The sequence below is a fragment of the Variovorax glacialis genome (assembly GCF_051216375.1).
GTDB lineage: Bacteria > Pseudomonadota > Gammaproteobacteria > Burkholderiales > Burkholderiaceae_C > Variovorax.
The window spans coordinates 108791-164563 of sequence record NZ_JBPJZT010000009.1; the positions used below are offsets into that span (position 1 = coordinate 108791).

Sequence of the window (55773 nt, forward strand, 5' to 3'; positions counted from 1 at the left end):
TAGACCTAAGCCCCCGCCCAAACATCCAACACATAGCGCTTGTCAGCAATCATCCCATCCATCCAGGCGCTCCCATCCTTCCCATGCTCGCGCGCGATGTCGGAGAGGGCTCGCCGCACATCAGGCTCCATCCGCGACCCATCCCCGCACACGTAGACGATCGCACCCTCATCGAGCAAACGCCAGGCATGCGAAGCCTGCTCACGAATCAGGTCCTGCACATAGACCTTCCGTTCCCCGGCACGCGAGAACGCAGTGTGGAGTTGGGTCACACCGCGATCCGCCCATCCCTTGAGTTCGTCCGCGTAGATGAAATCCTGCTCCGGATGCCGGCACCCGAAGAAGAGCATCGCTTCTCCAGGTTTCGCGCCATTCGCAATCATCGCCGCACGCTCCTGCAGAAAGCCGCGGAACGGTGCCAGACCCGTACCCGGCCCCACCATGATGACCGGCCGTGCAGGATCGTCCGGCAGCCGGAAACCTTCCGCGGTCGTCTCCCGCACCACGCCATGCACGACCTCCCCGGCCTGCGCGCGCGACAGGAAGTTCGAACAGACACCCTCGAACTTGCCGAACCCCGAGCGTGCCGGCCCGCACACCACACCCACCGTCACACTGCAACGCCCACCATCCACCACCGGTGATGATGAGATCGAGTAATAGCGCGGCGTCAGTGGCGACAGCATCTCCAAAAACTGCGCGAAGGGCAGCTGGCAGGCCGGAAACTCCTCCAGCAGATCCAGCACCGACTTGCGCTTCGCCAACACCTCGCTCTTGTAGAGCGCCGCCGAGCCCTCGTCCGCACCCGACAGCGCCACCAGCTTCGGCTTCGTGAAAGGGCACTCCGTGTGTGCCGCAAGAAGCGCGATCTGCTTGCGCGTCGCCACGTCCTGAAGCTCCACGTAGTCGCCCAGCAGACGGTCCACCGCGATCACCTCGTCCACCGGCAAGGCCGCCTTGCGACCCGCCGCCGCCTGCAATCGCACATGGGCGTTGCGCTCGAAGCCGAAACGCGCCATCGCACGCTCCACCTGCGCCGGGCCATTGCGCGGAACCACGCTCAAGTGATCGCCCGCACGGTAGCTCACGCCTTCCGGCAACTGCAGTTCGACATGGCGCGTCGAGCGCGCCTCCGTCGACTCGGCGCCAGTGCGCTGCAGTTCCCGGTTCTCGATCACCCGCATCGGCACGGCACCAAGCGCGTCGACCAGCGCATTCTTCTGCGGCGGCGGCAGTTCCTCCAGCGTATAGAGCGGCTCGCTCTGCGCCGGCGTGTCCGCGCCCGCCTTGAGATCGAAGGCCGCCACCAGCGTCGGCCACAGCGCATCGCTCCAATCCTGGAACGCGCCATCCATGTCTTCACGCGCATCGCCCTCGCCACGTGCATGCAGGCGTGTGGCGCCCAGCGCCGCGAGGCGCTCGTCAATGCGGCGCGGCACCGATTGATAGGTCGATGCCCAGTCCGTGTTGCCGCAACCGAACACCGTGAAGTGCACACCCTTCAGCGAATCGTCCGCCTTGTCGAGCCAGCGATGGAACTCGGCCGCGTTGTCCGGCGCCGCGCCGTTGTACGAAGCGCAGACGATCGCGACCGCGCCGTTGGCGGGCAGGCGCTCGGCATAGTCGTCGAGCGACGCGAGCTGCGTCGAGAAGCCGCGCATCTCTCCGGCTTCGGCAAGCTGACGTGCGAGGTCCTCGGCCGTCCCGAGGTTGGAGCCCTGAAGGACCAGCAGCGAAGTGCCATGGCGTGCCGCGTGCGACCTGGCGGCCGCCGGCTTCTCCGCAGTGGCCTGCACGACCTGCACCGCCGCCTCGCCGCGCGGCCGCGTCGCCGGATCGCGCAGCACCGCCTTGATCCTGAAACCCTCGGGCTTGATCGTCAGCGCCTCCTTGATCTTCAACTGGTAGCCCGTGTGGTCGACCAGCTCGAACCGCTGCAGGATCATCCCCAGCGTCAGCACCGCCTCCTGCAAGGCGAACTGGCGGCCGATGCAGGCGCGCTGGCCGTTGCCGAAGGGCTTGAAGGCGTTCACCGGCCGTTCGCGTTCCGCCTCCCGGCTGAAGTGGTCCGGGTTGAAGCGGTCGGCATCCTCGCCCCACACCGCCTTGTCGCGATGCAGCGCCAGCGCATGCAGGATGACCATGTTCCGCCGCTTGATCGTGTATTGCCCGCCGATGGTCGTGTCCTGCTTGGCGGCCATCGCGATCGCCGGTGCGGTCGGGAACATGCGCAGCGATTCTTTCAGCACCTGCAGCACATAGGTCAGCCGGTTGACCTGCGCATAGGTCGGCTTCACCAAAGAATCGGGGCCGAACACGCTGTCGACCTCTGCCCGCGCCTTCGCCATCGCCTCCGGGTTGTTCAGCAGGAAGTAGATGGCGAACGAGAGTAGGCCGCTCGTCGTCTCGTGCCCCGCGATCAGGAATTCAATGCACTCGTCGCGAATCTGCCGGTCATCCAGGCGCTCGCCCGTCTTCTTGTCGACGCCGGCGATCATGTAGCTCAGCAGGTCGGGCTTGGTCGCGATGTCGGCGCCGCTCTCGCGCCGCTCGCGCACGATGTCCTCGACCATCTTGTGCATGTAGCGCACGTCCTTGCGCTGCTGCGCGAGTTCCTTCTTGAGCATGAACTCCTCGAGCGGGATGCCACGCCGGTTCTGTACCGTTTCCAGCGTGCGCACCATCGCATCCACGAAGGGATGGAAACCCTCGCGGTAGAACGAGTTGAAGCGGTAGCCGAAGCCGCACAGGCCGATGGTGTCGAGCGTGAGCGCGGTCATGTCGCGCACCACGTCGACCTCCTCGTCGAAGTTCAGGCGCTCCCACTTGGTCACCAGCTGCTCGGCAATGTCCAGCATCATCGGGTGGTAGGCCTGCATCGCGCGCTGGCTGAAGTTCGCCAGCAGGATGTTGTGCGGCTTCGACCAGGTCGACTCGTGCGTGTCCGACGTGAAGAGCCCGTGCGAGAGCGCACGCAGTCGTCGCAGCGTGCCCTTGGTGCTCTTGTCGAAGCGTTTCTCGTCGCAGAGTTCGTCGACCAGCGCGGCGGACGACACAACGATCACCGGCATGCCCGGCATGTCGAGCCAGTAGATCGCGCCGAGATCCTGCGCGATCTTCCACATGTCCAGCACCGGCGAGTCGGAACCGATGGACAGGATGTTGCCGACGAAGGGCTTCTTCGCCGGATGCGGAATCGGATACAGCGCGTTCTTGCCTGCCATGGTCATGCCCTTTGCTCGTGCCGATTGCGGGCCGCGGGTGCGGGTCCCGCAGTATCTCGACGGCAGAGGGGGGCGGCAGGCCGGGGTATTCCCTGATCCGATCAGGGGCGGGCCATCTTGCAGTCCGTGCCTTGCGCCAGTTCGTTGCCGGTATAGACCGCGTCGGTGCGGAAGCCGTAGTTCGTGCCTTCCCAGCCGACCTTCACCGTCTTGCCGTCGACCGGTGCAATGGTGTTGACCACCTGCGGCAGCAGCAGCTGATGGTCTTCGGCACGCATGCGGACCGGGCCGACCACGGAATCGAAACTGAGGTCCTCGAGGGCGCGGGCGACCTTGGGCGTGTCGGTGCTGCCGGCCTTGTTGATGGCGGCGGCCAGCAGGCGCGGCGTCATGTCGATGCGCGGCGCCAGGAAGTCCTTGCCGGTCTTCGCCTTGTAGCTTTTCGCGAGCGCATCGACCTTGGGCGAATCGGCCTCGCCGGGGTGCCACTCGGCCACCCAGGTCAGTTGGCCCAGCCCGGCCTGCGACACGGCGAGCACCGTGCCGGGCACCGCACCCGCGCTGTGGTTGAAGTAGCGCAGGTTGTAGCCCGCATCGCCGGCGGCTTTCAGCAGCAGGGTCATGTCCTGCCCCCAGTTGCCGGTGATCAGCGAATCGGCGCCCGATTGCCTGACGTTGGCGAGGTAGGGCGCGAAGTCCTTCACCTTGCCGATCGGATGCAGCGTCTCCCCGACGAACTGGATGTCGGGACGCGCCAGGCCGACCAGTTGCCGGCCGTAGCCGGCCCACTGCTTGCCGTGCGCGTAGTCCTGGTTGAGGAGGTAGACCTTCTTCACGTCCGGCGTCTTCTTGATGTAGTTGGCGATCGCCTTCATCTTCATCGCCGTGTTGGCATCGGTCTGGAAGTGCCAGAAGCTGCACGACTTGCCGGTGAGTTCCGGGTCGATCGACGAATGGTTCAGCACCAGCAGTTCCTTGCCCGGGTTGCGCTGGTTCCAGCGGTTCACCGCCTGGACCAGCGCGCTCACCACCGAGGAGCCCGAGCCGCCCGTGACGATGGCGCGCGCACCCTGGTCGATGGCCGCCTGCAGCGCGCTCTGGCTTTCCTGTGCCGAGAGCTTGCTGTCGAACTGGAGCAACTGGAGCCTGGTGCCGCCCAGCACGCCGCCCTTGGCATTGATGTCCTCGATCGCGAATTGCGTGTGCGTCAGCATCAGTTCGCCCACGTTCGCGAACGGGCCTGAGAGCGGGTCGATGTAGGCGATCTTGTAGGTCTGCTGGGCGTGAGCGGCGCCGGCCGTGAGCAGGGCCGCGGCCGCGACGGGCGCAAGCAGGCTGGGGAACTTCATGGACTGTCTCCGTGGTGAGGAAAGAAGGGTCGCGGAAGGGGCGGCTGTCAGACGCCGCGCGCCCGCACGCCGAGCACGCGCCAGGCCAGCCGCGAAAGCTCGGCCACGACCTCGTCGGGCGAGAGGCGGCCATCGGGCCGGTACCAGCTGTAGAGAAAACCGGGCAGGCTCAGGGCGGCAAAGGCGGTGATCTTGGTCTCGACGAAGTCGAGATCGCCGTCGCGCCGTGCTTCCTCCAGCAGAGGAAAGAGCTGGTCATAGAAGTGATGCGCCAGCTTCTTCTGCGCGTCGATGTACTCGGGCCGGTAGACCTGCGGTTCCCTGTAGGCGAAGAAGGCGCAGGGATGGTGCGACACCGTCGCGCGAATCAGTCGCTCGATGCCTTCCTTGACCTTCTCGACCGCGGGGCGCGTATCGCCGGCGGCGAAGTCCATCGCGGTGAAGCAGTCGACCGCGGGCCGCCACGACAGGGTCTCGAAGATCTCCTGCTTGTCGCGGAAGTAGTAGTAGACGAAAGGCTTGGTGGCACCGAGCGCGCGAACGATCTGCGCCATCGTCGTGTTGGCGTAGCCCTGCGCCGCGAAGAGCTGCGCCGCGGCCTGGAGGATGCGCTCGCGCTGCACGTCCGTGCCTGCGGTGGCGGCGCGCTGGCGGCCCGTGCCCTGCGGCAGGTCGGTTCTCGTCGAAGGCGTATTGCCGCGCCCAGAGGGTTTGTGCGGTGTCGCCGAAGTTATACCCATGGGTAGGATTGTTGGTGCACCATGCAGCGATGACAAGCGGCCCGGCCCTATCGATAACCCTGTGAGACTGACGCCATGGAGACAACCCAGCTTCCCGACCGCCCGCAGCAGCCGCTGCACGCGTACCTTCGCACGCATGCGCGCGAGCGTGGCGATCAGCCGGCCTGCATCTGGTACGGACAAACCTTCACCTATGCCGAGCTGGATGCCGCCAGCGATGCCTTCGCGGCCCGCTTGCAGGCGATCGGCGTGGGCGAGGGCGAGCCGGTCGTGCTGTTCCTCAACAACTGTCCGCAGTACCTGGTGGCGCACTACGGCATCCAGAAGATCGGCGCCATCGTGTGCCCGAGCGGTCCGCTCAACAAGGAACACGAGCTGGCCTACCAGGTCAACGACCTGAAGGCGCGCGTGATCGTCGCGGCTTCGTCGCTGATGCCCGTGGTCGACAAGGTTCGCGCGGCGAGTGCGCTCGCGCATGTGTTCGTCGTGCACTATGCCGACCTGTTGCCGGCCGCGGCGACGATCGACGTGCCGGCCGATCTGGTCGCAGCACGACGCGAACCACGCACTGTGCCTTCGGGCAGCGAGGACTTTCTGGCGGTCATGAAGAGCGGCCATCGGCCGGCGCCGGTGGAAGTCTCCCTCGACGACGTCGCGTTGATGACCTACACCTCCGGCACCACCGGGCTTCCCAAGGGCGCGATGCTGACTTACGGCAATGCGCTCTTCAAGACCCGCGCCGCCGCCGACTGCAATGGCGTGACCGGCAGCGACGTGCTGTTGTCGGTCGCGCCGCTCTATCACATCGCCGGCATGCTGATGGGCGTCAACGTGCCGGTGCTCACCGGCGCCACCTCCGTGCTGCTGCATCGCTTCGAGCCGCGTACCGTGCTCCAGGCGATCGACCGCTACAAGGTCAGCTGGTGGTACAGCATCGCGCCGATGAACGTGGCCTGCATGCAGGTGGAAGGCATCGACGGATTCGACCTCGCGAGCCTGCGCATGAACCCCGTCACGAGCTTCGGCATCGCCTTCACTGAGCCACTGGCGCAGCAATGGAGGGGCTTCGCAGGGAACTGCAGTTCCTTCGAGGCCGCCTACGGTCTCAGCGAGACCCACACCTGCGACACCTACACGCCGCACCACGCGCCGCGGTGGGGCACGCAAGGCATCGCGGTGCCGGGCGTGACGATCCGCATCGTCGACAGCGACACCGGCGAGGACAAGCCGGTGGGCGAGGTCGGCGAGATCGTGCTGACCAGTGCGGGGTCCTTCAAGGGCTACTGGAACAAGCCCGAGGCCACGGCCGCCACATTGCGCAACGGCTGGGTGCACACCGGCGACATGGGCAAGCTCGATGCCGACGGCTATCTCACCTTCATCGGGCGCTTCAAGGAAATGATCAAGGTGTCGGGCTACAGCGTGTTTCCCGAGGAGGTCGAAACCATCCTGATCAAGCATCCGGCCGTGGCGCAGGCCGCGGTCATCGCGCAGGCCGACGCCGAGAAGGGCGAGGTGGTCAAGGCCTTCATCGTGAAGAAGCCGGAGATGGATCTCGATGCGGAGGCATTGATCGCCTGGTCGCGCGAGAACATGGCCAGCTACAAGGCGCCGCGTACGGTTCGATTCATCGATGCGTTGCCCACCACCGGCGCCGGCAAGGTGCTGCGCCGACTGTTGAAGGACTGAGCACGTGATGAAGAAAGTGCTGATTGCCAATCGTGGCGAGATTGCCGTGCGTCTGGTCCGCGCGCTGCGTGACCTGGACGTCGCGAGTGTTGCCGTCTACGCGAAGGACGATGCGGCCGCGTTGCATGTGCAACTGGCCGACACGGCCGTCGCGCTGGACGCCACGGGGCCGTCCGCCTATCTCGATGCGGCGGCGTTGATCGCCATTGCGCGCGAACACGGTTGCGACGCGGTGCATCCCGGCTATGGCTTTCTGAGCGAGCGGGCGGATTTCGCGCAGGCTTGCGCCGATGTCGGTCTGCGCTTCATCGGTCCGACACCCGATCAACTCGCGTTGTTCGGCGACAAGGCCCGCGCGCGCGCCCTGGCCGGGCAGTGCGACGTGCCGGTCATGCCGGGCAGCAGCGGCGCCGTGACGCTGGCCGAGGCGCAGGCGTTCTTCGCCGCGCAGCAGGCCGAAGGCGCGGGCGTGATGGTGAAGGCCATCGGCGGCGGCGGCGGTCGCGGCATGCGTGCGGTGTTGGACGCTGCCGACCTGCCGGAGGCCCATGCGCGCTGCATGTCGGAAGCCAAGGCGGCCTTCGGTGTCGAGGGCGTGTACATCGAGCGCCTGATGCGCAACGCGCGCCATATCGAAGTGCAGGTGCTCGGCGACGGCAAGGCGGTGTCGAGCCTGGGCGAGCGCGAATGCACGCTGCAGCGGCGCTTCCAGAAACTCGTCGAGATCGCACCGATCCCCTCATTGCCCGAGGCGCTGCGCGAGCAGGTCACCCAGGCCGCGTTGCGCATGGCGAAGGCGGTCGGCTACCAGGGCCTCGGCACCTTCGAATTCCTGGTCGATGAACATTCGACCGCGCTGCCTTTCGTGTTCATCGAGGCCAACCCGCGATTGCAGGTCGAACACACGGTGACGGAGGCGGTCACGGGACTCGACCTGGTCCAGCTCCAGATCGGCGTCGCGAACGGGCAGACGCTGGCGGACCTGGGCATCGATACGCAACGCACCGCGGCGCAGCGCGGCTTCGCGGTGCAGTGGCGTATCAATGCGGAGACGCTCGACGCGCAAGGCAATGCGCGGCCATCCGGCGGCACGCTCGCGCGCTTCGACCTGCCGGCCGGGTCCGGCGTGCGTGTCGATTCGCACGGCTACACCGGTCTGGCGCCATCGCCGCATTACGACACCTTGCTGGCCAAGCTGATCGTTCATTCATCGTCGCCGCGCTTCGCGGACGTGGTGCGGCGTTCGCTGCGCGCGCTGGAGGAATGCCACATCGATGGCATCGCGACCAATCTCTCGTTGCTCCGTGCGATCGGGCTGCGGCCGGAATTCGAGACGCAGGCTGTTCATACGCGCTTCGTCGAGGCGCATCTGGCCGATCTCCTGGCCGCAGCGGCGCACATCGATGCCGCGGCATCGAAGAGTGCCCGGCCAGTCGCAACGCAAAGCGAAGCGGCCGCGGCGTCGCAGGACGACGGCCTCGTCGTCAAGGCGCCAATGCCCGCGAGACTCGTGCAGCTCGAGGTGGACGTCGGCGACATCGTGCCGGCCGGTGCGCAACTGGGCGTGCTTGAGGCGATGAAGATGGAGCATCTGCTGCATGCACCCTTCGCGGGCCGGGTCGTTGCGTTGCTGGCGCAAGCCGGTGACTACCTGGTCGAAGGCCAGTCGCTGGTGCGGCTCGAGCCGGTCGATGCGCACACGGTCGAGGCCGAGGCCCATGCCGAGCGCGATCTTGACGAGATCCGTCCCGATCTGCAAAAGGTGATCGATCGCCACGCGCCGACGCTCGATGCGAACCGGACGGCGGCCGTCGCGAAGCGTCACGCGCAGGGCGGCCGCACCGCACGCGCCAACATCGCCGACCTTTGCGAACTGGCCGAGGACCCCGGCAACTTTACCGAATACGGCGCGCTCGCCATTGCGGCCCAGACGCGCCGCCGCACGCTGGAAGACCTGATCGCCAACACGCCGGCCGACGGCATGGTGACCGGCATCGGCAGCATCAACGCAAGGCAGTTCGGACCCGAGAAGTCGCGTTGCGTGGTCATGGCCTACGACTACACGGTGCTCGCCGGCACGCAGGGCATGCGCAACCATCACAAGACCGACCGCATGCTCGGCATCGCGCATCAGCTGAAGTTGCCGGTGGTGCTGTTCGCCGAAGGCGGTGGCGGCCGGCCGGGCGACACCGACATGCCGATCGTCGCGGGCCTGAACAACCACACCTTCAGCCAGTTCGCCGGGTTGTCGGGCAAGGTGCCGGTGGTGGGCATCGTCCATGGGCGTTGCTTCGCGGGCAACGCGGCGCTGCTGGGGTGCGCCGACGTCATCATCGCGACCGAGGCCAGCAACATCGGCATGAGCGGCCCCGCGATGATCGAGGGCGGCGGTCTTGGCACCTTCGCGCCGGAGCAGATCGGGCCGAGCAGCGTGCAGTCGCGCAACGGCGTGATCGACATCCTCGTGAAGGACGAGGCGCATGCGGTCGCTGCGGCCAGGCAGTATCTCTCGTACTTCCAGGGGCCGACCAGCGACTGGGAATGCGCCGACCAGCGCGCCTTGCGCCATGCGGTGCCCGAGAACCGGCTGCGCGTCTACGACGTGCGCGCCGCGATGCGAGGCGTCGTCGACACCGGATCGCTGCTGGAGTTGCGCGCAGGTTTCGGTGCCGGCATCGTGACGGCGCTGGCGCGCATCGAAGGCAAGCCGGTCGGGCTGCTCGCGAACAATCCACACCACCTCGGCGGTGCGATCGATGTCGATGCAGCCGACAAGGCGGCGCGCTTCATGCAACTGTGCAATGCCCACGGACTGCCGCTCGTGGCGCTGTGCGACACACCCGGCTTCATGGTCGGCCCCGAGATCGAGGCACAGGCGCAGGTGCGGCATGTGTGCCGCATGTTCATGGTGGCTTCGCATCTGCGCGTGCCGTACTTCGCCGTCGTGCTGCGCAAGGGCTACGGGCTCGGCGCACAGGCCATGACGGCGGGTGGCTTCGATGCGCCGGTCTTCACCGTGGCATGGCCCACGGGCGAATTCGGTGCCATGGGTCTCGAAGGCGCGGTGCGCCTCGGCTTTCGCAAGGAACTCGAAGCGGCGGCCGAAGGCGCCGAGCGCGATGCCCTGTTCAAGAAACTGGTCGCACAGCAGTATGCGAACGGCGAGGCCATCCACATGGCGCAGACGCTGGAGATCGACGCCGTGATCGACCCGGCCGACACGCGTGGATGGCTGGTGCGAGGGCTCGCTTCGGCAGGGGCACCGCAACAACCGGCCACAGCGTACGTCGACACCTGGTAAGGCGGGGCACGAAGGGTCGACACACCGCTACACGACACTTCGCTTGCGGCTTACAAGCAATTCACATGGGGCGGGGAGGATGAAGCTTCCAACAACTCATAGGAGTCCCCATGAAAAAACTCGCAATCACTTTCGCGATGGGCGCCGCATCCCTGTTGTCGCTGGGCGCCGTGATGGTGCCGACCGCGGCGCAGGCACAGGCCGTGGTCTCGGTGCGCGTGGCACCTCCGCCGCCTCGTACAGAGCATGTGCCGCCGCCGCGGCCGGGCTATGTGTGGGCCCCGGGGCATTACGAATGGAGCCATGGCCGCTATGTCTGGCGCAATGGCAACTGGATGCACGCACGCGAGGGCTATGCCTACCGCGCGCCGCAATGGCATGACCGCGGCGGCCACTGGGAATACCAGGCCGGTGGATGGGACAACGATCACGACGGGGTGCCGAACCGGTATGACCGCAAGCCGAACAATCCTTCGCGCAGCTAACGGGCGAGGCGCGCCGGGGCACTGCGAAGCCGCCCCGGCCGCAGTTTGACTGTTTCACTTTCGTGAACGGTCCAGTTCAGATTGACTAGGGTTTTTACTTAGATGTCGGCGCAGAATCGAGCCCACGGGACAGCGAACCAACGCTGTTCTGGGTGAACAGGCCACCGAGCGAGGTAGTCGCCCCAGCGGGGACGGCGCCCACCCAAGACCGGTTCGAATTCATCCTACGCACGTCAAAGGACATCGAAATGAAGACCTCGAAGATCATCGCAGCCGCCGCCCTCACGCTTCTCGCCGCCGCAGGCGCGCAGGCAGAAACCTACGAAGGGGTGCATCCCCTGGTATCGGCCAACAGCCGCGCCACGGTCAGGGCCGAGGCCGTGACTGCCGCGCGCGCCGACAACCCCTACGCCGACGGCGCGGAATCCGGCTTGCCGGCTGTCATCGTCAGCTCCGTCGGCCGCCCGACCGTTCGCAGCCAGGCCGTGGCCGCTGCACACAGCGCCGACCCTTATGCGGAAGGTGCCAACGCAGGTGTAGCACCGATCGTTGCCAGCACCGTGAACCGTGACGCGGTACGCGCAGAAGCACGCGCTGCTGCACGTAGCAACGCGTTGTCCCTGTAGTCCACCCCCAGGCTTGCCCACTTCGTGTGGCCGCCTGCCCCCTTCGAGGGTGGCCTTGGTTGCCCCTTCTGAAAGCCGGCTCGTGCATGACGCATGGGCCGGCTTTTTTATTGACTTAGAACAGCTTGAACACCAAGGGCATCAGCAGCGCGGCGAGCACGACTTGCATGCCGAGTGCGAGGCCGGCATACGCGCCCGCATCGGCATTGACGTGCAGCGCCCGTGCAGCGCCGATGCCATGGGCTGCGGTGCCGAGTCCGAAGCCGCGTGCGGCGTAGCCTTCGGTGCTGGTGGCGATCCGGAGCGCATCGAAAAGATACTTGCCCGACAGGGCGCCGATCATGCCGGTGAGAACCGCGAACACGGCGGAGAGCGCCGGGATGCCGCCGATCTTTTCCGCAATGCCCATGGCCACCGGCGCCGTGACTGATTTCGGCGCGAGCGACAGGACCACGTCGTGCGGCAGGCCCATTGCCCATCCGAGCGCGACGGCCGATCCGCTCGCGGCGGCGCCGCCCAGCAGCGACGCGAGCACCAGCCGGCCGTAGCGCGCGCGCAGTCCGGTGCGCCGTTGCCAGAGCGGCCATGCCAGCGCCACGACGGCCGGGCCAAGCAGGAAGTGGATGAACTGCGCGCCGGCGAAGTAGGTCTGGTAGTCCACATGCGTGAGCAGCAGTCCGCTGGCCAGCACGACGACGGACCACAGCACCGGATTGGCCCAGGGCGCGCCGCCGGCCCGCGTATACGCCGCGTTCGCGAGCAGGTACACGACCAGCGTGGCGGTCAGCCCGAAGAGCGGGGTGGCGGAGAGATAAATCCAGAGTTCGACGAAACGCGGCATGCGGTCAGGCCTTTTTCTTGCGGTCCGGCCAGTAGAGGACCATCGCGGCGACGCCCAGTCCGATCCATGTCGAGAGCGCGATGATCACCAGCATGCGCCCGCCGTACTGCCCGAGCAGGTCGAGGTGCGTCATCACGCCGACGCCGACCGGGACGAAGAGCAACGAAAGATGGGTGAGCAGAAAGCTCGCGCATTCCGCGACGGGCGTGCGGACTACCTCGAAGCGGAGGCCGACGAGCATCAGGATCATGCCGAGCACCGGCCCGGGCAGCGGAAGCGACAGGCCTCGCGAGAGGACTTCCCCGACTGACTGGAACACCAGCAGCCATGCCATGCCGCGCAAACCATTCATTCGCCCACCCCCAGGCTTGCCCACTTCGTGTGGCCGCCCACCCCCTTCGAGGGGGCGCCGCCTGCGGCCCGGCGGAGCCGGTTCCGCGACGGCCTTGGTTGCAGTGAGCTCATTTCAAAAGCGGGGGAGGTCGGGGAAGGGCTGGGCTTGTCCGGCGCGGAACACCTGCTTGCCGTATTCGGCGCAGCGCTGCAGCGTCGGGATGACCTTGCCGGGGTTGAGCAGGCCGGTGGGATCGAAGGCGCGCTTGACGCCGAACATCTGCTCGTTCTCGGCGGCGGTGAATTGCACGCACATGCTGTTGAGCTTCTCGACGCCGACGCCGTGTTCGCCGGACACGGTGCCGCCCATCGCGACGCTGGTCTCGAGGATGTCGGCGCCGAACAGCTCGCAGCGGTGCAGTTCGTCCGGGTTGTTCGCGTCGAACAGCACCAGCGGATGCAGGTTGCCGTCGCCGGCATGGAACACGTTGCAGCAGCGCAGGTTGTACTTTTTCTCCATCTCCTGGATGGCGAGCAGGATGTCGGCCAGGCGCTTGCGCGGGATCGTCGAATCGAGGCACATGTAGTCGGGGCTGATGCGGCCCGATGCCGGAAAGGCGTTCTTGCGGCCGCTCCAGAACTTGAGGCGCTCGTCCTCGTTCTCGCTCACTGCGATGGCTGTCGCACCGCAGCCGCGCAGCACCTCGGTCATGCGGCCGATCTCCTCCTCGACCTCCTCGGGCGTGCCGTCGGATTCGCACAGCAGGATCGCGGCGGCCTCGAGGTCGTAGCCCGCGCGGACGAAGTCCTCCACCGCAGCGGTCATTGGCTTGTCCATCATCTCCAGGCCGGCGGGGATGATGCCCGCGGCGATCACCGCGGCGACCGCATCGCCCGCTTTGCGGACATCGTCGAAGCTGGCCATGATGCAGCGGGCGAGTTGCGGCTTGGGCACGAGCTTGACGGTGACCTCGGTCGTCACCGCCAGCATGCCTTCGCTGCCGATCACGAGCGCGAGAAGGTCGAGCCCCGCGCAGTCGAGCGCTTCGCCGCCGAACTCGACCGGATCGCCCTCGGCGGTGAAGCCGCGCACGCGCAGCACGTTGTGGAGCGTCAGGCCGTACTTGAGGCAATGCACACCGCCGGAGTTCTCCGCCACGTTGCCGCCGATGGTGCAGGCGATCTGGCTCGAAGGATCGGGCGCGTAGTAGAGGTTGAAGGGCGCGGCGGCCTCGCTGATGGCGAGGTTTCGCACACCGCATTGCACGACCGCCGTGCGGCTCACGGGATCGACCTTGAGGATGCGGTTGAACTTGGCGAGCGACAGCGTTACGCCCACCGCATTCGGCATCGCGCCGCCGGAGAGCCCGGTGCCCGCGCCGCGCGCCACCACCGGCACGCCGAGCGCGTGGCAAGTCTTGAGCACGGCCTGCACCTGCGCCTCGTCCTCGGGCAATGCGACGACGAGGGGCCTTTGCCGGTAGGCCGTGAGGCCATCGCATTCATAGGGTGTGGTGTCCTCGTCGTTGGACAGCACCGCATGCGATGGCAGCTTCGCACGCAAGGCACTCACGACCTTGTTCCGAAGCGCGTTGCGGGATGGCGTGGCGACCGGGGGCTCGACCGTCTCAGTGTTCATTCCGCCATTGTGTACGCCTTGGTCGACGACGGCGCGGACCCGAAACTGAAAACGCCGGCGGCCGCGAGCTTGCCCGCTTCGGCCCGCACCACGTCGGCCACGACGGCGATGGCCGAGTTCTGGGCGCGCTCGATGCGCGTGGCCAGCATCAACATGCGGTGCAGCTGCGCGCCGGAGACCTCGGACAGGCGCACGCCGCCCCGTCGCGCTTCCTTGAAGACCGACACCGGCATGACCGTCGCCCAGCGGCCTTGCAACACCAGCTCGCGGATCGCATCGACCGAGTCGATCTCGGCCTGGATGTTCAGGCGTGTCCCGAGCGGCGCGAGGGTGCGCTCCACGATGCCGCGATGCAGCCGCGTCATCAGCAGCGGCACCTTGGCGAGCACGGCCAGCGGGACCACCGGGGGCATGTGGCGGTCCGCCGGTGTGATGAGCGCGAAGGGCTCGGCCAGCAGCGGTTGATGGGCGAGTGCGCGGTTGGGCTCGGGGTTGGTCACCACCGCCATGTCGATCAGACCGCGCTCGAGGCTTTCGAGCAACTGCGGCGTGAAGGCTTCGCGCACGACGAGCCGGACGCCGGCCAGGCCGTGATGGCAGCGCTCGAACACGCCAGGCAGCAGGACGCGCGTGAGCGTGGGCGAGACGCCCAGGACAACGGTGGATTCCGAGGCCGCATCGCCGTTCGTCAGCAGTTGGCGCACCCGCGCGGATTCAGCCAACATGCGCTGCGCCGATTCGTAGAGCGTCGCGCCTTCCTGCGTCAGCCGCACGCCGCGCGGGCCGCGCTGCAGGAGCTGCACGCCCAGTTCGGCCTCCAGATCGCGCAACTGCCGCGTCAGCGCGGACTGCGCGATGGACAGCGCCGTTGCCGCCGCAGTGAAGCCGCCGGCATCGGCGATGGCGACGAAATAGCGCAGGGTGCGGAGGTTCATGGATGGCGCCGGAGGTCGAGCAATCGCAGAATGATATGGCGCCGAACGGAATCGGCATTGGACGATGGTGCGTCGCTTACCTAGACTGCGTACGGATCCAGCAGCACGGAGACACCGGCGAGGCACATGACGACCGATAGCAAAAGCATATGGATTGCCAGCGAGCGCCTCGAGCGTTTCACTGCCGCGGCGCTGGTGCGCGTCGGCCTGCCGACAGCCGACGCCGACCGGGTCGCGAGCCTGATGGCCGAAGCCGACCTGCAAGGCTCGGACGGCCACGGCATCATCCGCCTGCCGCAGTACGTGCAGCGCATCGAGGCGGGCGGCATCAACGTACGTCCCGACATCCGCGTGGTCGAGGAGCGTGCGGCCATGGCGGTGGTGGACGGCGACAATGGCATGGGCCATCTGGTCGTGTCGCACGCGGTCCGCATCGCCATCGAGAAGGCGCGCAACGCCGGCGTGGCCTGGGTGGGCACGCGCCACAGCAACCATGCGGGGCCGGCTTCGCTCTATGCGCGCATGCCGGTCGCGCACGACATGATCGGGCTCTACTTCGCGGTCGGCAATGCCAACCACCTGCCACCCTGGGGCGGCATGGAGATGCTGCTGTCGACCAATCCCATCGCGGCCGGCATTCCCGCAGGCGAGGAACCCGCGGTGGTGCTGGACATGGCGACCACCGTCGCGGCCTATGGCAAGGTGAAGGCCAAGGCGAAGCGGGGCGAGCCGATGCCGGAGGGCTGGATGATCGATCGCGAAGGGCGTCCGCTCACCGATCCGCGTCGTGCGCACGAGGGCTTCCTGATGCCCATCGGCGGACACAAGGGCTATGGCCTTGCGCTGATCGTCGGGCTGCTCGCGGGCACGCTGCAAGGCGCTGCAATGGGCCGCGATCTCATCGACTTCAACGCCGACCACGTCACGCCCACCAACACGGGCCAGGCGATCCTGGTGATCGATCTCGCGGCCTTCGGCGGTGCGGGGCCGTTCAAGGCGGCCGTGGATGCGCTGGTGCGCGACATCCGCAACAGCGAGCGCCTGCCCGGTGTCGAGCGCATCTGGCTGCCGGGCGAACAGAGCCATGGCCGACGCGCGGCGTATGAGAAGAGCGGCGTGCCCGTCGCGGCGGCGCTGGTCGACGACCTCGACCAACTGGCCTTGCGGCTCGGCATCCCGGCGCTGCGCTGACGCGCGCAGCGACGTACAAGAAAGAACGGAGACACGCATGACCTTTCTGAAACGAGTGCTGGTGGCCGCGTGGATCGGCGGCGCGGCAATCGCCGCCCTGGCGCAGACGGCCTATCCGACCAAGCCGATCCGCATGGTGATTCCGCTGGCGGCAGGCAGTGCGGTGGACAATGGCGCGCGCGTCCTCACGCAGAAGATGGGCGTCGATCTGGGGCAACCCTTCGTGCTGGAGAACATCCCGGGTTCATCGGGCCTGATCGGCGCCGACCGCGTCGCGCATGCACCGCCGGACGGCTACACGATCGGCGGATTCAACGACAGCGTGCTGACGATGATCCCGCACATCTACCCGAAGGCGGGTTGGGATGCGCTGACGGATTTCGCGCCGATCTCGCTGGTCGGCACGATCGAATGGGGCCTAGTGGTCCCCCCGGATTCGCCCCTGCGCACGGTGGATGACTTCATCAAGGCCGCGAAGGCATCACCGGGCAAGCTGAACTACGGATCGGGCGGCAGCGGCAGTCCGCAGCACATCGCGATGGCGATGTTCGCCTCACGGGCCGGCATTGCCGTGACGCATGTGCCGTACAAGGGCGCGACGCCGGCGGCGGTCGCGGTGGTCGGCGGCGAAGTGGATGCGGCCTTCCAGGGCCTGGGCACGGTCACCTCGCTGATCCAGGGCGGCAAGCTGCGCCTGCTCGCGGTGTCCACGCCGAAGCGCCTGCCGCAGTACCCCAACGTGCCGACGGTGGCCGAGTCCGGACTGCCCGACTTCTATTTCAACTCGTGGTTCGCGCTGGTCGCGCCCAAGGGCACGCCGAAGGACATCATCGACCGGCTGCATGGCGCGATGCGCGGTGCGCTGGACGACCCCGACACGAACGCCAAGCTCGTCGGCCTCGGCATCACGGTGCGCGGCACGTCGCCCGAGGAGTTCGGACGCGCGATCGGCGAGCAGTACGCGCTCTACCGGAAGGTGATCCAGTCGAACAACATCAAGGCCGACTGAGCGCAGCCGCGCGCAGCTCTAGCGGAAGACGACCGTGCGGTGGCCGTTCAGCAGCACGCGGTGCTCGCTGTGCCACTTGACGGCGCGCGCCAGCACCTGGCTTTCGGTGTCGCGGCCGCGCGCGGTGAGGTCGTCGACGGTGTCGGTGTGGTCGGCACGCTCCACGTCCTGCTCGATGATCGGGCCCTCGTCGAGGTCGGCCGTCACGTAGTGGGCGGTCGCGCCGATCAGCTTCACGCCGCGGTCGTGCGCCTGGTAGTAGGGCTTGGCGCCCTTGAAGCTGGGCAGGAAGGAGTGATGGATGTTGATCGCCTGGCCTGCCAGCTTGCCGCAGAGGTCGTTGCTCAGGATCTGCATGTAGCGCGCCAGCACCACCAGTTCGGCACCCTCGGCCTCGATGATCTCGAGTTGCTTCGCTTCGCCCTGCGCCTTGGTCGCGGCGGTCACCGGGATGTGGTGGAAGGGCACGTTGTAGCTGGCCGCGAGCTGGTAGAAGTCGCGGTGGTTCGAGATGATGGCGCGCACGTCGATGGCAAGCAGCCCGCTCTTCCAGCGGAACAGCAGGTCGTTGAGGCAGTGGCCCTCCTTGCTGACGAGGATGACGGTCTTCATCGGTTCGGCGGCTGCATGCAGCTTCCAGCTCATGCCGAATTTCGAGGCCAGGTCCGCGATCTGCTCGCGCAGGGCGGTTTCGCTCTGGTCGCATGCAAAGCGAACGCGCATGAAGAACAGGCCCGTGCCGTGGTCGTTGTACTGCGCCGCTTCTTCGATGTTGCCGCCGCGTTCGAGGAGGAAGCCGGAGACGGCATGGACGATGCCGGTGCGGTCGGGGCAGGACAGGGTGAGGATGTACGCGGGATTCATAAGGGCGGCCATTGTCGCAGGCCCGACGCTTCGCGTCGCCAGTGCCAAAATGCCCATTTCCAGCAAGAACGAACCCCAGCAGGAGCGCTTCATGGCCTACAACGATTTCAGCATGGACAACCAGTGGTTGCCCTTCACCCCCAATCGCCACTTCAAGAAGGATCCGCGCGTCTTCGTGGCCGCCGATGGCATGGAGTTCACCACGCACGACGGGCGCAAGGTGATCGACGGCATCTCGTCGCTGTGGTGCGTGGGCGCGGGCCACAACCGCAAGCCGATCAACGAGGCCATCAAGACGCAACTCGACACGCTTGACTACGCGACGGCTTTCCAGGTCAGCAACGACAAGGCCTTCAAGGCGGCGGAAATGATCGCGGCGATGGCGCCGGGTGATCTCAACAAGGTGCTGTTCTGCAATTCGGGCAGCGAGGCGGCCGACACGTCGATGAAGGTCGCGCTGGCCTACCACCGCGCGCGCGGCGAAGGCCATCGCAATGTCTTCATCGGCCGCGAGAAGGGCTACCACGGCGTCGGCTTCGGCGGCATGTCGGTGGGCGGCATTCCGGGCAATCGCAAGGTGTTCGGCTCCGCGTTCCTGCCGCGCGTGGACCACATGCGCTTCATCCACGATCCGGTGAACCATGCCTACATCCACAACCAGGAGCCGGTGTGGGCGGACGATCCGCTGGCCGACCTCGAACAGCGCATCCTGCCGCTGCACGATCCGAGCAATGTGGCGGCCATCATCGTGGAGCCTGTCGCCGGATCCGCCGGCTGGTACCTGCCGCCCAAGGGCTACCTGCAGAAGCTGCGCGAGATCTGCGACAAGCACGGCATCCTGCTGATCTTCGACGAGGTCATCACCGGCTTCGGGCGCATGGGCACGAACTTCGCGTCGGACTACTACGGCGTCGTGCCCGACATGTTGAACTTCGCGAAGTGCGTGACCAATGGCGTGATCCCGCTCGGCGGCGTGATCTGCCGCGACAAGCTCTACGACGAGATGATGAAGACCTCGGCGCCCGAGCACGTGGTCGAGTTCTTCCACGGCTACACCTATTCGGGCCATCCGGTGGCGTGCGCGGCGGCGATCGCGACGCTGGAGCTGTTCCAGAAGGAGCAGCTTTTCCCGCGCGCCGGCGAGATGGGCAGGGTGCTGGGCGATGCGTTCCACAGCACCTTCAAGGGCCTGCCGAACGTCATTGGCATTCGCAGCCTGGGGCTGGCGGCCGCGGTCGAACTCGCGCCGATCGCGGGTTCACCTGGCAAGCGGGCCTACGACATCTTCCTGGACTGCTATCACAAGGGTGCGCTGGTGCGGCCGGCCGGCGACGTGCTGGTGATCGCGCCGCCGTACATCGTCGAGAAGTCGCACATCGACACGCTGGTCAATACGCTGGCGGATTCGATCAGGAAGTTTTCGGCTTGACGCCGGCGCAGTAGTCCTTCTCGGACAGGGCCGGCGTCGCCCAAATGACGTCGAAGGCGCCGTCGGTGGCGTCCGGCGGCCCGGCCCGCAACCGCACGACCTTCACCGATACGTCGGTGGGCAGGTGCTGCGGCACGCCCAACTGCTTGTTGCCGTGGCCGGCGCCGCTGACCAGCAGCACCGTCTTGCCGGGCTGCCTGGCCTTGACGACGGTTTGGGCCATTGCACGGTCACGGGCGATCTGTATGCGGGTCATCGGGACGATCTGCGATTCCGGCAGGAGATTGCAGTGGCCGTCCCGGACGGCATCGCGCTGGACGGCGCGGGCGTCCTCAGTCAGTTGAGCGTCGAGCGATACGTCGGCCATCGCATCCTTCATGTGGGCTCGCTGCAAATTGGCGCCTACGACCGGCACACCGGCGCGGACCGCAGCCATCACCACCGGCCCATAGTCGGCCCAGGGCCAGCCCTTGTCGTTCCAGCTCAGCGCGGTCTGCACTTGCGCTTCGGTCGCGTCGGCCGGGAGATGCGCGGTGCTGTTGCCTTCCTCCGCCATCTCGATCGCCACTGCGGCCAATTTGCCGCGTGTGGCGAGCGCCTGGACCGTTTCGCGTTCGATGACCTGGTGCTCCGAAGCGTCGTGCTGTTCGCCAACCAGCAACGCGTCGACGGGCAACAGGGCTGCGACACGGCGGTCGACCGGGGCGTCGGCAGTCGGCACCAGGGCGGTGCAGCCGGAAATGAGCGCGGCGCCGAGCGTCAGCGCCAGACAGTAAAGCGTCAAGGAACGTCGGAGTGGCATGCGGCCATACTAATGCCCCGGCCCGGGCGTCCTCTCACGCCGGCGCCCGGACGGATCTGGTGGCTGCCGCGCACAGCTTGCGGGCGGTGCTGGTGACGGCTTTAGTCGGGCGCGCCGGTCGTCACGGCGTTCCAGATCTGCCGGCTCGTGGCGGTGCTGGTGAGTGTCGGGCCGATGTACGGCTGGCTGGTTCGCAGGGAGGCGCGCAACGCTCAGTGAACCAGCACCGGGGTGTGCGCCAGTTCGGCGTACCCTTCGAGGGTGTCCTCGACCTCTTCCTGGGTCGGGGTGTTGAGCTGCCAAGCCGCGATCTGCTGCTGGAAAAGCTCTGCCCAGTAGCCATCGAGGTAGACCTCCTTGCCCGAGCGCTTGTCGACGATCTCGAAGCCGTGGCGCGCGAGCACCGGCAGGTGAGGCGCCACGGGCGCTTCGCCTTCTGTCGGCTGCACGTGCACGACGACGAACGAGTCGGAGTCGTAGAGCATTTGCATTTCGGGTCCTGTAAGGATGTCGATGGCGTTCATGGTGGTTAGATAGCAATCAACGCGCCAGTTTCAATACCGACCGTTGCGTTGTAGGCACTCGCCTGTATTTTTTTGTTTCCCCGTCCTAGTTCGTCGCGCGCAGCGGCTCTTGCGCCCGGAGTTGCATGTCCGCGAAATCGCCGCCGGCCTGGGTGAGCTTCAGGCGAACCGGCAGGTAGCCCAACGCGGGGGCCAGCCAGACTTCGACCTTGTCGTCGAAAGGCAGGCGCGGGTTGCGCGTTAGTTTTCGCACCGTGAAATCGCCGGCGGGCACGGTCAATTGCTCGTCTTCGCTCACGCTGAAGGTCCAGATTTCTGCGCTGCGGGGCCCCACGGTCTGGACCGCGATCACCGACCCGGGCGGATAGCGGCCCGGATCCCCGGCCAGCATGGCGCTGAGTTGCATCAGGACGCTGAGCTGATCCTGGGCGCCCGGCAGGAGCGTCTCGCTCGGCGCGTTGTTGCTGAAGACGACTTTTCCCTGGTCGCGCACGAAATGCGAGGCCACTTCGGACTTGCGCCGCTTGTCCGCGTAGCGCAGCGGCTCGATGCCTGTCTTGCCGATCGCGCCGGTGCTTTGCCAGCCGCGGATGGTCGCGAACAGGAATTTGAGCGTCAGCCGGGCGTCGTAGTGCTCCCCGTCGTGCAACCAGACCAGTTCGCCGAAAACGCCGGACATTGGTGTCGCCCCCACCTGCGCCGTCGCGGCGAGGGACAGGCGCACGGAGCCCGGAATGCGCAGCGGAACCGAGCCGGGCATGTTGGCTGCGGAGTCGTCGTTGGCGGGTGCCGTCGCTGCGGCATCGGGCGCGCCTTGGCCCGGACCGGATGCGGTCGCTCCGCTGTCGGGCGCCTCCGCGACACCGGCATCGATGGCGTTCTGCGCATAAAGATCCGGCGCGGGCGAATCCGGGACTGCCGGAGTTTCGGGCTCTGCCGCAGGCGGTGCCGGGCGAGGATGGGCGGGTGGACGTGGACGCGCAGGCCTGGGCGGTGGCTTGGCCTCCGCCACGGGGGCCGGCGCCGGTGGCGCCGCAGCGGCCGGCGCGATGACGATGGTCCGCGTCGTGAACTTGCTTTCGAGCGGCGACGGCTTTGGCCCCACCAGGACCGGCGTGACGCCCAGCAGGAGGAGATGCGCCGCTGCGACGGCCACGGTCAGCGCCGCCAACGTCCGCCAGGGCAGGCGCGGCGTGTGGGGTGGGGTGGGGGAGGCAAGCGTCGGCATCTGCGATGGTGGATCAGGCGCCGCGCGCGAGGTTCACCTCGGTACACTGCCGCCCGTCCAATCAGTTTAGTAGCCATGCCGCGCCGGCATCGGCCGCCACCATGAAACTCGCCACCCTCAAAGATGGTTCGCGCGACGGCCAGCTCGTCGTCGTCTCGCGCGACCTTGCCAGCGCGCACTACGCCACCGGCATCGCCAGCCGCATGCAGCAAGTGCTCGACGACTGGGGCTTCATGAGCCCGCAGCTCCAGGACCTGTACGACGCGCTCAACGCGGGCCGCGCCCGGCATGCCTTTCCGTTTGACCCCGTCCAGTGCATGGCGCCGCTGCCGCGTGCCTACCAGTGGGCCGACGGCTCGGCGTACATCAATCACGTGGAACTGGTGCGCAAGGCGCGCAACGCCGAAGTGCCCGACAGCTTCTACGTCGACCCGCTGATGTACCAGGGCGGCAGCGACGACTTCATCGGCCCTTGCGATCCGGTGGTGGTCACCAGCGAAGCCTTCGGCATCGACTTCGAGGCCGAGATCGCCGTCGTCACCGGCGACGTGAAGATGGGTGCCACGCCGGCGCAGGCGCTGGACGGCATCCGCCTCGTGATGCTCGCCAACGACGTGAGCCTGCGCAACCTCATTCCCGCAGAGCTCGCCAAGGGCTTCGGCTTCTTCCAGAGCAAGCCCGCAACGGCGTTCAGCCCCGTTGCCGTCACCATCGATGAGCTGGGCGATGCCTGGCAGGGCGGCCGCGTGCATCTCACCCTGCAAAGCACGTGGAACGGACGCAAGGTCGGCATGTGCGATGCGGGCGACGAAATGACCTTCCACTTCGGCCAGCTCGTTGCGCACATCGCCAGGACGCGCAACGTGCGCGCCGGCAGCATCGTCGGCAGCGGCACGGTGAGCAACAAGGGCTTCGAGCGGAACGGCCGGATGGAATGGCCCAAGGGCTACAGCTGCATCGCCGAGAAGCGCTGCATCGAGACCATCCAGGACGGCCAGCCGAGCACGGACTTCATGAAGTACGGCGACACCATCCGGATCGAGATGAAGGGGAAGGACGGGCAGTCGATCTTCGGAGCGATCGATCAGGAAGTGGTGGCGCCGGGGGCGGCCAGATAGGGCCGCCAATTAACGCCATCAATAGGAGCAGCAACTCTCCCCGAATACCGAGGCCAACCGTGGCTGAAATGTTTTCCGGACGGTCGAAGCGAAGGCTTGACGATCCCTCATCCATATTTCGCAAACTCGTTTCCGTCCCGCATCAGCAACTGCATGAGCTTCGGGTGAATGAAGAGCTTTTCCTTCCCTGCCTGAGCTTCGCGCAGGACGCCCACGCCGACCAGTTCCTTCAGGTAACGCGACGCTGATTGCCGCTGGGCCACCTGCTTGTCGACCAGGTTGCCAATTCGGCAATAGGGCTGCTCGAAGATTGTTTCGATCAGTTCTCTGCTGTAAATCTTGGGCAGTTTCTGGCGCACGTGATCGGTGGTGTGCTCGGTGAGGTTGCGAATCGCAGCTATCTTTTGCGTAGTCCAGCGGGCGGTTTCTTCCACCGCCCGCAGCATGTAGAGCACCCATTCTTCCCAAGCTTGCGCGCGCGTGACTTCTTGCAGCAGGCGATAGTAGTCAGCTTTGTGGGCAATGATGTACCGGCTCAGGTAGAGCACAGGGAGCTTGAGCAGGTTCTCCTGGATGAGCATCAGGATGTTGAGCACGCGGCCCGTGCGCCCATTGCCATCCATGAAAGGGTGAATCGCCTCGAACTGGTAGTGGCCGACCGCCATGCGGATCAGGGGGTCCAGTTCTCGCTCTTCGTGAATGAAGCGTTCCCAGTTAGCGAGCAGGCTGCGCAGCAGTGGCTCGCCCTCAGGCGGGGTGTAGATGCTTTCGCCATTCCGGTCGCTCACAAGCTGTGTGCCCGGTGTGCGGCGGATGCTCATGTCGACGCCTTTGATGGCGGTGCAGACCTCCACCGCTGTCGCTGTGCACAGGGGGCGCTGGGCCAACGAATGAAAGCCCTGGTACAGCGCGCTTCGGTAACGCAGAGCCTCTTTGGTGGCGGGGTCGGCCTGACTGTCGTGACCGTCTGCATGGCGGAAGAGTTGGTCGGTCGTGGTGACGATGTTTTCAATTTCCGAACTGTCCTTGGCTTCCAGGAGGGGGATGGTGTTGATGAGGACGGTGGGGTTGGGAATGAGATCGGTAGCCTGTTTGAGCTCTGCCAGGGCTGCGCGCGCGGGGATGCACTGCTTGAGAATGGTCCTGCTTTCCAATTCGGCACGCGGCGGCAGGGGGGGGAGTTCGAGATACGGACGATCAGGGCTCCAAGAGGGCTGGGGCGTTATCGTGTTCATAAAATCGGGTTTTGTCGACATATTTTGAGGATATGTCGACGCCGGCGACACGTCAATCGGACGTGTCGATATTTTTAGATTTTGTCGACACGTTTCGCAATCATGTCGTTGTCGGCGACATGAGAAGCGAAGTGCGCAGGCTCAGCTTGTGTTCCCCGCAGCAACTCCTTCAAGGTCCTGATCCCCAGCCTCCGGAACGCCCGGTACTGATGCGTCCGAACCGTGGTGAGCTCGATGCCGATTTCTCGCGCCGCCTCCTTGGCGGTCATGCCCGCCAGCAGATGGCCGATCACCTCGCGTTCGCGCAGGCTCAGGCCCAGCAGGCGCGATGCCAGGGAGGGCTCGACCGCCTCGCGCGCTGCGTGAGAAATGCGGCCATGCGCCGCAGTCGCGTCCGCGAGCAGCGCGGCGTGCGCCTCCAGCAAAGCGAAGTCCGGCGGACCGAAATCCGGTTGGGCGAGGCTGCGGTAGAAGCTCACCGCCGCGCGCTGCCCGCTCGGCAGCAGCAGCAGGACGGAGGCCCGCTCGCGGATGCCGACGTCGCCGTAGCAGGCCGCGCGGTAGGCCGGGTCGGCCACTTCCTCGGCGCGCTGGTGGCCGAGCCAGAGTTGCGGTCGCTTCGGCAACTGGCGGCCGGCCAGCCATGCCATGTTGGGGTCGAGCAGGTCGAAGCGCTGGGCCACATAGCGTTCGGCGGTGAGCTCCGCGGTGTTGCCGTAGGTGCTGGCGGCGGAAACGGTCTCGACGCGGCCCATTGCGCTCACCGCGAACACGGTGCAGAAGGTCACGGGCAGCACGCGATGCATGGCGGTGAGATAGCTCGCCGCGAGGTGCGCAGTCCCGACGCCGGCGAGCACATCACTGACCAACGGCATCGCCACGGCGCGCTCGGCCGCTCGGATGGGCCAGCGCTTCATCGAAATCCAAGGGTTAACACTTCGTACGAAGTTACGACAACGGCTGCCGGGATGCATCAGGACAATCCCTCCGCATGAACACCGCCACCGTGACCCCTCCCGCCGCTCGCGCAGGCGATGCAGCGACAGGCCCGCTGCCGCCGGTCGCCGAGGAACTGCCGCCGTCGGTCGGCGCCTTTCACTACGCGCGCTTCAAGCCCTGGACGCCGCCGCTGGAGGAGGGCATCGAGCCCGGCCGCCATCCGGTCGTGATCGCGGGTGGCGGCCCCGTGGGCATGTCGCTCGCGCTCGGGTTGGCAAACCACGGCGTGCGCTGCGTGATCCTGGAGGCCGACGACACGGTCTGCGTCGGCAGCCGCGCGGCGTGCATCTCGCGGCGGAGCCTGGAGATCATCGATCGACTCGGCGCGCTGCCCGCCTTCCTGTCCAAGGGCCTGCCGTGGACCGGCGGGCGCAGCTTCTACAAGACCGACGAAGTCTTCCGCTTCGAGATGCCGCACGACGACCGGCAGAAGCTGCCGCCGATGATCAACCTCGAGCAGTACTACATCGAGCAGTACCTGCTGGACGAGATCTTCCGCCGCAACGAGGCGACGCCGGGCCTGATCGACATCCGCTGGGGCACCGAGTTGACCGGCTTCGTCGAAGACGCCGACGGCCTCACGCTGGAAGCGCGCAATCCGCTCGGCGTCTATGCCTTGCGCGCGCAATGGCTGGTGGGATGCGATGGCGGCCAGAGCTTCGTTCGCAAGGCGCTCGGCCTCAATCTCGAAGGAACGGCCTACGAGGGCCGCTACGTGATCATCGACATCGAACTGCACAGCAGGCACCCGACCGAGCGGCGCGCCTGGTTCGACCCGCCGTGGAACCCGGGTTCGACCGTCCTGATGCACCGCCAGCCCGATGACATCTGGCGCATCGACTACCAGTTGCGCGCCGGGCAGAACACGGAGGAAGCGCTCCAGCCCGCCGCAGTCGAGGAGTTCGTGCAGCGGCACCTGGAGGCCATCGGCGAGGGCCACCTGCCATGGAAGACGGTGTGGACCTCGGTGTACCGCGCCGGCGCGATGACGCTGGAGAGCTATCGCCACGGCCGGGTGCTGTTCGCAGGCAATGCCGCGCACGCCATGCCGATCTTCGGCGTGCGTGGCCTCAACTCGGGGTTCGACGATGCCGACAACCTCGCGTGGAAACTGGCGCTGGTGACGCGAGGGGTGTCTGCGGTTTCTTTGCTCGACAGCTATTCGCAGGAGCGCATCGCGGCCTTTCACATCAACGCCGAAAGCGCGATGCGAAGCACGGAGTTCATGTCGCCGCCCTCGCGAGGATTCGACCTGCTGCGCGAAGCGGCGTTGTCGCTGTCGGGCGCGCACCGCGAGATCGCGAATCTGATCAACCCCCGCCAGACCCAGGCCGTGCGCTACGAACATTCGCCGTTGTCCAGCGAGGGCGATGAACTCGCGGCCGGACCCCGGCCCGGCGAGGTGATGCCGGATCAGCCGCTGGCGCCCGGCCTGCACCTCACCGACTGGCTCGGGCCCGCCTTCACCTTGCTGCTGTTGAACATGGACGGCACCGACACCACGCTCGCGGCAGAGATAGCCACGGTCCAGGCAGGTCCCTTGGCTGTCGTGGTCCGGGAACTGCCGCGCGGCAGCGCGGACCCGTCGGTCTTCGAATCACTGGGCGCCGGGCATGGCGCCGTCTATCTGATGCGGCCGGATGGCCATGTGGCTGCTCGTTGGCGCCGCGTACCGCAAGGCGCGCTGCAACGCGCGCTGTCGTGTGCAGCCGCGCTTGCTACCAAGGATCTGGCATGACCAACCTGAACCATGACGCACGCGACCGCGTCTATGCCGAATGCGCCCGCGCCATCAGCGAGGCCGGCGTCGAGCGAGAATCGCTCTTCCTCGCGCGACTGGCGCTGCTGCTGTTCGAGCAGGTCGGCGACGAAACGCGTTGCAGGGCCGCGCTGGCACACGCGCTGGACGGCTTGCCGATGCCGTCGCTGTCGGCGTCGCCGACTTGAATCTTTTCAGTCCAACTTTCAAAAACCAGGAGACCTTTCAGATGGATCGCAGAACCCTGCTCACCACCCTCGCTGCCACCGCGGCCGCCAGCGCCGCACCCTGGGCGCGTGCCCAGGGATACCCCGAGCAGCTCATCAAGTGGGTGGTGCCTTACCCGGCAGGGGGCGGCACGGACGTCATCGCGCGCACGCTGGCCGAGGCCATGCGCCAGCCGCTCGGGCAGCAGATCATCATCGACAACCGGCCCGGCGCGTCGACCAACATCGGCGCCGAACTGGTCGCCAAGGCGAAGCCCGACGGCTACACCATCCTCTCGGCCGACAACGCGGTGCTGGCCTTCAACGAGCACCTGTTCAACAAGCTGCCCTTCAATCCTGAAAAGGACTTCACCTACATCGGCGCCATCGGCAAGTTCCCGCTCGCGCTCGTGGTGCATCCGGATTTCCCGGCGCAGGACTTCAAGGCTTTCCTGGCCTACGTGAAGGCCAACCCCGGCAAGGTCAACTACGCGTCGCCCGGCAACGGCTCGCCGCACCACCTCGCGATGGAGATGTTCAAGAATCGCACGGGCACCTTCATCACCCACATCCCTTATCGAGGCGCGGCACCGGCGATGGCGGACGTGATGGGCGGCCAGGTGCCGTGCATGTTCCTCGACCTGGCCTCGGGCCTGTCGATCATCCAGGGCAAGAAGGTGCGCGTGCTCGCCATCGGGACCGGCGCCCGTTCGAAGCTGCTGCCCGACGTGCCGACGCTGGCGGAAGTGGGCGTGCCCAACACCGAGGTGTTCGCGTTCCAGGGCATCCTGGGCCCGGCCGGCATGCCGCCAGCGGTCGTGACGCGGCTCAACAGTGAACTCAATCGGGCGTTCAGCACGCCCGCGGTGATGAAGCGCTTCTCCGACTTCGGCATGGAAGCGATGCCCGGCACGCCGGAGCAGTTCGCGGCGCTGTCGCGCGCGGAATCGAAGCGCTGGGGCCCGATCATCAAGGCCGCCGGCATCAAGCTCGACTGATCGAGAGGCTACTTCGCGTAGGCCTTCCGCGATCCGTCCTCGAACACTTCGTCGTCGCGCTCGAGCTTGCCGCTGGCATCCCAGGAGCGTTCGCGGGTGATGCGGCCCTTGTCGTCGTAGATCGACTCGGCGATCAGCGTGCCGTTGTCGCTGAAGCGCTGGTGCGTGCCGATGGCGGTCTGCCGCCGGTCGGTCGACAGGTAGCGCCCGACGGCGGCGCGCTGGCCGTTGTCGTGATACTCGGTGACCTCGATCTGGCGTGGATCACCGCCCACGCCGTAGACCGCCTTGCTGAGCGGCTGCCCGTTCAGATAGAAGCTTTCGTCGCTCACGGGCTCGCCTGCGGCGTTCCAGCGCTGGTCACGCACGAGCGTGCCTTTTTCCGAGAACTCCTGTTCGCGCTGCTTGGTGGCGCCGCGTTCGCTCACCAGCGAAACGACTTCGCGCCGCTTGATCCCCTCGGAGGAGAAGCGCCGCTCGGTGCGCTGGTTGCCTGCGAGTTCGTCGAGCGCGGCGGGCTTGCCGTTGTCGTAGAGCTCCTCGCTGCGCACCCGCTTGCCTGCCAGATACGAAAGCCGGGAGCGCAGGATTCCCTTGTTGTCGAACAGCTCGACCTGCGACGGCGCGTTGCCGAAGCCGCAGAGCCGCGCATCGTCGACCGCGGGCGCCAGCACCGGCTTGTCGCCGCAGCGCAGGGCCGACAGCTGGCCGCGCTCGGTGAACTCGACCGAAGCGCGCTCGCCCGCCACGTCGGCGAAATAGGTGACGCGACGCAGCTGGCCCGAGGGATAGAAGCTGCGGACGAGGCCCGTTTCGTGTCCGTCGTCGTAGGTCGCGTCGCGCAGCACCTGGCCGGCCGGCGAATACTCGCGTGCGCGACCCTCCATGTTGCCGCGCGCGTTCACGCTGTACTCCTTCACGAGCTTGCCCTGGTCGTAGATGCGGACGACGCCCACGAAGGTGCCGCTCTGGATCTGCTGCTCGCGCGCCAGCTCGCGGCTGTCCCGGTCCTTGCAGCGCATCAGCCCGGTCTTTCCGGCCGTCGTGTTGCCGTTGGCGGGGTTCACGGCAACGCCGTTGATCTCGCAATCCTGCACGGCGTGCGCGGCGGTGTGGCACAGGAGCGGGAACAGGGCGGCCAACCCGGCCGCGCGCCAGTTCGGCCGGTTCAGCCGCTTCAACCAGTTCAACTTCACCACGCCCATGACCTCGGGGAACCTCATGCGTCGTAGACGGTGGCCAGGGACCGGAATCCCTTGGCCTCGATCGGATTGCCGAACGGATCGCAGAAGAACATGGTCCATTGCTCGCCGGGCAGGCCTTCGAACCGGACCTGCGGCTCGAGCACGAAGTCGATGCCGGCGGCCTCCAGGCGCCCGGCCATCGTTTTCCAGGCAGGGAGTTCGAGCACGATGCCGAAGTGCGGCATCGGCACCATCACGTCGCCGACGCGGCCGGTGCGCGAGGTGGCGAAGGGTTCGCCGAGATGCAGCGAGATCTGGTGGCCGAAGAAATCGAAATCGACCCAGGTTTCCGTGCTGCGGCCTTCGGCGCAGCCCAGCACGCCACCGTAGAAGCGCCGGGCTTCGTCGAGGTCGCGCACGTGAAAGGCGAGGTGAAAGATGGACATGTGACTTTCTGTGTCGAATCGTTCATTTTCCACAAGCCGGGCCTCCATGGCGAGCGGGTTGATAATCCGGGTCCATGTCCGCCCTCCGCCGCGCCCACCGACTCGTCAGCTTCGTGCTGATGTGGTTCGTGCTGTCGCTCGGCGTGGCGGTGGCTTCGCCGGTGGTGCATCCGCAGGCGATGGAACTCGTTTGTTCCGCCAGCGGGGCGGTCAAGGTGATCGTCCAGACGGACGACGGCGTGCAGGAAATGGGCGCGTCGCATCTGGATTGCCCCTTGTGCGTGCTGGCAGGCGCGCCGCCGCCCGCGCCGGCCGTTGCCTTGCCGACAGTCCAGCCGCTGGCGCTGGCCGTCCAGTCGATTCCCGCCGCGCGCATTGCAGCGGCCACCGCTGCGCCGCTCCCGGCGCGCGGGCCTCCGCGCTTCCTCTGAACTGCATCCGCTGATCCCGCTGCGCACCCACCGGTGCGCCGGCGTCGATCTCCCAGCCATGCATCGGTGCCCCCACAGGGGCCGAGGAGCGCATTCAAGTGAAGAAGAAGACCCTGCTGTCGCTCGCCGTGGGCGCAGCTTTTCCATGGCTCGCCGGGCCCGCGATCGCCCAGACCACGGAAGGCGCCGCAGCCGAGGACAGCCCCGAGCGTGTCAAGTCGCTGGGCGTCGTGACGGTCACGGGCGGCCAGCCGACATCGCTGCCGACCCAGATCCCGACCACCATCGAAGGCGTGACGCGCGAGGAGATCGAGACGCGCATCAACGCGACCGACAGCGAGGACGCGCTCAAGTACCTGCCCAGCCTGCTGGTGCGCAAGCGCTACATCGGCGACTACAACCACGCGATCCTGTCGACGCGCGCCTCCGGCACCGGCAACAGTGCGCGTTCGGCGGTGTATGCGGACGGCATCCTGCTGTCGAACTACCTGGGCAACGGCATCGCCAACGGCACCAACTACGCACCGCGCTGGGGGCTGGTCACGCCGGAGGAAATCGAGCGCGTGGACGTGATGTACGGCCCCTTTTCAGCGGCCTACCCGGGCAATTCGGCGGGGGCGGTGGTGGACTACGTGACCCGGATGCCGACGCAGCTCGAAGCGCACGTCAAGGCGGGTTATGCGTCGCAGCCCTTCGACCTCTACAACACGCACCAGACCTTCAACAGCTGGCAGACCAGCGCCTCGATCGGCAGCAGGAGCGGCGACTGGTCGTGGTGGATCGACGTCTCCCGCACCGACAGCGAGGGCCAGCCGCTGACCTTCACCACGGCCACCCTCGCATCGGGCACCGTCGGCCGCAACGGCACGCCGGTGACCGGCTTCGTCCCGGGCCTGAACACGACCAGCATGCCCTGGTACATCCTTGGCACGGGCACCCAGTACCACACGGTGCAGGACCACGCGAAGCTCAAGCTGGCCTACGACTTCTCGCCCACGGTGCGCGCGACCTACACGCTGGGCTGGTGGCAGAACACATCCGAAGGGCGGTCGGCAAGCTACCTGAGCAACAGCGCCGGCGCACCGGTCTACACCGGGGCGATCAACATCCTCGGTCGCAGCTTCACGCTGGCGCCGACGGCCTTTCCGCTAACCAACGACGACCAGACGCACTACATGCACGGCCTGTCGGTCAAGAGCAATACGCAGGGCGAGTGGGATTGGGAGGTGGCGGCGAGCCTGTACGACTACGCGACCGACCAGCAGCGCCAGCCGACGATCCCGCTGCCGCTGGCCGCCATCGGCGGCGCGGGAACCTTGCAGAACCAGGGCGGCAGCACCGGCTGGAACACGCTGGCGGCCAAGGGCACCTGGCGGCCGCCGGGGATCGGTGGCGCGCACATCGTGGATTTTGGCGTCGGCCGCGATGCGTACAAGCTGGGCATCCTCAAGACGAACGTCTTCGGCAGCTGGCTGGACGGTCCGCCGACGACCCTCGTCAGCAATGTCGGCGGCGACAGCGAAACCGTGAGCGCCTGGGTGCAGGATGCGTGGTCCTTTGCGCCCCGATGGAAGGCCGTGCTCGGCCTGCGCTACGAAGACTGGCAGGCGGACAACGGCTTCACGCAGGTCGCGACCAGTGCCATCGCCTATCCGCCACGCAGCCAGTCCGACAAGTCGCCCAAGGCGGCGCTGGCCTACCAGCTCACCGATGACACCGTACTCAAGGGATCGGTGGGCCGCGCAGTGCGTTTCCCCACGGTGGGCGAGCTGTACGGCGCGACGACCGGCGGGGCGCTGTCGTTCATCAACGACCCGTTCCTGAAGCCGGAGAAATCCTGGACCAGCGAACTGTCGGCCGAGAAGGACCTCGGCAACGGCCTGGCCCGCGCAACGCTGTTCCACGAGACCACCGACGACGCAATCTACAGCCAGCTCATTCCCGGCTCGACGACCGTGTCGCGCGTGCAGAACATCGCCAAGGTGCGCACGACCGGCTTCGAGCTCGCCTACACCGGGCAGGACGTCTTCATGCGCGGGCTCGACCTGGGCGGCAGCCTGACCTTCGCGGACTCGAAGACCGTGGAGAACCCGACCAATCCGGCCAGCGTGGGCAAATGGCAGCCGCGCGTGCCTCGCTGGCGCTCGACGGTGTTTGCCACGTACAAGCCCGATGCACACTGGGCCTTCACGGTCGCTGCCCGCTACAGCGGCAAGCAGTATTCGACCCTCGACAACAGCGACGTGAACGGCTTCGCCTATACAGGGGCGAGCAAGTACTTCACCGTCGACATGCGCGTGCGCTACCAGATCGACAAGCAGTGGTCGGCCGCCTTCGGCATCGACAACGCCAACAACTACCAGTACTGGAATTTCCATCCGTATCCGCAGCGCACCTACACCGCTGAACTCCGCTTCGACCTCTGACTCCACACTCGACAAAGGACCCGTCATGAACGCCACCTTCAATTTCAAGCAGCTTGCCGCCTGCGCACTGCTGTGCAGCACCGGCGCGGCATTCGCCCACGTGACCCTGCCACCCGGCGGCGGCACCGCGGGCAGCGAGTACGACGCCGCATTCCGCGTGGGCCATGCCTGCAAGGAGGCCAAGAGCACCACCGGCATCACCGTGCGCCTGCCCAAGGGATTCGGCTTTACCGATGCGCAGGCGCGCAAGGGCTGGAAGCTGGACGTCCAGAAGGCAGCGGGCGACAGCGGCGGCGAAGTGCGCTGGACGGCCGAATCGGCGCAGACGGCCCTGCCCGGCAGCGAGCGCGCGGAGTTCATCGTGCGCGGCAAGCTGCCGGCGGCGCCCGGCGTGCTCTGGTTCAAGGTGCTGCAGACCTGCGACAACGGCAGCGCCGACTGGGCGCAGGTCCCCGCCAGCGGCGTCTCGACCGAGGGCCTCGAAAGCCCGGCCGCCCGCCTCGACGTGCTCGCACCCGGCGTGGCCGCGGTCGACGTGCGTGACGCGTGGATCCGCGCCTCCGTACCAGGCCAGAGCGGCACGGGCGCCTTCATGAAGCTCAGCGCGCCGTCGGGCGCGCGCCTGGTCGGTGCGTCGACCCCGGCTGCCGGGGTAGCCGAAGTGCACGAGATGAAGATGGAAGGCGACACCATGCGCATGCGTGCCGCGGGGGCGCTCGACCTGCCCGCACGGCAGACCGTCGAACTGAAGCCGGGCGGCTATCACTTGATGCTGATGGACCTCAAGAAGGCGCTCGTCAAGGACAGCACGGTGCCGCTCACCTTGCTTTTCGAGGACGCCAAGGGCCAGAAGAGCACGAAGGAGCTGGAAGTCCCGGTCCTCGCGGGTGCGGCCGCGCCTGCCGGCGGCGAACACAAGCATTGACGCGCCCAAAAGCCACGCTGCTTGGAGTAAGCTGCCCGGACAAGAACCACACCCCTGGAGACCGCCCATGAGCGACACGAGCAAGCCTTTCGCCTTCAGCCAGTTCGTTCCGGGCTTCGACTTTCTCAGGAATCTGGCGAGCGGCAGCGCTTCGGCCGGCGCGAGCGCGGTGCCCGGCATGCCGAGCCTGTCGAGCTGGGTGGCGCCGACGCTGAGCGTCGAGGAAGTCGACAAGCGCATCCAGGAACTCAAGACCGTGCAGTACTGGCTCGAACAGAACGGCCACGCGCTCAAGGCGACCATCCAGGCGCTGGAGGTGCAGAAGATGACGCTCTCGACGCTCCGCGGCATGAACGTGCGCATGGAAGACCTCGCCAGCGTCTTCACCCGCCAGGCCTCCGCCCCGACGCCCGCGCCGATGCCTGCACCCGCTCCTTCGTTCCGCGCCGCGCCGCCGGAACCCGAGCCGGAAGTCGAGGAAGAAGAGGATGAGGACGTCGAAGTCGAGGCCGACGAGCAACCCGCTGCGAAGTCGAAGGCTTCGAAAGCGGCCGGCGGTGCGTCGGCGGATGGCGCCGGCGTGGTCGATCCGCTTCAGTGGTGGGGCGCGCTCACGCAGCAGTTCCAGCAGATCGCCGCCTCGGCCATGCAGGACGCTTCGCAGTTGAAGGTGCCGGCCATGGCGGAAGCCGTCGGCAAGGCGATGGGCGCGGCACCGGCCAAGGCGACCCGCAAGCCGGCCGCTGCGGCCGCCAGCAAGAAGACATCGACCGGCCGCAACGCCGCTGCCGGCAAGTCGTCGGCTCCGGCGCGCAAGCGCGCGCGCTGACGTCCCTGGACGAACCCAGACAGAAAGCCGCGCGCATGAAGCTCTTTCCCTCCGGTCACGCCACCCATCCGCAATGGCGCATGGCGGCCGGGCTCGTGCTCGCCCAACTGCGGGCGCAGATGGCGCTGCCCGACTACGCCCGCTCGCCCACGCTGGGCCTGCTCTACATCACCGACCACTACGCGGCCGACGCACAGGAAATCCTCGACCACCTCGGTGCCGAACTGCCCGAGATCACGGACTGGTCCGGCACCGTGGGCGTGGGCGTGGCCGCCAACAACGCCGAGTATTTCGACGAGCCGGCCCTGAGCGTGATGCTGTGCGAACTGCCCAGCGACCAGTACCGCGTGTTCTCGGGCGTGGCGCCGCTCGCCAGTTCGGAAATGAGCGGCTTTGCCGCGCACACCGCGCTCGTGCATGCCGACCCGCGGACGCCCGAACTCGGCGAGTTGATCGCCGAAATGGCCGATCGCACCGACACCGGCTACCTGTTCGGCGGCCTGTCTTCGGGGCGCGCCGGTTCGCTGCAGTTCGCCATCGGTGGCAACGGCAACATCCGGGGCCATGGGGCCGTGGGCGGCGTGTTTTCAGGGGGTTTGTCGGGGGTGGTGTTCGGCGAAGGCGTGCGCCTGGTGTCGCGGGTTACGCAGGGCTGCCAGCCGGTGTCCCGCGAGCGTGAGATCACGAAGGCGGACGGCAACCTGCTGCTCGAACTCGACGGCGATCCGGCGCTCGATGTGCTGCTGGACGACCTCCACGTATCGCTCGACGCGCCGGAGCAGGCGGTCGATGCAGTGCGCGCCACGCTCGTGGGTCTGGCCGAAGCCGGCAGCGACGGTGTGCGACGCACGCGCGACCTCGGCGCCGACGTTCGCGTGCGCCACATCATCGGGCTCGACCCGACGCGTCGCGGCGTGGCGATCGCCGACGTCGCCGAGGTCGGCATGCGCATGACCTTCTGCCGACGAAACGCGCAGGCGGCGCGATCAGACCTGATGCGTGTGTGCGCCGAGATCCGCGAGGAACTGGAGCCGGAGGAGCAGACGCTCGCCACGGCCCGCGCGGTGGCGGCCGGCGAGGCCGAGGCGGCGCCGCATCCGGCCCGGCGCATCGCGGGAGCCGTCTACGTGAGCTGCTCCGGCCGCGGCGGTCCGCACTTCGGCGCGCCGGGGGCGGAATTGCAGATCGTGCGCCACGCGCTGGGCGACGTGCCGCTGGTCGGCTTCTTCGCGGCGGGCGAGATCGCCCGGAACCATCTTTACGGCTACACCGGCGTGCTGACGGTGTTCACCTGCAACGACTGAGCGCCTGCCGCTCAGGCGGGCTGCAGCGCGGGCGACGCATTTGCGCGCAGGCCGGTGAAAGCGAAGTCGACTTCCGGCGCCAGGCCGCTCACGATCCGGGCGATCGACTTGCCCGAGCCGCAGGCATGCGTCCAGCCGAGCGTGCCGTGGCCGGTGTTCAGGAACAGGTTCGGCAGCTTCGTCCCGCCGATCAGCGGCACGTTGCTCGGCGTCGCGGGGCGAAGGCCGGTCCAGAACTGGGCATTGGCGGCATCGCCGGCGCCGGGAAAGAGTTCTTCGACGCGCCGCACGATCGCCTCGCAGCGCACGCGGTTCAGGTCGCGGTCATAGCCGTTGAATTCGGCCGTTCCGGCAATCCGCAGCCGGTCGCCCGACTCGGAGGTGTAGCGCGAGAAGACCAGCTTGTACTCGTCGTCGGTCAACGAGACCTGGTGCGCCTTCGACGCGTCCTTCACCGGCAGGGTGACCGAATAGCCCTTGGCCGGGTAGATGGGCAGGCGGATGCCGAGCGGCGCCGCGTAGAGCGGGCTCAGCGAGCCCATCGCCAGCACGAAGGCGTCGCCGCGAATGCGCTGGAAGCGGCCTTCGCTGTCGGTGGCCTCGACGTGGTCGATGCTGCCGCCGGCCTCGCGCAGCGCCGTCACGGTGTGGCTCATCAGGAACTTCACGCCGGCCGCAGTGGCCAGTTTGACGAGTTCGCGCGCAAAGCGGTTGGCGTCGCCGGATTCGTCTTCGGCCGTGTAGGTGGCACCGGCGAGCTGGGAGCGGATGTGGGCCAGTGCGGGCTCGATCTTCACGGCCGCGTCGGCGGAAATCACCTGGCGGTCGCAGCCCAGGGCGCGCATCTGCTCGGCGGGTTCGAGGGCGGCGTCGAACTCTTTCTGCGTCGTGTAGAAGTGCAGGATGCCCTGCGTGCGCTGCTCGTAGCCGATGCCGGTGTCGCGGCGCAGTTGCTGCAGGGTGTCGCGGCTGTAGGTGCCGAGCCGCACGATCTGCTCGATGTTGTGGCGGGTGCGCGCCGGCGTGCACTCGCGCAGGAATTGCAGCCCCCACAGCCATTGCCGCATGTCGGCGCGCATGCGGAAGAGCAGGGGAGCGTCTTCCTTGCCGAGCCATTGCAGTACCTTGAGTGGCGCACCCGGGTTGGCCCAGGGCTCGGCGTGGCTCACCGAGATCTGCCCGCCGTTGGCGAAGCTGGTTTCCGCGGCCGGCGTGGCCTGCCGGTCGATGACGGTCACCTCGTGACCGAGTTGCTGGAGGTAGTAGGCCGAGGTCACGCCGAGCAGGCCGGCGCCAAGAACGATCACACGCATTGAAAGCACCTTCGAAGGTTGCAGCGCTCGGACGGATCGGTTTCGGAAGCTGAATGGAAAAAGCAACCGGACCGGACGTCCAAGTTGCCGCTCCCCCTGTCCTCGGTACCTGAGAGATTCACCCGCTGCGCCCGCAGCGGGTTTGCTCCTTCGGTGCATCACGCTCGCATGCGAGTGAAGTGATGGCTCTCCAGACGGCTATGACAGTTGGTGCAGTACAGGCCCGTCTTGCGAGCCGACCTGAGCGTTTATGGGAGTTTGCGCCTTCGGTGGGGCCGCTTTCGCGGCCCGCTCTCCTGCAGTGCGGCGATTGTAGGCGGCCGGAGGCCTCAAGGCTACAAGCCCCTGAAGGCGAACTGGAGTTCGGGGCGCAGGCCGCTGACGATGCGGGCGATGGACTTGCCCGCTCCGAGGGCATTGATCCAGCTGGGTGTGCCGGGCGCCGTGTTCAGGAACAGGTTGGGGAGGCGCGTCTTGCCGATCATCGGCAGTCGGGTCCTGCTCACGGCGTGCATCTCGGTGGCGAGCGATGCGTGCGCCATGTCGCCCGCGCCCGGGAGCAGCATCTCGACGCGCGTCAGGATCGCATCGAAGCGGTCCGAATCGGGTTCGCTTTCCTCGTCCAGGCCGGCACGAACCGTGGCGGTGACACGCAGGTGGTCGCCTTGTGGCGTCTCGACGCGATCGATGCGCAGCTTGCCCTGGCGATCGCGCAGCGCGACGCGCGGCGCGCGGGTCGGATCCTTGACCGGTATCGTCACGATGTACTCGCGCACGAAACGCAGCGGCATGGAGACGCCCAGGTACTCCGCGTGCTGGACGCTCGACGAGCCCAGCGCCAGCACATAGGCCTGGGCACGGAGCGTGGTGGCGCGGCCATGGGGATCGAGCACCTCGACGCGGTCGATGCGGCCGTCGCGGTCCTTCAGCGACACCACCGTGTGCTTTGTCAGGAAACGCACGCCCGCCGCGCGGCAGAGGAAGACCAGGCTTGCCGCGAACTGCGAAGGATCGCGGGCCGGGTCTTCGGCCGAGTAAGTCGCGCCGGCAAGTTTGTCGCGGATGGCCTTCAGCGCGGGCTCCATGCGGATCGCGTCATCGGCGGAAAAGAGCTGTTCCTCGCAGCCGAGTTCGGACCAGTGTGGGGCGCGGGCCATTCGATGGTTGAAGGCCGCGGCATCGGTGAACAGATTCAGCAGGCCGCCGATACGCGTGCCCTGCGGCATGCCCGCCTCTTCGCGCAGGACGCGCGCACTCTTGCGACTGTAGGCGGCGAGGCGAACGAGGTGCTCGACCGGGTCGCGCTGGGGCTTTTCGCCGATGGCGCGATCGAGCAGCCTGGCGACGCGGCGGCGCAATCCAGTGCGCAGCCGGGCCCATCGGCTTTGCGCCCGCCCGCCGTGGACAGGCGTGGATTCGGGCCGCTTCGACGTGGATGCGTCGCCGGTCGGCGCGACACGCCCGCGGGCCTTGGCGGCCGGCGTCGCATGCCGGTCGACCACGATGACTTCATGGCCCAACTGCTGAAGGTAGTAGGCCGAGGTGACACCGAGCAAGCCGGCGCCGAGTACAACCACGCGCATGTCCGAATCCTTTTGGGATGGCACGAACGGCGGGCGTTGGTGCTCACTGTGCGAAGCGGCCGTCACCCGGGGTTCAGATTGCCGCTCCCCCTGTCTCTGTTACCTGAGAGATTCATCCGGCGCGACCTGCGACGGACTTGCTCCTTCGGTGCGCCACATTGGCGTGGCGTCTCTCCAGTCGGCGATTGATCAACGAAAAGCAGTGCCTGAACCACTGTGTGTGCGGTTCACCTGAGCGTTCATGGGAGTTTGCGCCATCGGTGGGACGAGTCTGTCCACTTTTCTGCAGGCCATGATTTTATAGAGGAAACCGGTTTCCGTGTGTTTCATCACACTCAGGCGCGTCGCAGCCGGGTGAAGAGCTCGAACTCCCAGTTGCGCATTCCCAGCAGCAATGTGTAGCCCTCGCGCTCCTTGGGCGACAGTTTCTGGTCGGTCTGGTGCTGCTGCGCGAAGTCCTGCGCGACGCGCTGCAAGCGGTCCAGGAAGGCCGGGGCGAGCGACTTGCTGATGGAGCCGTGCACCAGAAGGAGGCCTTCTGCGGGGCCGTCGAAGCCGCCGCGGTAGTAGTCGAGCACCACGTTTTCCCGGAAGAAATCCATCACCGGGCCGTGCGGACGCCAGCGGAAGGTCTTGGCCAGCTTTAGCCGGTAGCGGTTCAGCGGGCGCAGCTCGATGATCCCGATGCGGTCGAGCTGGGCCAAGTAGCCGATGCACTCGGCCTCGGTGATGCGGTAGGCACCGACGATCTGCTCCAGCGTCCACTGGCTCAGCACGCAGATGGCGAGCAGCAGCAGCTTCTTGTCCTTCACCACCGCCTTTTCCTGCTCGAGCGTGAGCTCCTTGAGCAGGGGCTGCGAATCGGCCACACGGCGGGCGAGTTCCGCGAAGTCGATCTTCAGGGCCCGGCAGATGGCGTCGACCCGGGTGAGGGGCATGTCGCCCTTGGCGAGCATCCGCTTGACGCTGGATTCGGCCATGTCCAGCGACTTGGCGAGGTCCCCGTAGGTCATGTGGGCGTTCTTGAGTTCGTTCTTGAGGGCCTGGACCAGGTCGACGGTGGTGCTCATGGAGAGAGTCGGTATTGCCGGTTGATACCGGAAGTGGTGGAAAAGTACGCCGTATCGATTTTCGATGCCTGCCGGTGGGTTGACAACCTAGATTCCACCCCACGCCAATCACCGGAGTTCCGCCATGTCGCTGTCGTCTCTCTCCAGCCGCGAACGTTGCCTGCTGTCGCTGTTCGCGGTGCTCCTGCTGGCGGCGATCGTCGGGCCGGCGGTGCCAGCAATCGGATCCGGCGGGACCGCGTTTGCCGACAGCCAGGCTTGGCACGGCCTGCCGAACGCGATGGACGTGCTCAGCAATCTGCCTTTCGCCGCCATCGGCATCTGGGGCCTGCGCTGGCTGCATTGGCTGGACCGGGTGCACGAAGAGGCCCAGGATGCGGCGGTGCTGCCCCAGGCTGCGATCCAGCCGCCGGTCAATTCGCTCGATTGCGCCTGGATGTTCTTTGCGGGGCTGATCCTCACGGCCCTGGGCTCGGCCTTCTACCACCTGGCGCCCGACAGCATGCGGCTGGCGGCCGACCGCGCCGGCATGGCGGTCGCCTTCGCGGGGCTGGTGGGCTTCGCGGTGTGCGAGCGGGTGAGTGCCCGCGCCGGCTGGCCTGCGGCCTGGTTCACCCTGGTGGGCGGTTTGCTGGCGGCGGCCATCTGCCACAAGACCGGCAACGCGCTGCCTTGGGCCCTGGTCCAGTTCGGCGGCATGACGCTGATCGCGGCGCTGGCCTTGACCAAGCCGATGCATGGCGCGATCGGCCTCAAGCTGGGCTGGGTGATCTGCTTCTATGTGCTGGCCAAGCTGTTCGAGCTGGGGGACCACGCGATCTTCGAGGCGACGAATCAGCTCGTGTCGGGGCATAGCCTCAAGCATCTGACGGCCGCGCTGGCTGCGCTCCCGGTGCTGCACGCCTTGCAGACCATGGAGCGGCAATCCCTGCGGCACAATCCGGGCGCCGCCACCGTGACGGCTTGAGGAACCTGCCAGCAAGGCCTTACGAATGACATCATCCGTCGACGCGTCTTCCTCCCCGTCCAGCGTGCCCGATCCGCAAGGGCACGCCAACCAGTTCGCGCTGCTGGGGCAGCGCCGGTTTGCGCCCTTCTTCTGGACCCAGTTCGCCGGCGCGGCCAACGACAACCTGTTCAAGTTTGCGTTCACTGTCATGGTGACCTACCAGCTGCAGCTCAGCTGGATGCCGCCGGCCATGGCGGGGCTCGCGATCGGTGCCCTGTTCATCCTGCCCTTCCTGCTGTTCTCCGCCACCGCCGGGCAGTTCACGGACAAGTACGACAAGACGAAGATGATCCGCTTCGTCAAGAACCTCGAGATCGCGATCATGCTCATCGCGGCATGGGGCTTCGTCCGGGCGGATGCGGCGGTGCTCCTGGGCTGCGTCTTCCTGATGGGGCTGCACTCGACCCTGTTTGGCCCCGTCAAGTTCGCCTACCTCCCGCAGGTGCTGGACGCCCGTGAACTCACAGGCGGCAACGGCATGGTCGAGATGGGCACCTTCGTCGCGATCCTGCTGGGGCAGGTCGCGGGCGGCCTGCTCGTGGCAGTGCCGCAAGTCGGGCATACGTCGGTGGCTGTCGCGTGCGTGCTGCTGGCGCTGGTGGGCCGCGGCGTGGCGCAGGCGATTCCGCGCGCGCCCGCGACCGACCCGGGCCTGACGATCAACTGGAATCCGATCAGCGAGACATGGCGCAACCTCAAGCTGGCCCACGGCAATCTCGTCGTGTTCCGCTCGCTGCTCGGCATCTCCTGGATGTGGTTCTTCGGCGCGGTCTTCCTGAGCCAGTTCCCGAGCTTCGCGAAAGAAGTGCTGCACGGCGATGAACAGGTTGCTTCCCTGCTGCTTGTGGTCTTCTCGGTGGGCATCGGCATCGGCTCTCTGCTGTGCGAGACGATGAGCCGGCGCCAGGTCGAGATCGGGCTGGTGCCGCTGGGCGCCATCGGCATGAGTGTCTTCGCCGTCGACCTGTACTTCGCGTCGCGCGCGCTCCCCACGCTGAGCGACACGGGGCTGGGCACCTTCGTGCGGCAGCCGGCGCACTGGCGCGTGATGGCCGACCTCGGCCTGCTGTCGCTGTTCGCGGGCCTCTACAGCGTGCCGATGTACGCGTTGATCCAGCTGCGCAGCCAGCCGACCCACCGGGCGCGGATCATCGCGGCCAACAACATCCTCAATGCGCTGTTCATGATCGGCAGCTCGATCATCGCGGGCGCCTTGCTCAAGGCGGGCTTCACGATCCCGCAGATCTTCCTGTTCACCGGCATCGCCAACGCGGTGGTGGCGTTCTACATCTTCATGCTGGTGCCGGAATACCTGCTGCGCTTCGTGGCCTGGATGCTCTCCCGGTTCGTGTACCGCTTCGACGTGAAGGGCGACGAGCACATTCCGACGGAAGGGCCGGCGGTGCTGGTGTGCAATCACGTGAGCTTCATCGATGCGGTGCTGCTGATGGCGGCGAGCCCGCGGCCGATCCGCTTCATCATGGACCACCGCATCTTCCGGGTGCCGGTGCTCGGGTGGCTGTTCCGGCTGGCCAAGGCGATCCCGATCGCACCGCAGAAGGAAGACCCCGCCGCGTACGAAGAGGCCTTTGCGCAAGCCGTGCAGGTGCTGCGCGAAGGCGACCTGCTCGCGATCTTTCCCGAGGGTGCGATCACGCGCGACGGCACCCTCCAGCCCTTCAAGGGCGGCGTGATGAAGATCCTGGAGGCTGCCGGCGCCGAAGGGATCGAAGCGCCGGTGATCCCGATGGCCCTGGTCAATCTCTGGGGCTCCTACTTCAGCCGGGTCGAGGTGCGCGACGGGCAGCACGTCGCGATGGTGCGTCCGTTCCGGCGCGGATTCTTCAGCCGCGTCGGGCTCAACGTCGGCGACGCCATGCCGCAGGCGGACGTCCAGCCCGAAGCGTTGCAGCGGCGTGTGCGCGGCCTGCTCGGCGCCTGACGTCCGCCGGATGCATCTGCCCTTCTCCGAGGCCTTCTGGTACTCGGTCACCTGGTTTGGTGACAGCGGCTTCCTGCTGCCCGCCGCGCTGTGGATCGCGGTGTGGCTCGGCATTCGCAGCAGCACGCGGCCGTCCGCGGCTCTGTGGGTGATCCTTTTCGGTCTCGGCGCCAGCCTGATCGCAGCGACCAAGATCGCCTTCCTGGGCTGGGGCATCGGGAGTCCGGCGCTCAACTTCACCGGCTTCAGCGGCCACACGGCGCTTTCGGCCAGCGTCTGGCCCGTCGCATGCTGGCTGGCGGCTTCGCGCTGGGACCATCGGGCGCGCGTTGCCGCCGCGTCCTTCGGGCTGCTGTTCGCCGTGCTGATCGGGTTGTCGCGGCTGGCGATCTATGCGCATTCCAAGTCGGAAGTCGCGGCCGGCTTCGCCCTGGGGGTGAGCATCAGCGGGATCTTCCTCTGGCAGCAGCATCGGCTGCCGCATCCGCGTGTGAGCTGGACGCTGGTGCTGCTGAGCCTCGCGACGCCCGTCCTCTTTCTTCGCCCGGGCAATCCGGCGCCGACGCAAGGCGCGCTCGAGGTGATCGCGATGCGCCTCGCGGGGATCGAGCAGCCGTACACGCGCGCCGACCTGCTCGCGCGCCGACGGAAGCCACCCGGTATCGAATAGAGATACCGGCGGCGCAGGAAGCCGCCACCGGTGCATTAGTTCACGCTTTGCCGTGCAAGTGCGAAAGATCATCCGCGCACTTTCACTTCGCCGCGAGGCTTTCATGCATCCCTCCTCTTCGACCGTCTCCACGGTGGTTGCCGTCGAGGCGTCGATCGACGGGACGGTCTTCCTGCTCGAGAGGGCGTCCGACGGCGCCAGGGCCAGCGTGAAGGTGCTGGGCCGTGCAGCCAACGGCGCGTCGGTGGCTGTCGGGTCGACGGTAACGGTCAGCGTGATCGGCAGCGGCATCATCCTGTCGGCGGCCGGCGAAGTGCTGGCCTTCGTGCCCAACGCCATCGGCCGGGCGCTGCTCTACAACGAGAAGCTGTCATGAAGCGCACGCCCACCAACTTCGGCCCCTACGAGCGCGAGTACGAGGCTCGCGTCTCAGGATCGCGGCGGCTGCTGAAGGCGGCGGTGCAACTGGCCCTCATGGCAGCGGCCGTGCTGCTCGCAGGGGTGTTCCTCTTTCCGATGAATGCCCATGCCGGCCGGTCGTGCGAGAAGTCGCATCCGGATGCCGCCGCTGTCGCCAAGGGCATGCAACTCGCCGAGCGCACGGCCAGGGAGCTCGACGCGAGCGGTGCACGGGTGGTGCTCCTGGCACGGGCAGGGCAGGACCTGGGCAAGTACGGCCTGCGCTATTCGCACCTCGGCCTGGCCTACAAGACCGACGCGGGCAACTGGCGCGTCGTGCACAAGCTCAACCAGTGCGGCACCGCGGTCGCGACGGTCTACCGCCAGGGCCTGGGCGATTTCTTCCTCGACGATCTCTGGCGCTACGAAGCGGCCTGGGTCGTGCCCACAGCCGCCGTTCAGGCGCAACTGTTGGCAGCGCTCAACGAGCCTCCGGCGCGCATCACCCGGCTGCACACGGCGCCCTACAGCATCGTGAGCTACGCATGGGGCCACAAGTACCAGCAATCGAACCAGTGGGCGGTCGAAACGCTGGCCGGCGCGATGGAGCCGACGACCATCCGGACCCGCGACCAGGCGCAGGCCTGGCTGCAATTCAAGGGCTACGAGCCGACGACGCTCAGGCTCGGCCCGCTCACCCGGCTGGGCGGCCGCGTGGGCTCCGCCAACGTGGCTTTCGACGACCATCCCGGCGAGAAGCGCTTCTCCGACCGCATCGAGACAGTGACCGTGGACTCGGTCTTCGCATGGCTGCCGCGTGCGGGCCTCGGCGCCGCACCGGTCGTGCTCAAGCTGTAGACCAGAATCGCGCGATGCACGAACCGACCTTGCAACACGAAAAAGGAATGCGATGAGCAAGTCCCTGCGCCTGTCCGAAAAATGGTTTCGCCGCGGCCTCTGGGTGGTGGCGGTGATCTTCGCGGGCTTCCTGATCGCATTGGGCAGCACGATCGTCGGTGACCTGCCGCGGGTCGAACACAGGCTCGAACTCGACGACTTCATCGACCACGCCGCTGCCGAGCCGCTTCGCAACACGATCCACGAAGCCGACCGGATCGAGCAGCAGGCCGCGCGCGAACGCGAGCAGGCCGACCTCAAGCTCCTGACCGCCCAGCAGGCGAGCCGGGCGGCGCGGGAGACCTTCACGAACTGGATCGCGACCCGTCACGCCACGGCCCAGCCCGACCAGGACACCGAGCTCATCACCCGCACCAAGGCGCTGGACGCATTGAAGCTCAAGGAGGACGAGGCGCAGCGCGCCGTGGGCGCGCAGCGGCAGGTTGCGCTGGACGCGCGCCAGTCACGCCAGGGTGCGCAGCAGCAACTGGCGCTGCTGGAAGAGGATGCGCGCAAGAAGCTGGATGCGGAGTACCGCCGCATCGAACTTCGGGTGTTCGGCTACCGCCTCGCCCTGACCTTGCCGCTGCTGGTGATCGCCGGCTGGCTTTTCGTGAAGAAGCGCAAGAGCACGTGGTGGCCCTTCGTGTGGGGCTTCATTTACTTCGCGCTGTTCGCTTTCTTCGTCGAACTGGTGCCTTACCTGCCGAGCTACGGCGGCTATGTGCACTCAGTCGTGGGCATCGTCATGACCGTGCTCGTGGGCCGCTACGCGATCATTGCGCTCAACCGCTACCTGGCGCGACAGAAGCTCGCCGAGGCGCAGCCGGACACGGTGCGCCGCAACGAACTGAGCTACGACACGGCGCTGGCGCGGCTCGCCAAAAGCGTATGCCCGGGGTGCGAGCGGCCGGTGGACCTGAAGAACACCGAGATCGACTTCTGCCCGCATTGCGGCATCGGCCTCTTCGACCACTGCCGCGTGTGCAAGACCCGAAAGAGCGCATTCGCCAAGTTCTGCCATGCCTGCGGGACGGGCGCCGTCGCGCCGCCGCCGGATCTGCCGCTTCAGGTCCAGCCGGCGTCCACCACGTAGTTCTGCGCGGTGCACATCTTCGAGTCGTCCGCGGCGAGGAAGAGCGCCATGCTGGCGATGTCCTCCGCCATCACGCGGCCCGGGAGGCACTGCGCGGCGTCGATCTCCGCGCCCGACTCGGGCTTGACCCAGAGCCGCAACTGGCGCTCGGTCATCACCCAGCCCGGCACGATCGTGTTGACGCGGATGTTCTGCTTGCCGAGATCGCGCGCCAGCGAACGCGTGAGCCCCTGGATGGCCGACTTGCACGCCTGGTAGACCGGATAGCCGGCGCCCTTGATCATCCAGCTCACCGAGCCGAAGTTGATGATCGAGCCGCTGCCGAGCGAGCGCATGTCGTCGGCCACCGCCTGTGCGGCGAAGAACTGGTGCTTGAAATTGACCGCCATCAGCCGGTCGAAATCTTCGCTCGTGACGTCGGCCATGTCGTGGCGACGGTCGTTGGCTGCGTTGTTGAGGAGCACCTGAATCGGGCCGAAACGCGCGCGCACCGCGGCGATGGTCGCGCGCAGTGCATCCACGTCGGTGACATCGCAAGCGCTGAAGAGCGCTTCGTTCTCTGTGCCCAGTCGGGCCGCGAGCGCCCGGCCGGCCTCGGCGTCGAGATCGCAGAAGCCGACGTGGGCCCCCTGCGCGTGGAAGGCACGCACCAGCGCCTCGCCGATGCCGGTCGCGCCGCCGGAAATGAAGACGGTGCGACCGGCGAGCGATGGGTATCGGGCCGATGGGGCAGGGGAAGTCGATTCGGTCATGTCGGGATTGGTGCGGGAAGGAGGCTGGCCGGCAATTGCGCGGTCGTCGCGATTTTGGCCCCCAATGGTGACGCCTGCCACCCGTGTGAACGAGAATGCCGCGACCGCAACGATCCTGGCGCAATGCATGAACGAGACGAAGCCTGCCTCAGACTCCATGGGCCTCACGCAGCTCGCGGCCGGTTCGCTGCGGCTGTTGCTTGCACCGGAGATCGGGGGCGCCGTGACGGCGCTCTACGACGAGCAGGCCGGTGAGCGATTCGACTGGCTGCGCCCCGCGACGACCGATGCCTTGCGCCGACGCGACCTGTTCGCGATGGCGAGCTTCCCGTTGTTGCCCTGGTGCAACCGCATTCGCGACGGCCGCGCGCATTTCGGCGGTCGAGACATCGCGATGGCGACCAGCCACCCGGCGCCGCCCTCGGGCAAGCACGCGCTGCATGGGATCGGCTGGATGCGCCCCTGGCAGGTGGCAGAAGCCTCGGTTTCGCGCGCGATCCTTGTGCTGTCGGTCGAGGCTGATGCGCAATGGCCTTGGCGATTCGACGCCTTGCAGCTGTTCGAACTCGATCCGACCGGACTGCGCTGCACGGTGACGCTCACCAATCGCGACACGGCGCCGATGCCGGCCGGCATCGGCCATCACCCCTATTTCCTGCATCGCGAAGGCACGCGCGTGCAGGCGACGACTGCGGCCATGTGGCGCGGCGATGCGGAGGTGATGCCGGTCGCACTCGAAATGACGCCTGAAGTGGCCCGGTTGCGCGAAGGCGTCCTGCTGGCCGATCTCGACCTCGACAACAATTTCACCGGCTGGCAGCACCAGGCTCGCATCGAGTGGCCGGGGTCATCTCGCTCGCTGGTGATGACGGCCGAATCGCCACTCGACTTCTTCGTCCTCTACTGCCCGCGCGGCGCGGATCATTTCTGTGCCGAGCCGGTCAGCCAGTGCACGGACGCGATCAATCTGTCGGATCGCCGCGGGCCGGATGAAGTGGGCGGCGCAGTCCTGGCGCCGGGTGAAACGCTGACGGGGCGCTGGACGCTTCGGTCGGCCTAGCCTCAGGGCCGAATTCCGCTCAGACGCCGCGCGCGCGGTCAGTCTTGAAGCTGGCGCGGAATTCCTTGAACCGCCCCGCATCGAGCGCTTCGCGGATCTCGCGCATCAGGTTCAGGTAGTAGTGCAGGTTATGGATCGTCGTGAGCATCGGCCCCAGCATTTCGCCGCAACGATCGAGGTGATGCAGATAGGCACGGCTGAAGCCGTCGCGGCCGCCTTCGTTCCACGGCACGCCCGAAGCGCCGGCACAGGCGTGGCACGTGCAGCTCACATCGATCGGCTGCGGGTCGTTCTTGTGGCGCGCGTTGCGCATCTTGAGATCGCCGTAGCGCGAGAAAAGGGTGCCGTTGCGTGCATTGCGGGTCGGCATCACGCAGTCGAACATGTCGACGCCCTGTGCGACGCCTTCGACCAGGTCCTCGGGCGTGCCGACGCCCATCAGGTAGCGCGGCTTGTGGGTCGGCAGCTTGTGGGGCGTGTGCGCCATGATGCGCAGCATCTCTTCCTTCGGCTCGCCCACGCTCACGCCGCCGATGGCATAGCCGGGGAAGTCCATCTCGACCAGTTGGGCCAGCGATTCCTCGCGCAGGTTCTCGTACATGCCGCCCTGCACGATGCCGAAGAGCGCGTTGGGATTTTCGAGCCGCGCGAATTCCGACTGGCAGCGACGGGCCCAGCGCAGGCTGAGTTCCATCGACTTGCGCGCTTCGGCCTCGGTTGTGACGTGGCCCTGCGTGTCGTAGGGCGTGCATTCGTCGAACTGCATGACGATGTCGCTGTTGAGGATGGTCTGTATCTGCATCGAGACCTCCGGCGTGAGGAACAGCTTGTCGCCGTTGACCGGCGACGCGAACTTCACGCCTTCCTCGCTGATCTTGCGCATCGCGCCCAGCGACCAGACCTGGAAGCCGCCCGAGTCGGTGAGGATGGGCTTGTCCCACTTTTCGAACTGATGCAGGCCGCCGAAGCTCGCCATGACGTCGAGGCCGGGGCGCATCCACAGGTGGAATGTGTTGCCCAGGATGATCTGCGCGCCCATCTCTTCGAGGCTGCGCGGCATCACGCCCTTGACGGTGCCATAGGTGCCCACCGGCATGAAGATCGGGGTCTGCACCACGCCATGGTTGAGCGTGAGCGTGCCGCGGCGCGCGTGGCTTTCGGGGTCGGTGGCGAGGAGTTCGAAGTTCAGCATGTTGTTCGTTCCAGAAGCATGGCCTCGCCGTAGCTGAAGAAGCGGTAGCGCTCGCGGATCGCATGGGCATACAGGGCCATGACGCGTTCGTAGCCTGCGAAGGCGCTCACCAGCATCATGAGCGTGCTCTTGGGGAGATGAAAGTTGGTGATGAGCAGGTCCACGTGTTCGAACGTGAAGCCTGGCGTGATGAAGATGCGCGTGTCGCCGGTCGCTTCGCCGCTCTTCGCCCAGGATTCGAGCGTGCGAACCGTGGTCGTGCCGACGGCGACGATGCGCCCGCCGCGCGCCTTGGCCTCGGCGATGGCGCGCTGCGTGGCCTCCGGCACTTCGTAGCGTTCGGCGTGCATCGTGTGCTCGGCGATGTTCTCCGTCTTGACGGGCTGGAAGGTGCCGGCGCCGACATGGAGCGTGACGCTCGCACGCTGCACGCCACGTGCTTCGAGCTCACCAAGCAGCGCATCGTCGAAGTGCAGGGCGGCCGTTGGTGCGGCGACAGCACCCGGCACACGGGCGAACACGGTCTGGTAGCGGCTCTCATCGTCCGACGAGTCCGTGTGCGTGATGTAGGGCGGCAGCGGCACGTGCCCGCAGCGAGCCATCAGCGCGTACGGGTCTTCGCCCGACGGGCTTTCGAAACGGAAGCGAAAGAGCGAGCCGTCTTCCTCGGGCCATCGACCGAGCAACGTCGCGCTGAAACCGCCGACCATTGCGAGCGTTGTCCCGACCTGGGGCTTCTTGCTGACTTTCATGTGGGCGACGACTTCATCGCCCTGCAGCACGCGCTCCACCAGCAGTTCGAGCTTGCCGCCCGTGGGCTTTTCGCCGAAGAGGCGGGCCTTGACGACGCGCGTGTCGTTGAAGACGAGCAGGTCGCCGGGGCGAAGCAGCGAGGGGAGTTGCCTGAAGATCCGGTCGACCGCCGGGTCGACGGAACCATCGAGGAGCCGCGAGGCGCTGCGTTCGGAGGCGGGATGCTGGGCCACCAGTTCGGGCGGCAGGTCGAAATCGAAATCGGAAAGCGTGAAGGCGCGCATGGTGCTTGAGGGCCGGACGGGCCCGTGCCAAGGAGGCGTGAGGGAACGGATGTGAAGAGGCGGGCAGAATTGTCCCATGCCCGCTGCCGCCAAGTCCCCGCCACCGCAAAAGCCCTTGCCCGCGCCGCCGCCCGGGTCGGGGCTGAGCGTGGTGCAACGTGCATTGCGCAAGCTCGGCTTGCTTCGCGACATCGACTTCGCGCTCTACCTGCCGATGCGCTACGAGGATGAGACGCGCATCGTCCGCCTGGCTCAGGTGCGAGACGGTGAGATGGCGCAGATCGAGGCGGTCGTGACCGAGAGCGAAGTTGTCTTCCGACCAAGGCGCCAATTGATCGTGACGGTGGACGACGGCAGCGATACCTGCCAGTTGCGCTTCTTCAACTTCTATCCGTCTCAGCAGAAGCAACTCGCGGTCGGAACCCGTGTCAGAGTGCGCGGCGAGGTTCGGCGCGGCTTCCTGGGGCGGCAGATGATGCATCCCGCAGTGAAGGCTGCCGGCACCGAACTGCCGGAGGCGCTGACACCCGTCTATTCGACGATTGCGGGTCTTGCGCAGCCCGTCCTGCGGCGCGAAGTGCGTTCGGGGCTTGCACGGGCCGTTCTCGACGAAACCCTGCCCGCCGGTGCGGCGCCGCGTGGTGCATGGGACTTGCGGCGCGCGCTCTCGTTTCTCCACTATCCCGTGCCCGACGTGGCGTTGGCCACGCTGGAAGACCACAGTCACCCTGCTTGGCAGCGGCTCAAGGCCGACGAACTCCTGGCACAGCAACTGTCGCAATTGCAGGCGCGTCGGGCGCGCGCCGCGCAAAGAGCACCGGTGCTCGATACGGCTGCTTCAGGCGGCCCGTTGCATGCGGAACTGCTCGCCGCGCTGCCGTTCGCGTTGACCGGCGCCCAGCAAAGGGTCGGCGTCGAGATCACCCGTGATCTCGCCCGAGACATTCCGATGCATCGTCTCCTGCAGGGAGACGTCGGCTCTGGCAAAACTGTGGTGGCGGCTCTTGCGGCCGCGCGTTGCATCGACGCGGGGTTTCAGTGTGCGCTCATGGCCCCGACGGAAATCCTGGCCGCCCAGCATTTCGGCAAGCTGGTCGGGTGGCTCGATCCGCTCCTGGCCGAGCGCGGCCTTCGCGTTGCGTGGCTGACGGGCAGTCAGAAAAAGAAGGAGCGGGACGCGATGTCGGCCGCGGTCGAGAGCGGCGAGGCGGCGCTCGTCATCGGCACGCATGCGGTCATCTCGGAAAAAGTGCGGTTCAAGAATCTCGCGCTGGCGATCATCGACGAGCAGCATCGCTTTGGTGTGGCGCAGCGTCTTGCATTGCGCGGCAAGGCAGGGGGAGAACTCGAACCGCACCTGCTGATGATGAGCGCAACGCCGATTCCGCGGACCCTGGCGATGAGCTACTACGCCGACCTCGATGTCTCGACGCTCGACGAACTTCCGCCCGGGCGCACGCCGATTGTCACCAAGCTCGTGGCGGAGCATCGGCGCGATGAAGTTGTCGACCGGATCCGCTTCCAGGTGGAGCAGGGGCGGCAGGTCTACTGGGTGTGCCCGCTGATCGAGGAAAGCGAGGCGGTCGACCTGCGCAATGCCACCGCGACGCGGGACGAACTCGCCGAAGCGTTGGGCGAGCAGGTCAGTGTGGGGCTCCTCCATTCGCGCATGCCCACGGCGGAGAAGCAGGCGGTGATGGAGGGATTCACCGCCAACCAGATTCAAGTGTTGGTGAGCACCACCGTGATCGAGGTCGGCGTCGACGTGCCGAACGCCTCACTGATGGTGATCGAACATGCCGAGCGATTCGGCCTTTCCCAGTTGCATCAGTTGCGCGGCCGCGTGGGACGCGGGGCGGCGGCTTCGGCCTGCGTGCTCCTGTACGCGCCGAATGAAGGCGGCCGGGTCGGCGAGGCCGCACGGGAACGATTGAAGGCGATGGCCGAGACGGGTGATGGATTCGAGATCGCGCGCCGCGATCTGGAGATCCGCGGCCCGGGCGAATTCCTCGGGGCGCGGCAGTCGGGCGCGCCCTTGCTGCGCTTCGCGGACCTGAGCACCGACCTCATGCTGCTCGATTGGGCTCGCGAGCTGGCGCCTCGCATGCTGGATCAGCACCTGGCCCTGGCCGAGAAGCATGTCGATCGCTGGCTCGGCAGCAAGGCGGAGTATCTGAAAGCCTGAAGGGGGCGTACCGGCTGCGGCAGATCCCTGCGCGAATCAGCCGTATGAGCTTCCTTCGAACACGCTCAAGTAGCTGGACGGATCGATGGCTTCGCCGTTCTCCAGCACCTCGAAGTGCAGATGTGGCCCCGTGGAGCGGCCGGTCGAGCCGACGTCGGCGATGTGCTGGCGCGGCAGCACGACATCGCCCTTTTTCGCGATGAGGCGCGACGCGTGCCCGTAGCGGGTGACGAGTTGGTTGCCGTGGTCGATCTCGATCACTTTGCCGTAGCCGGACTTCTGACCCGCGAAGATCACGCGGCCACCGGCCGTCGCATGGATGGGTGTCCCGGTGCGGGCCGCGAGATCGATGCCGGAATGGAAATGCAGATTGCGGTTGAAGGGATCGATGCGATTGCCGAAGGGCGAACCGAAGCGGGCGCCATCGACGGGCAGGCGTCCAGGCAAGGCAGACCAGGCGGCCTTGTGCATGAGCGCCTCATGTTCGAGTTGTTCCAGCGTTTCGGCGAGGCAAGCAACCTGGTGGCGGGTGCCATCGACAGCGTCCGCTGCAACCTCTGGCTTTTCTGCGACGGCTGTTTTCTTCGGGTCCGTACAAGGGCGGGGCGGCAACGCAGGGCCGCCCATGCCTTCGTGCGATTTCGGATGCGCGGAGACGTGCTTTAACACACGCGACGACGCCTTCGATGTTTTCAGCCGAGCCTGGAGACCACGCAGTTCGCTGACATGGGTTGTCAGGCGGGCGATGCGCGGCTCCAACTGCGCGACCGACGCGTTCAGTTTGTCCAGTTCGCCCACCACAAAGGAGAGTTCGATGCTGTTCGTGCTCTCGACTTCACTCGCGTTCTGGTTGCTTTCCGCGACAGGCGCCGCCGAGCGGGCTCCGATGGCGACGCCCGCGGCGAGTGCGAGGGCCGAAGCCCCGACCCCGGTGGCGGCGATCGCCCAGGCCGTGCGGCGTGTGACGAACTGGACAGTTCCGTTGGTGAGATGACGATCTGCGCTGAACATAAGTAGGTGGCGTCTCCGCTGAAGAATGGTTTAGGGGATCAAGCGTCACAGAGCCGCTGTCAGCGGCTTGACCACGAGGGTCGGCTTGCGCGGGGGATCGAAGATCCGAAGTTCAGTCGTCCGCGATGGGACCCAAACACTGAGCAGGCGATCGGGCCTCAAGGTCTTCCGAGTGCGTGGATGCTTCAATCACTGAGGTCTTGATTGTCCCAAGCGCTTTCTCTGCGTCCCACTGGAAATGTCTGAAACGTCGGGATGTTTCCGCGGGCTGGTCCCTGCGGGCAGGGGCGAGACACAGAAGCCCCCCAGTGCTTTCCGGCCGTTTTCGGCCGAGCGGTTCAAGAAGGGTCCGCTTGCGCATAATTGACGAAAACTATGACGCTCACGGAACTCAAATACATCGTCGCGGTCGCCCGGGAGCGGCATTTCGGCAAGGCCGCGGAGGCCTGCTATGTCTCGCAGCCGACGCTGTCGGTGGCGATCAAGAAGCTGGAAGACGAGCTCGAGGTCAAGCTTTTCGAGCGGAGTGCAGGCGAAGTCACGGTGACACCGCTGGGGGAGCAGATCGTGCAGCAGGCGCAAAGCGTGCTGGATCAGGCGGCCAGCATCAAGGAGATTGCCAAGCGCGGGAAGGATCCTTTGTCGGGTCCGCTCAACCTCGGCGTGATCTACACCATCGGCCCGTACCTTCTGCCCGACCTGGTTCGGCAGAACATCGCCCGCACCCCGCAGATGCCGCTGGTGCTTCAGGAAAACTTCACGGCCAAGCTGCTCGAAATGCTGCGTGCCGGCGAAATTGACTGCGCGATCATGGCCGAGCCCTTTCCCGACACTGGCCTGGCCGTGGCCCCCCTTTACGACGAGCCCTTCATGGCCGCCTTGCCGGCCCACCATGCTTTGGCGGGCCGCGAATCCGTGACCTCCGACGAACTCAAGAAGGAGACCATGCTTCTGCTGGGCACCGGCCACTGTTTCCGAGATCACGTGCTGGAGGTCTGCCCCGAATTCGCCCGGTTTTCGAGCAACGCCGAAGGAATCCGAAAGAGTTTCGAGGGCTCCTCGCTGGAGACCATCAAGCACATGGTTGCGTCGGGCATGGGAGTGACGCTGGTGCCGCGTCTTTCGGTGCCAGCCGATGCGCTCAAGCCCAAGACGAAGGGCCGCAAGGAGCCCGAGCAGATCGTGCGCTATCTCCCCGTCCGCGACACGCAGGGCGGCGAACCGCCGACACGTCGCGTGGTGCTCGCATGGCGCCGCAGCTTCACGCGCTACGAGGCGATCGCCGCACTGCGCAATGCGATCTACGCTTGCGAGCTGCCGGGCGTCAAGCGCCTCTCCTAGCAATTTGCGTCATCACCTGCGAGACCCTCGCGTGGCGTGCGACCGAGCTGCGATAGAGTGCTGTTGTGAAGTCTGCATCCGGGCTTCCCTGCTTCCATGCGTCAATCAACTTGAAGAAAGAACTCGTCACCATGGCCAAAGTCGTGAAGAAGCCCAAGTCCGCCGTCACCGCTGCGCCGTCGGCATCTGCAGGCAAGGTTCCCAAGAAGGGCGGCGTCGTGGTTGCGGAGGAGTCTGGCAGTCGCAACGCACCGGTAATCAACATCGGCATCGACCGCCAGGACCGCGCAGCCATCGCGGAAGGCCTGAGCCGCGTACTTGCAGACACCTACACGCTGTACCTGACCACGCACAACTTCCATTGGAACGTGACGGGCCCGCATTTCAATTCGCTGCATGCGATGTTCATGACGCAGTACACGGAACTGTGGGGCTCGACGGACGTACTCGCCGAACGCATTCGGGCGCTTGGCCACTACGCGCCGGGCTCGTACGCCGAATTCAGCAAGATCGCAACCGTGCCTGATGTGCCACAGACGCCGCCGAAGGCCATGGAGATGGTGCGCATCCTCGTCAAGGGGCATGAAACCGTCTCGCGCATCGCGCGCGAGTTCATCCCCGTGGCCGAGGAGGCGGGTGACGATCCGACCGCCGACATGCTGACCGCGCGCTGCACCGTGCACGATCAGACTGCCTGGATGCTGCGTTCGCTGCTTGAAGACTGATCGCACAGCCGGCCCTGCCGCGGAGCCGGTCCCATCTGCGCCCGCGCCGCGTCGCGGGCGTTTTGCGTTGTACCTTGACCTGATCCGCTGGAACCGCCCTGCGGGTTGGCTGCTGCTGCTTTGGCCTACGCTGGGCGCCCTCTGGTTTGCGGCCGATGGCTGGCCGGGCTGGCATCTGCTGGTCGTGTTCGTGCTGGGCACCATCCTCATGCGCAGCGCAGGGTGCTGCGTCAACGACGTGGCCGATCGTGAATTCGACCGCCACGTCAAGCGTACGGCGCAAAGGCCGGTGACCAGCGGCGCGATTTCGGTCGCCGAAGCCTTGATCGTTGGGGCCGTGCTGGCGCTGGCTGCGTTCGGGTTGGTGCTCACGACCAACCGCATTACCGTGCTCTGGTCATTCGCCGCGCTGGCCGTGACCT

The 55773-nt window shown here is 66.7% G+C and carries 48 protein-coding genes, 4 pseudogenes and 3 riboswitches (1 of these 55 running past the window's edge); of the genes and pseudogenes, 30 read left to right on the forward strand and 22 right to left on the reverse strand.

What is annotated here, in order from left to right:
* Positions 1-5: 5 nt before the first annotated feature.
* The 3 genes from ACSFBL_RS23505 to ACSFBL_RS23515 form a co-directional block, all read right to left on the reverse strand.
* Complete coding sequence (locus tag ACSFBL_RS23505) at positions 6-3230, reverse strand: bifunctional cytochrome P450/NADPH--P450 reductase (RefSeq protein WP_435518230.1); 3225 nt, start codon at positions 3228-3230, stop codon at positions 6-8.
* Between the two features lie 95 nt (positions 3231-3325).
* Positions 3326-4573, reverse strand: a complete 1248-nt coding sequence (locus tag ACSFBL_RS23510; protein ID WP_435518231.1) for a branched-chain amino acid ABC transporter substrate-binding protein — start codon at positions 4571-4573, stop codon at positions 3326-3328.
* Between the two features lie 47 nt (positions 4574-4620).
* Positions 4621-5313, reverse strand: coding sequence for a TetR/AcrR family transcriptional regulator (locus tag ACSFBL_RS23515; RefSeq protein WP_435518232.1), 693 nt, complete (start codon positions 5311-5313; stop codon positions 4621-4623).
* 75 nt (positions 5314-5388) lie between these two features.
* Between ACSFBL_RS23515 and ACSFBL_RS23520 the strand changes: the two genes are divergently transcribed.
* The 6 genes and pseudogenes from ACSFBL_RS23520 (at position 5389) to ACSFBL_RS23545 (ending at position 11414) form a co-directional block, all read left to right on the forward strand.
* The gene (locus ACSFBL_RS23520) at positions 5389-7002 is read left to right on the forward strand and encodes an AMP-binding protein (RefSeq protein WP_435518233.1); all 1614 of its coding nucleotides are present in this window, start codon (positions 5389-5391) and stop codon (positions 7000-7002) included.
* 7 nt (positions 7003-7009) lie between these two features.
* Positions 7010-8305, forward strand: a pseudogene (locus tag ACSFBL_RS23525) (ATP-binding protein); the annotation flags it as partial.
* A gap of 192 nt (positions 8306-8497) precedes the next feature.
* Positions 8498-8710: pseudogene (locus ACSFBL_RS23530) on the forward strand (acyl-CoA carboxylase biotin carboxyl carrier protein subunit); the annotation flags it as partial.
* Positions 8711-8833: 123 nt separating this feature from the next.
* Positions 8834-10303: pseudogene (locus ACSFBL_RS23535) on the forward strand (acyl-CoA carboxylase subunit beta); the annotation flags it as partial.
* Positions 10304-10413: 110 nt separating this feature from the next.
* Positions 10414-10788 (forward strand): YXWGXW repeat-containing protein, encoded by a 375-nt coding sequence (locus ACSFBL_RS23540; protein WP_435518234.1) that lies wholly within the window; start codon positions 10414-10416, stop codon positions 10786-10788.
* 248 nt (positions 10789-11036) lie between these two features.
* Positions 11037-11414, forward strand: a complete 378-nt coding sequence (locus ACSFBL_RS23545) for a helicase SNF2 (RefSeq protein WP_435518235.1) — start codon at positions 11037-11039, stop codon at positions 11412-11414.
* A 115-nt stretch (positions 11415-11529) separates the two neighbouring features.
* Here ACSFBL_RS23545 and ACSFBL_RS23550 read toward each other — a convergent pair whose 3' ends face one another.
* From ACSFBL_RS23550 to ACSFBL_RS23565, 4 genes are all read right to left on the reverse strand, one after another.
* The gene (locus ACSFBL_RS23550) at positions 11530-12255 is read right to left on the reverse strand and encodes an LrgB family protein (RefSeq protein ID WP_435518236.1); all 726 of its coding nucleotides are present in this window, start codon (positions 12253-12255) and stop codon (positions 11530-11532) included.
* Positions 12256-12259: 4 nt separating this feature from the next.
* Positions 12260-12607 (reverse strand): CidA/LrgA family protein, encoded by a 348-nt coding sequence (locus ACSFBL_RS23555; RefSeq protein ID WP_435518237.1) that lies wholly within the window; start codon positions 12605-12607, stop codon positions 12260-12262.
* Positions 12608-12721: 114 nt separating this feature from the next.
* On the reverse strand, positions 12722-14227 hold the full coding sequence (locus ACSFBL_RS23560; protein WP_435518238.1) for an FAD-linked oxidase C-terminal domain-containing protein: 1506 nt from the start codon (positions 14225-14227) through the stop codon (positions 12722-12724).
* Positions 14224-15162, reverse strand: a complete 939-nt coding sequence (locus tag ACSFBL_RS23565) for a LysR family transcriptional regulator (protein WP_435518239.1) — start codon at positions 15160-15162, stop codon at positions 14224-14226. Before ACSFBL_RS23565 ends, ACSFBL_RS23560 begins: the two co-directional genes overlap by 4 nt.
* 126 nt (positions 15163-15288) lie before the next feature.
* Here ACSFBL_RS23565 and ACSFBL_RS23570 point away from each other — a divergent pair, with 126 nt between their 5' ends.
* Both ACSFBL_RS23570 and ACSFBL_RS23575 read left to right on the forward strand, forming a co-directional pair.
* Positions 15289-16353, forward strand: coding sequence for an Ldh family oxidoreductase (locus ACSFBL_RS23570; RefSeq protein ID WP_435518240.1), 1065 nt, complete (start codon positions 15289-15291; stop codon positions 16351-16353).
* 37 nt (positions 16354-16390) lie between these two features.
* Positions 16391-17362: a Bug family tripartite tricarboxylate transporter substrate binding protein gene (locus ACSFBL_RS23575; RefSeq protein WP_435518241.1), complete on the forward strand. Its 972-nt coding sequence runs from the start codon at positions 16391-16393 to the stop codon at positions 17360-17362.
* An 18-nt stretch (positions 17363-17380) separates the two neighbouring features.
* On the opposite strand, the gene purU is transcribed toward ACSFBL_RS23575, so the two are convergent.
* On the reverse strand, positions 17381-18226 hold the full coding sequence (gene purU, locus ACSFBL_RS23580; protein ID WP_435518242.1) for a formyltetrahydrofolate deformylase: 846 nt from the start codon (positions 18224-18226) through the stop codon (positions 17381-17383).
* Positions 18227-18317: 91 nt separating this feature from the next.
* Here purU and aptA point away from each other — a divergent pair, with 91 nt between their 5' ends.
* Entirely contained in the window at positions 18318-19655 is a 1338-nt protein-coding gene (gene aptA / locus ACSFBL_RS23585; RefSeq protein WP_435518339.1) for an omega-aminotransferase AptA, read from the forward strand.
* Here the strand turns inward: aptA and ACSFBL_RS23590 are convergent.
* The gene (locus tag ACSFBL_RS23590; RefSeq protein ID WP_435518243.1) at positions 19636-20439 is read right to left on the reverse strand and encodes a ChaN family lipoprotein; all 804 of its coding nucleotides are present in this window, start codon (positions 20437-20439) and stop codon (positions 19636-19638) included. The two genes, aptA and ACSFBL_RS23590, sit on opposite strands and share 20 nt — an antisense overlap.
* Before the next feature lie 126 nt (positions 20440-20565).
* Between ACSFBL_RS23590 and ACSFBL_RS23595 the strand changes: the two are divergent.
* A pseudogene (locus ACSFBL_RS23595) lies at positions 20566-20676 on the forward strand (AbrB family transcriptional regulator); the annotation flags it as partial.
* Here the strand turns inward: ACSFBL_RS23595 and ACSFBL_RS23600 are convergent.
* Complete coding sequence (locus ACSFBL_RS23600; protein ID WP_435518244.1) at positions 20670-20948, reverse strand: BTH_I0359 family protein; 279 nt, start codon at positions 20946-20948, stop codon at positions 20670-20672. The pseudogene ACSFBL_RS23595 and the gene ACSFBL_RS23600 overlap by 7 nt on opposite strands.
* A 118-nt stretch (positions 20949-21066) precedes the next feature.
* Positions 21067-22209 carry a DUF3108 domain-containing protein gene (locus ACSFBL_RS23605; RefSeq protein WP_435518245.1) on the reverse strand — a complete coding sequence of 381 codons (1143 nt, stop codon included), beginning with the start codon at positions 22207-22209 and terminating at the stop codon, positions 21067-21069.
* 101 nt (positions 22210-22310) lie between these two features.
* On the opposite strand from ACSFBL_RS23605, the gene ACSFBL_RS23610 reads away from it, so the two are divergent.
* The gene (locus ACSFBL_RS23610; RefSeq protein ID WP_435518246.1) at positions 22311-23327 is read left to right on the forward strand and encodes a fumarylacetoacetate hydrolase family protein; all 1017 of its coding nucleotides are present in this window, start codon (positions 22311-22313) and stop codon (positions 23325-23327) included.
* A gap of 107 nt (positions 23328-23434) precedes the next feature.
* Here the strand turns inward: ACSFBL_RS23610 and fic are convergent, their stop codons facing one another.
* Together fic and ACSFBL_RS23620 are read right to left on the reverse strand one after the other, a co-directional pair.
* Complete coding sequence (gene fic / locus ACSFBL_RS23615) at positions 23435-24562, reverse strand: protein adenylyltransferase Fic (RefSeq protein ID WP_435518247.1); 1128 nt, start codon at positions 24560-24562, stop codon at positions 23435-23437.
* Between the two features lie 74 nt (positions 24563-24636).
* On the reverse strand, positions 24637-25479 hold the full coding sequence (locus ACSFBL_RS23620) for a LuxR C-terminal-related transcriptional regulator (protein ID WP_435518248.1): 843 nt from the start codon (positions 25477-25479) through the stop codon (positions 24637-24639).
* A 74-nt stretch (positions 25480-25553) separates the two neighbouring features.
* Here ACSFBL_RS23620 and ACSFBL_RS23625 point away from each other — a divergent pair, with 74 nt between their 5' ends.
* Genes ACSFBL_RS23625 through ACSFBL_RS23635 form a run of 3 tightly spaced genes read left to right on the forward strand, consistent with a single transcriptional unit; the run spans position 25554 to position 28524 of the window.
* The gene (locus ACSFBL_RS23625) at positions 25554-27299 is read left to right on the forward strand and encodes an FAD-dependent monooxygenase (protein WP_435518249.1); all 1746 of its coding nucleotides are present in this window, start codon (positions 25554-25556) and stop codon (positions 27297-27299) included.
* Complete coding sequence (locus tag ACSFBL_RS23630) at positions 27296-27508, forward strand: hypothetical protein (RefSeq protein WP_435518250.1); 213 nt, start codon at positions 27296-27298, stop codon at positions 27506-27508. The genes ACSFBL_RS23625 and ACSFBL_RS23630 overlap by 4 nt, the downstream gene beginning before the upstream one ends.
* A 41-nt stretch (positions 27509-27549) precedes the next feature.
* Positions 27550-28524, forward strand: coding sequence for a Bug family tripartite tricarboxylate transporter substrate binding protein (locus tag ACSFBL_RS23635; protein WP_435518251.1), 975 nt, complete (start codon positions 27550-27552; stop codon positions 28522-28524).
* An 8-nt stretch (positions 28525-28532) separates the two neighbouring features.
* On the opposite strand, the gene ACSFBL_RS23640 is transcribed toward ACSFBL_RS23635, so the two are convergent.
* On the reverse strand, positions 28533-29747 hold the full coding sequence (locus tag ACSFBL_RS23640) for a toxin-antitoxin system YwqK family antitoxin (protein WP_435518252.1): 1215 nt from the start codon (positions 29745-29747) through the stop codon (positions 28533-28535).
* A complete protein-coding gene (locus ACSFBL_RS23645; RefSeq protein ID WP_435518253.1) occupies positions 29744-30154 on the reverse strand; it encodes a VOC family protein in 411 nt (136 codons plus the stop codon). The genes ACSFBL_RS23640 and ACSFBL_RS23645 overlap by 4 nt, the downstream gene beginning before the upstream one ends.
* A 74-nt stretch (positions 30155-30228) precedes the next feature.
* On the opposite strand from ACSFBL_RS23645, the gene ACSFBL_RS23650 reads away from it, so the two are divergent.
* The 5 genes from ACSFBL_RS23650 to ACSFBL_RS23670 all read left to right on the forward strand — a co-directional run bounded on the left by ACSFBL_RS23650 (position 30229) and on the right by ACSFBL_RS23670 (position 36069).
* Entirely contained in the window at positions 30229-30585 is a 357-nt protein-coding gene (locus ACSFBL_RS23650; RefSeq protein WP_435518254.1) for a DUF2946 family protein, read from the forward strand.
* A 98-nt stretch (positions 30586-30683) separates the two neighbouring features.
* On the forward strand, positions 30684-33011 hold the full coding sequence (locus ACSFBL_RS23655; RefSeq protein WP_435518255.1) for a TonB-dependent receptor: 2328 nt from the start codon (positions 30684-30686) through the stop codon (positions 33009-33011).
* A 25-nt stretch (positions 33012-33036) separates the two neighbouring features.
* Positions 33037-33936, forward strand: coding sequence for a copper chaperone PCu(A)C domain-containing protein (locus ACSFBL_RS23660; RefSeq protein WP_435518256.1), 900 nt, complete (start codon positions 33037-33039; stop codon positions 33934-33936).
* A 67-nt stretch (positions 33937-34003) separates the two neighbouring features.
* Positions 34004-34765: a PhaM family polyhydroxyalkanoate granule multifunctional regulatory protein gene (locus ACSFBL_RS23665; protein ID WP_435518257.1), complete on the forward strand. Its 762-nt coding sequence runs from the start codon at positions 34004-34006 to the stop codon at positions 34763-34765.
* Between the two features lie 35 nt (positions 34766-34800).
* Positions 34801-36069 (forward strand): FIST signal transduction protein, encoded by a 1269-nt coding sequence (locus ACSFBL_RS23670; RefSeq protein WP_435518258.1) that lies wholly within the window; start codon positions 34801-34803, stop codon positions 36067-36069.
* Positions 36070-36080: 11 nt separating this feature from the next.
* On the opposite strand, the gene ACSFBL_RS23675 is transcribed toward ACSFBL_RS23670, so the two are convergent.
* From ACSFBL_RS23675 to ACSFBL_RS23685, 3 genes are all read right to left on the reverse strand, one after another.
* Positions 36081-37382, reverse strand: a complete 1302-nt coding sequence (locus ACSFBL_RS23675) for a D-amino acid dehydrogenase (protein WP_435518259.1) — start codon at positions 37380-37382, stop codon at positions 36081-36083.
* Between the two features lie 86 nt (positions 37383-37468).
* A riboswitch (glycine riboswitch) is annotated at positions 37469-37586 on the reverse strand.
* 9 nt (positions 37587-37595) lie between these two features.
* Positions 37596-37691, reverse strand: a riboswitch (glycine riboswitch).
* A 26-nt stretch (positions 37692-37717) separates the two neighbouring features.
* Positions 37718-38965 carry an FAD-dependent oxidoreductase gene (locus ACSFBL_RS23680; RefSeq protein WP_435518260.1) on the reverse strand — a complete coding sequence of 416 codons (1248 nt, stop codon included), beginning with the start codon at positions 38963-38965 and terminating at the stop codon, positions 37718-37720.
* Positions 38966-39045: 80 nt separating this feature from the next.
* A riboswitch (glycine riboswitch) is annotated at positions 39046-39153 on the reverse strand.
* A 147-nt stretch (positions 39154-39300) separates the two neighbouring features.
* Positions 39301-40035: a helix-turn-helix domain-containing protein gene (locus ACSFBL_RS23685; protein WP_435518261.1), complete on the reverse strand. Its 735-nt coding sequence runs from the start codon at positions 40033-40035 to the stop codon at positions 39301-39303.
* 124 nt (positions 40036-40159) lie between these two features.
* On the opposite strand from ACSFBL_RS23685, the gene ACSFBL_RS23690 reads away from it, so the two are divergent.
* The 6 genes from ACSFBL_RS23690 (at position 40160) to ACSFBL_RS23715 (ending at position 46048) form a co-directional block, all read left to right on the forward strand.
* The gene (locus ACSFBL_RS23690; protein WP_435518262.1) at positions 40160-41002 is read left to right on the forward strand and encodes a hypothetical protein; all 843 of its coding nucleotides are present in this window, start codon (positions 40160-40162) and stop codon (positions 41000-41002) included.
* 25 nt (positions 41003-41027) lie between these two features.
* Positions 41028-42986, forward strand: coding sequence for an MFS transporter (locus tag ACSFBL_RS23695; RefSeq protein ID WP_435518263.1), 1959 nt, complete (start codon positions 41028-41030; stop codon positions 42984-42986).
* A gap of 10 nt (positions 42987-42996) precedes the next feature.
* Entirely contained in the window at positions 42997-43656 is a 660-nt protein-coding gene (locus ACSFBL_RS23700) for a phosphatase PAP2 family protein (RefSeq protein ID WP_435518264.1), read from the forward strand.
* Positions 43657-43759: 103 nt separating this feature from the next.
* Positions 43760-44032: a hypothetical protein gene (locus ACSFBL_RS23705; protein ID WP_435518265.1), complete on the forward strand. Its 273-nt coding sequence runs from the start codon at positions 43760-43762 to the stop codon at positions 44030-44032.
* Positions 44033-44130: 98 nt separating this feature from the next.
* A complete protein-coding gene (locus ACSFBL_RS23710; protein WP_435518340.1) occupies positions 44131-44913 on the forward strand; it encodes a DUF2145 domain-containing protein in 783 nt (260 codons plus the stop codon).
* Between the two features lie 52 nt (positions 44914-44965).
* Positions 44966-46048 carry a serine endopeptidase gene (locus tag ACSFBL_RS23715; protein ID WP_435518266.1) on the forward strand — a complete coding sequence of 361 codons (1083 nt, stop codon included), beginning with the start codon at positions 44966-44968 and terminating at the stop codon, positions 46046-46048.
* On the opposite strand, the gene ACSFBL_RS23720 is transcribed toward ACSFBL_RS23715, so the two are convergent.
* Complete coding sequence (locus tag ACSFBL_RS23720; RefSeq protein WP_435518267.1) at positions 46021-46800, reverse strand: SDR family NAD(P)-dependent oxidoreductase; 780 nt, start codon at positions 46798-46800, stop codon at positions 46021-46023. The genes ACSFBL_RS23715 and ACSFBL_RS23720 overlap by 28 nt on opposite strands.
* Positions 46801-46927: 127 nt before the next feature.
* Here ACSFBL_RS23720 and ACSFBL_RS23725 point away from each other — a divergent pair, with 127 nt between their 5' ends.
* Positions 46928-47860 (forward strand): aldose 1-epimerase, encoded by a 933-nt coding sequence (locus tag ACSFBL_RS23725; protein ID WP_435518268.1) that lies wholly within the window; start codon positions 46928-46930, stop codon positions 47858-47860.
* Between the two features lie 19 nt (positions 47861-47879).
* On the opposite strand, the gene tgt is transcribed toward ACSFBL_RS23725, so the two are convergent.
* Together tgt and queA are read right to left on the reverse strand one after the other, a co-directional pair.
* Positions 47880-49052 carry a tRNA guanosine(34) transglycosylase Tgt gene (gene tgt, locus ACSFBL_RS23730; protein ID WP_435518269.1) on the reverse strand — a complete coding sequence of 391 codons (1173 nt, stop codon included), beginning with the start codon at positions 49050-49052 and terminating at the stop codon, positions 47880-47882.
* The gene (queA, locus tag ACSFBL_RS23735) at positions 49046-50089 is read right to left on the reverse strand and encodes a tRNA preQ1(34) S-adenosylmethionine ribosyltransferase-isomerase QueA (RefSeq protein ID WP_435518270.1); all 1044 of its coding nucleotides are present in this window, start codon (positions 50087-50089) and stop codon (positions 49046-49048) included. Before queA ends, tgt begins: the two co-directional genes overlap by 7 nt.
* A 76-nt stretch (positions 50090-50165) precedes the next feature.
* Between queA and recG the strand changes: the two genes are divergently transcribed.
* Positions 50166-52274 (forward strand): ATP-dependent DNA helicase RecG, encoded by a 2109-nt coding sequence (gene recG / locus ACSFBL_RS23740; protein WP_435518271.1) that lies wholly within the window; start codon positions 50166-50168, stop codon positions 52272-52274.
* 36 nt (positions 52275-52310) lie between these two features.
* Here recG and ACSFBL_RS23745 read toward each other — a convergent pair whose 3' ends face one another.
* Positions 52311-53285, reverse strand: coding sequence for a M23 family metallopeptidase (locus tag ACSFBL_RS23745; RefSeq protein ID WP_435518272.1), 975 nt, complete (start codon positions 53283-53285; stop codon positions 52311-52313).
* A gap of 375 nt (positions 53286-53660) precedes the next feature.
* Between ACSFBL_RS23745 and ACSFBL_RS23750 the strand changes: the two genes are divergently transcribed.
* From ACSFBL_RS23750 to ubiA, 3 genes are all read left to right on the forward strand, one after another.
* Complete coding sequence (locus ACSFBL_RS23750; protein WP_435518273.1) at positions 53661-54626, forward strand: LysR substrate-binding domain-containing protein; 966 nt, start codon at positions 53661-53663, stop codon at positions 54624-54626.
* Between the two features lie 131 nt (positions 54627-54757).
* Positions 54758-55351, forward strand: a complete 594-nt coding sequence (locus tag ACSFBL_RS23755) for a Dps family protein (RefSeq protein ID WP_435518274.1) — start codon at positions 54758-54760, stop codon at positions 55349-55351.
* A 67-nt stretch (positions 55352-55418) separates the two neighbouring features.
* Positions 55419-55773, forward strand: the start of a protein-coding gene (gene ubiA, locus ACSFBL_RS23760) for a 4-hydroxybenzoate octaprenyltransferase (protein ID WP_435518275.1). Its footprint extends 485 nt past the window's final position; only the first 355 of its 840 coding nucleotides appear in the window; the start codon lies at positions 55419-55421; the stop codon falls past the right edge of the window.

Bases quoted from the DNA above. Each gene is read 5' to 3' on its own strand.
- ACSFBL_RS23720 (WP_435518267.1), bottom strand. From the start codon at position 46,800: ATGACCGAATCGACTTCCCCTGCCCCATCGGCCCGATACCCATCGCTC.
- ACSFBL_RS23675 (WP_435518259.1), bottom strand. From the start codon at position 37,382: ATGCGTGTGATCGTTCTTGGCGCCGGCCTGCTCGGCGTGACCTCGGCC.
- recG (WP_435518271.1), top strand. From the start codon at position 50,166: ATGCCCGCTGCCGCCAAGTCCCCGCCACCGCAAAAGCCCTTGCCCGCG.
- ACSFBL_RS23725 (WP_435518268.1), top strand. From the start codon at position 46,928: ATGAACGAGACGAAGCCTGCCTCAGACTCCATGGGCCTCACGCAGCTC.
- purU (WP_435518242.1), bottom strand. From the start codon at position 18,226: ATGAATCCCGCGTACATCCTCACCCTGTCCTGCCCCGACCGCACCGGC.
- ACSFBL_RS23705 (WP_435518265.1), top strand. From the start codon at position 43,760: ATGCATCCCTCCTCTTCGACCGTCTCCACGGTGGTTGCCGTCGAGGCG.
- ACSFBL_RS23515 (WP_435518232.1), bottom strand. From the start codon at position 5,313: ATGGGTATAACTTCGGCGACACCGCACAAACCCTCTGGGCGCGGCAAT.
- ACSFBL_RS23745 (WP_435518272.1), bottom strand. From the start codon at position 53,285: ATGTTCAGCGCAGATCGTCATCTCACCAACGGAACTGTCCAGTTCGTC.
- ACSFBL_RS23635 (WP_435518251.1), top strand. From the start codon at position 27,550: ATGGATCGCAGAACCCTGCTCACCACCCTCGCTGCCACCGCGGCCGCC.
- ACSFBL_RS23650 (WP_435518254.1), top strand. From the start codon at position 30,229: ATGTCCGCCCTCCGCCGCGCCCACCGACTCGTCAGCTTCGTGCTGATG.
- ACSFBL_RS23700 (WP_435518264.1), top strand. From the start codon at position 42,997: ATGCATCTGCCCTTCTCCGAGGCCTTCTGGTACTCGGTCACCTGGTTT.
- ACSFBL_RS23715 (WP_435518266.1), top strand. From the start codon at position 44,966: ATGAGCAAGTCCCTGCGCCTGTCCGAAAAATGGTTTCGCCGCGGCCTC.
- ACSFBL_RS23630 (WP_435518250.1), top strand. From the start codon at position 27,296: ATGACCAACCTGAACCATGACGCACGCGACCGCGTCTATGCCGAATGC.
- tgt (WP_435518269.1), bottom strand. From the start codon at position 49,052: ATGCTGAACTTCGAACTCCTCGCCACCGACCCCGAAAGCCACGCGCGC.
- ACSFBL_RS23645 (WP_435518253.1), bottom strand. From the start codon at position 30,154: ATGTCCATCTTTCACCTCGCCTTTCACGTGCGCGACCTCGACGAAGCC.
- fic (WP_435518247.1), bottom strand. From the start codon at position 24,562: ATGAACACGATAACGCCCCAGCCCTCTTGGAGCCCTGATCGTCCGTAT.
- ACSFBL_RS23750 (WP_435518273.1), top strand. From the start codon at position 53,661: ATGACGCTCACGGAACTCAAATACATCGTCGCGGTCGCCCGGGAGCGG.
- ACSFBL_RS23665 (WP_435518257.1), top strand. From the start codon at position 34,004: ATGAGCGACACGAGCAAGCCTTTCGCCTTCAGCCAGTTCGTTCCGGGC.
- ACSFBL_RS23570 (WP_435518240.1), top strand. From the start codon at position 15,289: ATGACGACCGATAGCAAAAGCATATGGATTGCCAGCGAGCGCCTCGAG.
- ACSFBL_RS23690 (WP_435518262.1), top strand. From the start codon at position 40,160: ATGTCGCTGTCGTCTCTCTCCAGCCGCGAACGTTGCCTGCTGTCGCTG.
- ACSFBL_RS23685 (WP_435518261.1), bottom strand. From the start codon at position 40,035: ATGAGCACCACCGTCGACCTGGTCCAGGCCCTCAAGAACGAACTCAAG.
- ACSFBL_RS23545 (WP_435518235.1), top strand. From the start codon at position 11,037: ATGAAGACCTCGAAGATCATCGCAGCCGCCGCCCTCACGCTTCTCGCC.
- ACSFBL_RS23755 (WP_435518274.1), top strand. From the start codon at position 54,758: ATGGCCAAAGTCGTGAAGAAGCCCAAGTCCGCCGTCACCGCTGCGCCG.
- ACSFBL_RS23505 (WP_435518230.1), bottom strand. From the start codon at position 3,230: ATGACCATGGCAGGCAAGAACGCGCTGTATCCGATTCCGCATCCGGCG.
- aptA (WP_435518339.1), top strand. From the start codon at position 18,318: ATGGCCTACAACGATTTCAGCATGGACAACCAGTGGTTGCCCTTCACC.
- ACSFBL_RS23710 (WP_435518340.1), top strand. From the start codon at position 44,131: ATGGCAGCGGCCGTGCTGCTCGCAGGGGTGTTCCTCTTTCCGATGAAT.
- ACSFBL_RS23670 (WP_435518258.1), top strand. From the start codon at position 34,801: ATGAAGCTCTTTCCCTCCGGTCACGCCACCCATCCGCAATGGCGCATG.
- ACSFBL_RS23520 (WP_435518233.1), top strand. From the start codon at position 5,389: ATGGAGACAACCCAGCTTCCCGACCGCCCGCAGCAGCCGCTGCACGCG.
- ACSFBL_RS23620 (WP_435518248.1), bottom strand. From the start codon at position 25,479: ATGAAGCGCTGGCCCATCCGAGCGGCCGAGCGCGCCGTGGCGATGCCG.
- ACSFBL_RS23540 (WP_435518234.1), top strand. From the start codon at position 10,414: ATGAAAAAACTCGCAATCACTTTCGCGATGGGCGCCGCATCCCTGTTG.
- ACSFBL_RS23510 (WP_435518231.1), bottom strand. From the start codon at position 4,573: ATGAAGTTCCCCAGCCTGCTTGCGCCCGTCGCGGCCGCGGCCCTGCTC.
- ACSFBL_RS23560 (WP_435518238.1), bottom strand. From the start codon at position 14,227: ATGAACACTGAGACGGTCGAGCCCCCGGTCGCCACGCCATCCCGCAAC.
- ACSFBL_RS23550 (WP_435518236.1), bottom strand. From the start codon at position 12,255: ATGCCGCGTTTCGTCGAACTCTGGATTTATCTCTCCGCCACCCCGCTC.
- queA (WP_435518270.1), bottom strand. From the start codon at position 50,089: ATGCGCGCCTTCACGCTTTCCGATTTCGATTTCGACCTGCCGCCCGAA.
- ACSFBL_RS23625 (WP_435518249.1), top strand. From the start codon at position 25,554: ATGAACACCGCCACCGTGACCCCTCCCGCCGCTCGCGCAGGCGATGCA.
- ACSFBL_RS23640 (WP_435518252.1), bottom strand. From the start codon at position 29,747: ATGAGGTTCCCCGAGGTCATGGGCGTGGTGAAGTTGAACTGGTTGAAG.
- ACSFBL_RS23565 (WP_435518239.1), bottom strand. From the start codon at position 15,162: ATGAACCTCCGCACCCTGCGCTATTTCGTCGCCATCGCCGATGCCGGC.
- ACSFBL_RS23555 (WP_435518237.1), bottom strand. From the start codon at position 12,607: ATGAATGGTTTGCGCGGCATGGCATGGCTGCTGGTGTTCCAGTCAGTC.
- ACSFBL_RS23610 (WP_435518246.1), top strand. From the start codon at position 22,311: ATGAAACTCGCCACCCTCAAAGATGGTTCGCGCGACGGCCAGCTCGTC.
- ACSFBL_RS23605 (WP_435518245.1), bottom strand. From the start codon at position 22,209: ATGCCGACGCTTGCCTCCCCCACCCCACCCCACACGCCGCGCCTGCCC.
- ACSFBL_RS23600 (WP_435518244.1), bottom strand. From the start codon at position 20,948: ATGCAAATGCTCTACGACTCCGACTCGTTCGTCGTCGTGCACGTGCAG.
- ACSFBL_RS23660 (WP_435518256.1), top strand. From the start codon at position 33,037: ATGAACGCCACCTTCAATTTCAAGCAGCTTGCCGCCTGCGCACTGCTG.
- ACSFBL_RS23575 (WP_435518241.1), top strand. From the start codon at position 16,391: ATGACCTTTCTGAAACGAGTGCTGGTGGCCGCGTGGATCGGCGGCGCG.
- ACSFBL_RS23695 (WP_435518263.1), top strand. From the start codon at position 41,028: ATGACATCATCCGTCGACGCGTCTTCCTCCCCGTCCAGCGTGCCCGAT.
- ACSFBL_RS23680 (WP_435518260.1), bottom strand. From the start codon at position 38,965: ATGCGCGTGGTTGTACTCGGCGCCGGCTTGCTCGGTGTCACCTCGGCC.